Annotated in this window: 42 protein-coding genes; 18 read left to right on the top strand and 24 right to left on the bottom strand. The window is 72.4% G+C overall.

Annotated features, from left to right (window positions below; all coding sequences use genetic code 11):
* The coding region (locus tag VGE38_RS00370; RefSeq protein ID WP_331140543.1) for a ferrochelatase at nucleotides 1-937 on the bottom strand (937 nt) is incomplete at its 3' end.
* 44 nt (nucleotides 938-981) lie between these two features.
* Here VGE38_RS00370 and VGE38_RS00375 point away from each other — a divergent pair.
* Both VGE38_RS00375 and VGE38_RS00380 read left to right on the top strand, forming a co-directional pair.
* The gene (locus tag VGE38_RS00375; protein ID WP_331140544.1) at nucleotides 982-2,118 is read left to right on the top strand and encodes a hypothetical protein; all 1,137 of its coding nucleotides are present in this window, start codon (nucleotides 982-984) and stop codon (nucleotides 2,116-2,118) included.
* Nucleotides 2,119-2,129: 11 nt separating this feature from the next.
* Complete coding sequence (locus VGE38_RS00380; RefSeq protein WP_331140545.1) at nucleotides 2,130-3,443, top strand: FAD-linked oxidoreductase, L-gulonolactone oxidase family; 1,314 nt, start codon at nucleotides 2,130-2,132, stop codon at nucleotides 3,441-3,443.
* Between the two features lie 18 nt (nucleotides 3,444-3,461).
* On the opposite strand, the gene VGE38_RS00385 is transcribed toward VGE38_RS00380, so the two are convergent.
* Nucleotides 3,462-4,094 (bottom strand): trimeric intracellular cation channel family protein, encoded by a 633-nt coding sequence (locus VGE38_RS00385; protein WP_331140546.1) that lies wholly within the window; start codon nucleotides 4,092-4,094, stop codon nucleotides 3,462-3,464.
* 119 nt (nucleotides 4,095-4,213) lie between these two features.
* Between VGE38_RS00385 and sepH the strand changes: the two genes are divergently transcribed.
* Nucleotides 4,214-5,203: a septation protein SepH gene (sepH, locus tag VGE38_RS00390; RefSeq protein ID WP_331140547.1), complete on the top strand. Its 990-nt coding sequence runs from the start codon at nucleotides 4,214-4,216 to the stop codon at nucleotides 5,201-5,203.
* Nucleotides 5,204-5,275: 72 nt separating this feature from the next.
* Here the strand turns inward: sepH and VGE38_RS00395 are convergent, their stop codons facing one another.
* Genes VGE38_RS00395 through VGE38_RS00410 form a run of 4 tightly spaced genes read right to left on the bottom strand, consistent with a single transcriptional unit; the run spans nucleotide 5,276 to nucleotide 10,424 of the window.
* Nucleotides 5,276-5,941: a thymidine kinase gene (locus VGE38_RS00395; protein ID WP_331140548.1), complete on the bottom strand. Its 666-nt coding sequence runs from the start codon at nucleotides 5,939-5,941 to the stop codon at nucleotides 5,276-5,278.
* Between the two features lie 31 nt (nucleotides 5,942-5,972).
* Nucleotides 5,973-7,121, bottom strand: coding sequence for an alkaline phosphatase family protein (locus tag VGE38_RS00400; RefSeq protein ID WP_331140549.1), 1,149 nt, complete (start codon nucleotides 7,119-7,121; stop codon nucleotides 5,973-5,975).
* The gene (locus VGE38_RS00405) at nucleotides 7,118-7,702 is read right to left on the bottom strand and encodes a DUF5998 family protein (protein ID WP_331140550.1); all 585 of its coding nucleotides are present in this window, start codon (nucleotides 7,700-7,702) and stop codon (nucleotides 7,118-7,120) included. The genes VGE38_RS00400 and VGE38_RS00405 overlap by 4 nt, the downstream gene beginning before the upstream one ends.
* Nucleotides 7,703-7,724: 22 nt before the next feature.
* A complete protein-coding gene (locus VGE38_RS00410) occupies nucleotides 7,725-10,424 on the bottom strand; it encodes a bifunctional acetate--CoA ligase family protein/GNAT family N-acetyltransferase (protein ID WP_331140551.1) in 2,700 nt (899 codons plus the stop codon).
* 78 nt (nucleotides 10,425-10,502) lie between these two features.
* On the opposite strand from VGE38_RS00410, the gene VGE38_RS00415 reads away from it, so the two are divergent.
* The 5 genes from VGE38_RS00415 to VGE38_RS00435 all read left to right on the top strand — a co-directional run bounded on the left by VGE38_RS00415 (nucleotide 10,503) and on the right by VGE38_RS00435 (nucleotide 17,728).
* Complete coding sequence (locus VGE38_RS00415; RefSeq protein WP_331140552.1) at nucleotides 10,503-12,986, top strand: DNA gyrase/topoisomerase IV subunit A; 2,484 nt, start codon at nucleotides 10,503-10,505, stop codon at nucleotides 12,984-12,986.
* A 5-nt stretch (nucleotides 12,987-12,991) separates the two neighbouring features.
* The gene (locus tag VGE38_RS00420) at nucleotides 12,992-13,696 is read left to right on the top strand and encodes an LppX_LprAFG lipoprotein (RefSeq protein ID WP_331140553.1); all 705 of its coding nucleotides are present in this window, start codon (nucleotides 12,992-12,994) and stop codon (nucleotides 13,694-13,696) included.
* Nucleotides 13,693-15,540 carry an MFS transporter gene (locus VGE38_RS00425; protein ID WP_331140554.1) on the top strand — a complete coding sequence of 616 codons (1,848 nt, stop codon included), beginning with the start codon at nucleotides 13,693-13,695 and terminating at the stop codon, nucleotides 15,538-15,540. Before VGE38_RS00420 ends, VGE38_RS00425 begins: the two co-directional genes overlap by 4 nt.
* A gap of 10 nt (nucleotides 15,541-15,550) precedes the next feature.
* Entirely contained in the window at nucleotides 15,551-16,054 is a 504-nt protein-coding gene (locus VGE38_RS00430; protein ID WP_331140555.1) for a beta-class carbonic anhydrase, read from the top strand.
* Nucleotides 16,055-16,402: 348 nt separating this feature from the next.
* Nucleotides 16,403-17,728: an HNH endonuclease signature motif containing protein gene (locus tag VGE38_RS00435; protein ID WP_331140556.1), complete on the top strand. Its 1,326-nt coding sequence runs from the start codon at nucleotides 16,403-16,405 to the stop codon at nucleotides 17,726-17,728.
* Nucleotides 17,729-17,986: 258 nt separating this feature from the next.
* Here VGE38_RS00435 and VGE38_RS00440 read toward each other — a convergent pair whose 3' ends face one another.
* From VGE38_RS00440 to fdhD, 3 genes are read right to left on the bottom strand one after another with little or no spacing between them, the layout of a single operon-like run.
* Nucleotides 17,987-18,679 carry an N-acyl homoserine lactonase family protein gene (locus VGE38_RS00440; RefSeq protein WP_331140557.1) on the bottom strand — a complete coding sequence of 231 codons (693 nt, stop codon included), beginning with the start codon at nucleotides 18,677-18,679 and terminating at the stop codon, nucleotides 17,987-17,989.
* A gap of 40 nt (nucleotides 18,680-18,719) precedes the next feature.
* Entirely contained in the window at nucleotides 18,720-19,172 is a 453-nt protein-coding gene (locus VGE38_RS00445) for a PaaI family thioesterase (protein ID WP_331140558.1), read from the bottom strand.
* Nucleotides 19,169-19,948, bottom strand: coding sequence for a formate dehydrogenase accessory sulfurtransferase FdhD (gene fdhD, locus VGE38_RS00450; RefSeq protein ID WP_331140559.1), 780 nt, complete (start codon nucleotides 19,946-19,948; stop codon nucleotides 19,169-19,171). The genes VGE38_RS00445 and fdhD overlap by 4 nt, the downstream gene beginning before the upstream one ends.
* Before the next feature lie 147 nt (nucleotides 19,949-20,095).
* On the opposite strand from fdhD, the gene VGE38_RS00455 reads away from it, so the two are divergent.
* Complete coding sequence (locus tag VGE38_RS00455) at nucleotides 20,096-20,344, top strand: DUF4242 domain-containing protein (RefSeq protein WP_331140560.1); 249 nt, start codon at nucleotides 20,096-20,098, stop codon at nucleotides 20,342-20,344.
* Nucleotides 20,345-20,355: 11 nt separating this feature from the next.
* Here the strand turns inward: VGE38_RS00455 and VGE38_RS00460 are convergent, their stop codons facing one another.
* Both VGE38_RS00460 and VGE38_RS00465 read right to left on the bottom strand, forming a co-directional pair.
* A complete protein-coding gene (locus VGE38_RS00460) occupies nucleotides 20,356-20,760 on the bottom strand; it encodes a hypothetical protein (RefSeq protein WP_331140561.1) in 405 nt (134 codons plus the stop codon).
* Between the two features lie 8 nt (nucleotides 20,761-20,768).
* Nucleotides 20,769-22,859: a DNA gyrase/topoisomerase IV subunit B gene (locus VGE38_RS00465; protein ID WP_331140562.1), complete on the bottom strand. Its 2,091-nt coding sequence runs from the start codon at nucleotides 22,857-22,859 to the stop codon at nucleotides 20,769-20,771.
* A gap of 235 nt (nucleotides 22,860-23,094) precedes the next feature.
* Between VGE38_RS00465 and VGE38_RS00470 the strand changes: the two genes are divergently transcribed.
* Both VGE38_RS00470 and VGE38_RS00475 read left to right on the top strand, forming a co-directional pair.
* A complete protein-coding gene (locus VGE38_RS00470; protein WP_331140563.1) occupies nucleotides 23,095-23,325 on the top strand; it encodes a DUF7455 domain-containing protein in 231 nt (76 codons plus the stop codon).
* Nucleotides 23,326-23,424: 99 nt separating this feature from the next.
* A complete protein-coding gene (locus VGE38_RS00475) occupies nucleotides 23,425-23,901 on the top strand; it encodes a DUF456 domain-containing protein (protein ID WP_331140564.1) in 477 nt (158 codons plus the stop codon).
* Nucleotides 23,902-23,929: 28 nt separating this feature from the next.
* Here the strand turns inward: VGE38_RS00475 and VGE38_RS00480 are convergent, their stop codons facing one another.
* Complete coding sequence (locus VGE38_RS00480) at nucleotides 23,930-25,420, bottom strand: RNA polymerase sigma factor (protein WP_331140565.1); 1,491 nt, start codon at nucleotides 25,418-25,420, stop codon at nucleotides 23,930-23,932.
* Between the two features lie 123 nt (nucleotides 25,421-25,543).
* A complete protein-coding gene (locus tag VGE38_RS00485) occupies nucleotides 25,544-26,110 on the bottom strand; it encodes an HhH-GPD-type base excision DNA repair protein (RefSeq protein ID WP_331140566.1) in 567 nt (188 codons plus the stop codon).
* A 32-nt stretch (nucleotides 26,111-26,142) separates the two neighbouring features.
* Here VGE38_RS00485 and VGE38_RS00490 point away from each other — a divergent pair, with 32 nt between their 5' ends.
* Complete coding sequence (locus VGE38_RS00490) at nucleotides 26,143-26,559, top strand: YkvA family protein (protein WP_331140567.1); 417 nt, start codon at nucleotides 26,143-26,145, stop codon at nucleotides 26,557-26,559.
* A 9-nt stretch (nucleotides 26,560-26,568) separates the two neighbouring features.
* Here VGE38_RS00490 and VGE38_RS00495 read toward each other — a convergent pair whose 3' ends face one another.
* Nucleotides 26,569-26,973 (bottom strand): universal stress protein, encoded by a 405-nt coding sequence (locus VGE38_RS00495; protein WP_331140568.1) that lies wholly within the window; start codon nucleotides 26,971-26,973, stop codon nucleotides 26,569-26,571.
* A 111-nt stretch (nucleotides 26,974-27,084) separates the two neighbouring features.
* Between VGE38_RS00495 and VGE38_RS00500 the strand changes: the two genes are divergently transcribed.
* The gene (locus VGE38_RS00500) at nucleotides 27,085-27,525 is read left to right on the top strand and encodes a hypothetical protein (RefSeq protein ID WP_331140569.1); all 441 of its coding nucleotides are present in this window, start codon (nucleotides 27,085-27,087) and stop codon (nucleotides 27,523-27,525) included.
* A gap of 21 nt (nucleotides 27,526-27,546) precedes the next feature.
* Here the strand turns inward: VGE38_RS00500 and VGE38_RS00505 are convergent, their stop codons facing one another.
* Genes VGE38_RS00505 through VGE38_RS00515 form a run of 3 tightly spaced genes read right to left on the bottom strand, consistent with a single transcriptional unit; the run spans nucleotide 27,547 to nucleotide 31,151 of the window.
* Nucleotides 27,547-29,022, bottom strand: a complete 1,476-nt coding sequence (locus VGE38_RS00505; RefSeq protein WP_331140570.1) for a glutamate-cysteine ligase family protein — start codon at nucleotides 29,020-29,022, stop codon at nucleotides 27,547-27,549.
* Nucleotides 29,023-29,036: 14 nt separating this feature from the next.
* Complete coding sequence (locus tag VGE38_RS00510) at nucleotides 29,037-30,170, bottom strand: carboxylate-amine ligase (RefSeq protein ID WP_331140571.1); 1,134 nt, start codon at nucleotides 30,168-30,170, stop codon at nucleotides 29,037-29,039.
* A 9-nt stretch (nucleotides 30,171-30,179) separates the two neighbouring features.
* On the bottom strand, nucleotides 30,180-31,151 hold the full coding sequence (locus VGE38_RS00515) for a DUF4192 domain-containing protein (protein WP_331140572.1): 972 nt from the start codon (nucleotides 31,149-31,151) through the stop codon (nucleotides 30,180-30,182).
* A gap of 144 nt (nucleotides 31,152-31,295) precedes the next feature.
* Here VGE38_RS00515 and VGE38_RS00520 point away from each other — a divergent pair, with 144 nt between their 5' ends.
* Nucleotides 31,296-32,630 carry a DNA polymerase IV gene (locus VGE38_RS00520; RefSeq protein ID WP_331140573.1) on the top strand — a complete coding sequence of 445 codons (1,335 nt, stop codon included), beginning with the start codon at nucleotides 31,296-31,298 and terminating at the stop codon, nucleotides 32,628-32,630.
* Here VGE38_RS00520 and VGE38_RS00525 read toward each other — a convergent pair.
* From VGE38_RS00525 to VGE38_RS00535, 3 genes are read right to left on the bottom strand one after another with little or no spacing between them, the layout of a single operon-like run.
* Nucleotides 32,593-33,420 (bottom strand): 5-oxoprolinase subunit C family protein, encoded by an 828-nt coding sequence (locus VGE38_RS00525; protein ID WP_331140574.1) that lies wholly within the window; start codon nucleotides 33,418-33,420, stop codon nucleotides 32,593-32,595. The two genes, VGE38_RS00520 and VGE38_RS00525, sit on opposite strands and share 38 nt — an antisense overlap.
* The gene (locus VGE38_RS00530) at nucleotides 33,413-34,012 is read right to left on the bottom strand and encodes a 5-oxoprolinase subunit B family protein (RefSeq protein ID WP_331140575.1); all 600 of its coding nucleotides are present in this window, start codon (nucleotides 34,010-34,012) and stop codon (nucleotides 33,413-33,415) included. The genes VGE38_RS00525 and VGE38_RS00530 overlap by 8 nt, the downstream gene beginning before the upstream one ends.
* Nucleotides 34,009-34,704: a 5-oxoprolinase subunit PxpA gene (locus tag VGE38_RS00535; protein ID WP_331140576.1), complete on the bottom strand. Its 696-nt coding sequence runs from the start codon at nucleotides 34,702-34,704 to the stop codon at nucleotides 34,009-34,011. The genes VGE38_RS00530 and VGE38_RS00535 overlap by 4 nt, the downstream gene beginning before the upstream one ends.
* A 24-nt stretch (nucleotides 34,705-34,728) precedes the next feature.
* Between VGE38_RS00535 and VGE38_RS00540 the strand changes: the two genes are divergently transcribed.
* Both VGE38_RS00540 and VGE38_RS00545 read left to right on the top strand, forming a co-directional pair.
* On the top strand, nucleotides 34,729-36,933 hold the full coding sequence (locus tag VGE38_RS00540; protein ID WP_331140577.1) for a S9 family peptidase: 2,205 nt from the start codon (nucleotides 34,729-34,731) through the stop codon (nucleotides 36,931-36,933).
* Nucleotides 36,934-37,092: 159 nt separating this feature from the next.
* Entirely contained in the window at nucleotides 37,093-38,031 is a 939-nt protein-coding gene (locus tag VGE38_RS00545) for a sigma-70 family RNA polymerase sigma factor (protein ID WP_331140578.1), read from the top strand.
* Between the two features lie 7 nt (nucleotides 38,032-38,038).
* On the opposite strand, the gene coaE is transcribed toward VGE38_RS00545, so the two are convergent.
* Complete coding sequence (gene coaE, locus VGE38_RS00550) at nucleotides 38,039-38,635, bottom strand: dephospho-CoA kinase (protein WP_331140579.1); 597 nt, start codon at nucleotides 38,633-38,635, stop codon at nucleotides 38,039-38,041.
* 34 nt (nucleotides 38,636-38,669) lie between these two features.
* Entirely contained in the window at nucleotides 38,670-39,617 is a 948-nt protein-coding gene (locus VGE38_RS00555) for a helix-turn-helix domain-containing protein (protein WP_331140580.1), read from the bottom strand.
* A 93-nt stretch (nucleotides 39,618-39,710) separates the two neighbouring features.
* Here VGE38_RS00555 and VGE38_RS00560 point away from each other — a divergent pair, with 93 nt between their 5' ends.
* Nucleotides 39,711-39,863, top strand: a complete 153-nt coding sequence (locus VGE38_RS00560; protein WP_331140581.1) for a hypothetical protein — start codon at nucleotides 39,711-39,713, stop codon at nucleotides 39,861-39,863.
* A 76-nt stretch (nucleotides 39,864-39,939) separates the two neighbouring features.
* On the opposite strand, the gene rpsA is transcribed toward VGE38_RS00560, so the two are convergent.
* Nucleotides 39,940-41,397, bottom strand: a complete 1,458-nt coding sequence (gene rpsA / locus VGE38_RS00565; protein WP_331140582.1) for a 30S ribosomal protein S1 — start codon at nucleotides 41,395-41,397, stop codon at nucleotides 39,940-39,942.
* A 206-nt stretch (nucleotides 41,398-41,603) separates the two neighbouring features.
* On the opposite strand from rpsA, the gene VGE38_RS00570 reads away from it, so the two are divergent.
* Nucleotides 41,604-42,449: a class I SAM-dependent methyltransferase gene (locus VGE38_RS00570; protein ID WP_331140583.1), complete on the top strand. Its 846-nt coding sequence runs from the start codon at nucleotides 41,604-41,606 to the stop codon at nucleotides 42,447-42,449.
* A gap of 72 nt (nucleotides 42,450-42,521) precedes the next feature.
* On the opposite strand, the gene VGE38_RS00575 is transcribed toward VGE38_RS00570, so the two are convergent.
* Complete coding sequence (locus VGE38_RS00575; protein ID WP_331140584.1) at nucleotides 42,522-44,849, bottom strand: hypothetical protein; 2,328 nt, start codon at nucleotides 44,847-44,849, stop codon at nucleotides 42,522-42,524.
* Nucleotides 44,850-44,896: the final 47 nt, after the last annotated feature.

Raw genomic sequence — 44,896 nt, forward strand, 5'->3', positions numbered from 1 at the left:
CGGCCACGAAGCGACGGTCGACGCCGGGCGTCGGCGCGCGGCGGGCCGCGATGCCGAGCCGCTCGCACGTGGCCAGCGCCTCCGTGTCGAGGTCGTAGACGACCTCCATGTGGTCGGAGACGAAGCCGACCGGCACCAGCACCACCGCGCGGACCCCGTCGGCGGCGAGCTCCTCGAGCCGGTCGTTGACGTCGGGCTCGAGCCACGGCACGTGCGGGGCACCGGACCGGCTGCAGAAGACCAGCTCATGGGCGCGGTCGAGACCGGTCGCGGCGGCGACCTGCGCGGCCACCTCCCCGGCGACGTCCAGGTGCTGGGCGAGGTAGGCGCCGCCTCCCTGCTCGGGCGGTCCGCTGCCGTCGTTCATCGCTGTCGGGATGGAGTGCGTGACGAAGACGATCCGCGCCTCCGGGCGCAGCTCCTCGGGCAGGTCGTGGAGGGCGGCCAGCACGCCGTCGACCACCGGCGCGACGAATCCGGGGTGGTTGAAGTAGTTGCGCAGCTTGTCGATCACCGGCGCGTCCGGGAGGTCGACCACCGCGTCCCAGAGGTTCTCGCGGTACTGCCGGCACGAGGAGTAGGACGCGTAGGCGCTCGTCGTGAAGGCGGCCACCCGGGTCACGCCGTCGGCGGCCATCTGGCGCACCGTGTCGCCGAGGTACGGCTCCCAGTTGCGGTTGCCCCAGTAGACGGGCAGGTCGAGGCCGTGCTCGGCCAGCTCGGCGCGCAGCGCCGCGAGGAACGCCCGGTTCTGGTCGTTGATGGGCGAGCGGCCGCCGAATCCGAAGTAGTGCTGGCCGACCTCCTCCAGCCGCTCGCGCGGGATCCCCCGTCCGCGGGTGACGTTCTCGAGGAACGGCACGACGTCCTCAGGGCCCTCCGGACCGCCGAAGGAGAGCAGCAGGACGGCGTCGTACGGGCTCACGTCGGGGGCCATACCCCCAGCCTATTTGGACCGGAACGCTCCGCTAGGGTCGGGGTGTGGCCGACCGCATCGTCCTTCACATCGGGACCATGAAGACCGGCACGAGCTTCGTGCAGAACGTGATGGTGCGCAACGCGGACGCCTACGAGCGGGCCGGCTACCTCTACGTCGCCAAGGACTTCTCCGCGCAGGCCCGTGCCACGCGCAAGGTGCTCGCCGCCCCGAACCACCCCGAGCGGCACGGCGAGTGGCAGGCCCTCGCGCAGGAGGCGCGCGCCTTCCAGGGCGAGACCGCGATCATCTCGATGGAGTTCCTCAGCTTCGCCCGCCCGCACCAGATCGCCGCCTACCTCGCGCCGTTCGAGGGCATGGAGGTCCGCGTCATCGTGAGCCTGCGCGACCAGGCCCGCGTGATCCCGGCGCAGTGGCAGTCCTACGCCCGGCTGCTGGGGACCGACGCCTGGCCGACGTACCTGCGCCGCATCGACCCGCAGCGCCAGCGCGGCGACGACGCCCAGAGCCACGCGGCGCGCACGTTCTGGCGCGCCCAGTCCGTCGTGCCGATGATCGAGCGGTGGGGGGACCACCCGGGCGTGAGCCGGCTCGACGTGGTCACCGTCCCAGCGCCGCCTGCTCCCGACCACGTGCTGTGGGAGCGGTTCTGCGCCGCGGTCGGGATGCCGGCCGACCTGGCGGACCTGAGCGCCTACCACGGCAACACCTCGCTGGGCTACGCCTCGTGTGAGGTCGTCCGGCGGCTCAACCCCCTGCTCGCGGGCGTCCCGGGGCACATCTACCGCCCCGGACTGCGCCCGATCGTGCGGGACTCGCTCAAGCCCCGCAAGGGGATCGACGGCAAGCCGGTCCTCGACGCGGGCGCCGCCGACTTCGCGCTGCGCTCCAACGCGGCGATCCGCGAGGCGGTCGCCGGCCTGCCGCTGTACGGCGACCTGGCGGACCTGCCGGTGGCCGGCAACCTCGCCGACGCCCCCCGCCGGGCGCCGGGGCCGGACCGTGGCCTCGTGCACGACGCCGCCGTCGCGATGTGGGAGCGGTGCGCCGCCGAGCCGGGGGTCGGCGCCGGCCGCCGGCCCCGCCGGCTGTCCCGGATCCTCGCCGACATCGCCCGGATGCTGCCCGAGAGCGAGGGCTGGCAGGAGGCGGTCCGCACGCGGGGCTGGACGCGCAGCTAGCCTCTCGCCCCATGAGCAACGGCTGGCGCAACTGGTCCGGTCTCGAGACCGCCACCCCGACCGAGGTCAGGACCCCGCAGGACGCCGACGACGTCGTCACCGCGGTGGGCGACGCCGCCGCGGCCGGCACCACGGTCAAGATGGTCGGCACCGGCCACAGCTTCACGGGGATCGCCGCGCCGACCGGGGTGATGCTCTCCCCCGCCGGGCTCACCGGCATCCTCGCCGTCGACCGCGACCCGGACGGCGGGGCGACCGTCACGGCGTACGCCGGCACGCAGCTCAAGCACCTCAACACCGCCCTGGAGCGGCTCGGCCTCTCGCTGCACAACATGGGCGACATCGCCGAGCAGACCCTGGCCGGCGCCATCTCGACCGGCACCCACGGCACCGGTGGCGCGGTGGCCGGCCTGGCTGCGCAGGTCGTCGGCCTGACGCTGGTGACCGGCACCGGCGAGCTGCTGAGTGCCACGGCGACCGAGAACGCCGACGTGCTCGACCTGGCACGCGTCGGACTGGGCGCCCTGGGCGTGATCGTGACCGTGACGTTCCGCGTCGAGCCGCTCTTCGCGCTGGAGGCCGTCGAGCAGCCGATGAGCTGGTCGGAGTTCCACGGCGGGTTCGACGACCTGACCGAGGCTGCCCACCACGTCGACGCGTACTGGTTCCCGCACACGGACCGGATGCTCACCAAGCGCAACACCCGGCTCGCGGGCCTCGACGAGGTCGAGCCGCTGCCCCGCTGGCGCGCCTGGCTCGACGACGACTTCCTGCAGAACACCGCCTTCGGCGCGCTGTGCGCGGCCGCCAACCGCGCCCCCGGCGTGATCCCTCGCATGAACCGGATGAACGCCCGGCTGCTGTCGGCACGCACCTACTCCGACATCGCTCACCGGGTCTTCACCACCGAGCGGCGCGTGGTCTTCCGTGAGATGGAGTACGCCGTGCCACGCGCCGACGGGCTCGCGGTGCTCGAGGAGTGCCGCCGGGTGCTGGAGCGCTCCGCGGAGCGGATCTCGTTCCCGGTCGAGATCCGGGTGGCTGCCTCCGACGACGTGCCGCTCTCGACCGCCTACGGCCGCGACTCGTTCTACCTCGCGTTCCACACCCACCGCGACGCGGACCACCGGGGCTACTTCGCGCTCATGGAGCCGGTGCTGCGCGCCGCCGGCGGACGCCCGCACTGGGGCAAGCTGCACACCGGCACGGCGGACGACCTCGGCCCGGCCTACCCGCGGTTCGGCGACTTCCTCGCCCTGCGGGACCGGCTCGACCCGCACCGGGTGTTCGCCAATCCGTATCTCGAGCGCGTCCTCGGCGACTGAGCCCCTGAGGTCCGCCGGTCAGGCCGGCCCCAGCCCGTGCGGCATCGGCGCCTGCCAGTTGCGCCACAGCGCCAGCAGCCGCCACACCCCGCAGACCAGGCCGCCCACGGTCGCCGCGACGACCGTGCTCACGCCGAGCTCGTGCCCGAAGGCCGTGACGGCCGCGCCGGCGGCCGCCGGTGTCGCGTAGAGACCGCCGCGCAGGACCACCGGCACCAGCCCGGCGAGCAGGTCACGGACGATCCCGCCGCCGACGCCGGTGACGAGTCCCATCAGCGTCGCCGGCAGCGGCCCCAGCCCGTGCTCGGTCGCCTTGAGCGCCCCGGCCACGACGAAAAGCGAGAGGCCCGCCGCGTCGACGATGTTGATCATGCGCTCGGCGCGCACCATCGCCGGGTGGTAGACCGAGACCAGCAGACCTGCGGCGACCGGGACGAGCAGGTAGCGCCAGTCCTGCAGCGCGGCGGGCGGCGCCGCCCCGATGAGGACGTCGCGGATGAACCCCCCGCCCAGGCCGGTCGTGACCGCGAGCACCTGGACCCCGAACACGTCGAGGGACTTGCGGACCGCGACCAGCGCGCCCGAGACGGCGAAGACGAAGATGCCGAGCAGGTCGGTGACGACGAGCGCGGTGGACGGGTCGGAGGCCACCCGGCGAGGTTAGCGACGGACGGGTTCGAGCACTTCGGCGGCACACCGCGTGTACGGTCCGGTTCGGGCGTCACCCTGGCGTAGGGTGGGGCGCACCGGACGAGCAAGAGACGAAGAGGATGTCGGCCGAAGAACTGCCCCAGCTGCCCGACGTCGCAGCCCGCGCCACGGGCGCCGACGAGGCGGGTCACCATGAGGACACCCGTCCTCAGCAGCTGACCGTCGCGTCGGTCAGCCGCGACGGCCGGCGCGTGCTCCTCATCGACGCGTCCGGCAACGAGTTCAGCGTGGCCGTCGACGACAGCCTCCGCGCGGCACTGCCGGCCGCCCCGTCTCGGCGAACGGAGAAGCCCATGACCGAGAACTCCCGAGAGATCGCCCTGCGCCCGCGCGACATCCAGGCCCGGATCCGGGCCGGCGAGAGCGCCGAGTCGGTGGCCGACGCCGCCGGCACCACGGTCGAGAAGATCATGCCGTTCGCCGCCCCCGTGCTCGCCGAGCGCGAGCACGTCGCCCAGCGCGCCCAGCGCTCGTCGGTACGCCGGCGGGCCGGTGAGCCGGGCCAGACGGGCCAGCCGGGCGCGACCGCCCGGACGCTCGGCGAGGCCGTTGCCGCGCAGCTGGACCGGTTCGAGCTCTCCCCCGACGCGGTCGAGTGGGACGCCTGGCGGCGCCACGACGGCCGGTGGTCGCTGGTCGGCCGCTACCGCACGCCGGTCCGCTCCGGGGCCGCCGAGCTGACCTTCGACCCGCCGGGCAACTTCGTCTCCCTCGACAACGACGACGCCCGCTGGCTGGTCGGCGACCTGCCCGACGCGCCGGTGACGGCCGCGGAGCGGCAGCCCGACGAGCTGGCGCAGGTGCGCGAGCGTCGGCTCGCCCCGGTCGAGGAGCCGCTGCCGGTCGAGGAGCCGATCGAGGCGTTCCTCGAGCCGGCCCCGCAGCCGGTCGCCGAGCCGAGCTCCCCGCCGGAGCCCCCGGCGCAGCCGCCGGTGGCCGACAAGCCCGCCGCAGCGCCGGCCAAGAAGCCGGCCGCCAAGAAGCGCGGTCGGGCCTCGGTCCCGAGCTGGGACGAGATCATGTTCGGCGGCGGGTCCGACAAGGACTGACCGCGGGCACCTGACCTCACCCACCGCGACACGCGGGATCGGTGCTGGAAGGGTCAGGTGCCGGAGAGACCGTCAGCCGAACGGCAGCGGTTCGGGAGCCAGCGAGACGGCCTGGGCCCGGGCTGCGGTGAGCGTACGCCGGTGGTGCTGGCGGCAGAGCACCTCGTAGGCCACCTCGGCGGGCTCGCCGACCGGAGCCGGACCGGCGCCCTCGACATCGCCGACCACGATCACCTCACCCTCGGTGACCATGACGCCGTCCTCGGTGCGGGCGTTGTGGGTGGCCCGCTTGCCGCACCAGCACAGCGCCTCGACCTGCAGCACCTCGGTGCGGTCGGCGAGCTCCACCAGCCGCGCCGATCCCGGGAACAGCCGGGTCCGGAAGTCGGTGAGGATGCCGAAGCAGAAGACGTCGAGCTGCAGCTCGTCGACGATCTTGGCCAGCTGCTCGATCTGCTCCGGGGTGTAGAACTGCGCCTCGTCGCAGATGAAGTAGTCGATCCGCGCACCGTGGGTGAGGGCGTCGACGGTATGCCGCCAGAAGTCCAGGTCGGGCGTGACCTCGATGGCCTCGTGGACCAGGCCCAGCCGCGAGGAGAGCACGGCGTCGCCGGCCCGGTCGTGGGAGGTGAAGATCCGGCCGGTGCGGCCACGCGCGGCGTGGTTGTGGTTGGTCTGCAGGGCGAGCGTCGACTTTCCCGCGTCCATCGTCCCGGTGAAGAAGATCAGCTCAGCCACGCCGCGGATTCTCCCACGTCCGGAGCGGCTCTCAGTCCACCAGGATCGGGATCAGCATCTCGTCGGCGGTCAGCGAGCCGTGCAGGCCCACGAGCATCGCCTCATAGGGGAACACACCGCTCGCCATCACCGCGAAGTCGCCGTGCGCGGCCACGATCACGTCGCCCAGCCGCGGCCGGACCGCGGGCGTCACCTCGCCGAACCAGCCGCGGGCGACGGCCTGGTCCCGGGTGAGCACGGTGGCCCGGTCGCCGAGCACCTCCGCCCAGGTGTCCGCGACCGAGGCGACGGCGCCGCGCTGGCAGTACAGGTGGCGGAACCGCGCCTCCCCGCCCAGCAGGGCGAGGCCGTCACGCAGCGAGCTGCTCTCGGCATGGTCGTCCACGTCGATCCGCGACTCCGGCGGGGAGTCGATCATGCCGTGGTCGGCCACGACGACCAGACGCACCGACGGCGGGAGCGCGTCGCGCAGCTGCTCGGCCTCGGCGTCGATCATCGACAGCTGCTGCAGCCACGGGCTGGAGGCGACGCCGTGGCGGTGCCCGGTCCAGTCCAGGTCGCCGTCGTAGAGGTAGGTGATGGAGCCGGGCTCGGCCGAGGCGACCAGCGCCCCGGCGATCCGCTCGCCGACCTTGTCGGCGCCGACGTACTCCGCCCCTCGCTGCGCGGCCTCGGTGAGCCCGGTGCCCTGGAACTCGCGCTTGTTGACGACCGTGACGGTCACGCCGCGCTCGCGGAGCCGCTGGAAGGCGGTCGGGTGCGGCTGCCACTCGTGCGGGTCGACGTCCTTGCTCCACTGCAGCGCGTTGAGCAGCGCGTCGGTGCCCGGGATCCGGCTGGTGTAGCCCACCAGGCCGTGCCCGCCCGGCGTCATGCCGGTGCCGAACGAGGTGAGACTGGTCGCCGTGGTCGACGGCACGCCGGAGGTGCCCGGCTCCTGGCCGGCGAGCAGGGAGGAGAGGTACGGCGCCGCGTGGGCGTAGCGGCGCAGCAGCTGCGCCCCCAGTCCGTCGACGAGGAACACGACGTAGGACGCCGCGTCCGGAAGCACGAGCCCGCTCGGGGTCTGCTCCAGCGGTCGCCCGAGCGCCGCCGCGATCGCGGGGACGACATCGCCGAGCGACCGGCGGGCGTACGCCGGCTCGACGAACCCGGAGGCCGCGACGGCGTCCGTGCTCACGCGACGTGGGTGCGCGCCGACAGCGCCTCGGCGAAGGCCAGCAGGCTGCCGACCGCGTCGGAGCCGTCAGCCGCGGCGGAGACCCGCAGGGAGAAGTCGTCGGAGGAGAGCACGCCGGTGTAGCCGTGGTCGGCCTCGCACTGCGGGTCGGAGCAGCCGGCCGGCTCGAGGTCGACGCGGGACACCCCGCCCCAGCCGATCGTGAGGACGGCCTCGGCGGCGCGGGAGGGCCCCTCGCTCGGGTTGGCGATCATCCGCGTGACGACCACCGACTTGACCGCGTCCAGGCGCACCGCCTCGGTCGAGGTCGAGGTGTAGGGCTCGGGCAGCAGGTCGTCGCCGGGGTGCTCGTCGGTGTGGGCCAGCACCAGCCGGGTCGGGGTCAGCACCAGCACGGAGAGGTGGCGGCGTACCTCGTCGTGTTCGAAGGTCGGCTCGTGGTGCACGAAGAACGACACGACCTGCTCGCCACCCACGGCGGCGGTCACGCCGTCGGCGACCACCTCGGGGTAGTAGCCGGTCAGGTCGATGGCCTGACGCAGCTGCGGGGCGCGGTCGGACTGGGTGCGGGTGGAGCTCATGGGTCCATCCTGTCACGGCCGCTCAGTCGGGGATGGTGTCCCCGGGCAGCGACGGCATCCGGCGGACGTACCAGTCCGAGCGCGCGTCGGCGACCGGCTCCACGCGCCCGGAGGCGGTGAGCACGTTCGCACCCGAGGGGCCGGCCAGCACGAGCGAGAGCTCCAGCGCGCTGACCTGCGGCAGGTCGTTCTGCAGCTGGGCCACGAGCCGGATCAGCCGCTCGATCTCGTCGACCTTGACGACCTCCGCCCCGCGGTAGCCGAACAGCATCGGTGAGGCGCGCACCTCCCGGACCATGGCGGCGGCGTCGCGCTGGCTGATCGGCGGGATCCGGTAGGAGCGGTCGGCCAGCAGCTCGCTCATCGGGCCGCCGAGGCCGAAGGAGACCACCGGGCCGAACAACGGGTCCTCGATGCTGCGGATGAGCACGGGCACCCCGGGCGGGGCCACCTTCTGCACCACGAAGCCCGCACCCTCGACGTCGCCGAGGAAGCCGGCGATCCCGTGCCAGGCCTCCCGCATCTCGTCGGGGTCGGCGATGTTGCGCCAGACGTGGGCGAGGTCCGGGCGCTCGCGGACGTGCTCGGCGGTCGCCTTCAGCACCACGTCCCAGCCGAGCGCCTCCGCGGCCTGCTGCGCCTCGTCGAGGGTCGTGACCGGCAGCGTGCGCCACAGGCTGATGCCGTAGCAGCCGAGCAGCTCGGCCAGCTCCTCGCGCTCCAGCTCGCCGCCCTCGGGACGGCGCGCCAGGGCGCGGTTGACGAGCTTCTTGGCGCGCACGACGTCGACGGCGTCCGGGCCGAACGCCCCGCCGTCGGGGGTGCGCAGCCACACGGCGTACTCGACCACCTTGGCCAGGGCACGCACGGCGCTCTCCACCGAGGAGTACGACGGCACCGAGCCGCGACCCGCGGTGGACCCGGCCACGTCGGGGACCCGCAGCAGCTCCGGGACACCCTCGGCACCGAGGAAGGACGCCAGCAGCGGCTTGTCGGACTGCTCCCCCACCGCGGCGAGCACGTTGGCGATGTCCTCGCCGCTCACCGTCAGCGGCGGGATGTAGACCGCGACCACGGCGTCGACCTCGGGGTCGTCGATCGCGGAGTCCAGGGCGTCCTCGAAGTCCTCCGCGGTGGGCTCGGTCGACAGCGCGATCTGCTTGTTGACGACCAGGCCGACGCTCGCGGCGGCGTCGGCCGCGAGCAGGCCGAGCGCGTCGGAGTTGCCGACGATGGCGACCCGGCGTCCGCGCGGCAGCGGCTGGTGCGCGAGCAGCTGGGCGACGTCGAACATGTCCTCGAGCGTGTCGACCTGGATCACGCCGGCCTGGCGGAACATCGCGTCCACCGCCTGCGGCGGCGCGGCGATCTTGCGGACCGCGTGGCCCATGGGCACGCCCTGGGTCGTGCGCCCGGAGCGGACGGCCACGATCGGCTTGCGGAGGCTGACCCGGCGCGCGATCCGGGAGAACTTGCGCGGGTTGCCGAGCGACTCGAGGTACATCATCACGACCTCGGTGGAGTCGTCCTCCTCCCAGTACTGCAGCAGGTCGTTGCCGGAGACGTCGGCGCGGTTGCCCGCGCTGACGAAGGTCGAGAGGCCGAGTCCCCGCTTCTCGACCTTCTCCAAGATGGCCGAGCCCAGCGCGCCGGACTGGCAGAAGAACCCGGCCCGGCCGCGCGGCGGCATCACGCGCGAGAGCGAGGCGTTGATCCGCACCGACGGCTCGGTGTTGATCACGCCCAGCGCGTTCGGGCCGATCAGGCGCAGGCCGTAGGAGCGGGAGAGCCCGACCAGCCGGCGCTGCCGCTGGCGGCCCTCCTCGCCGGTCTCGGCGAAGCCGCTGGAGATGACCACCAGGCCGTGCACGCCCTTGGCGGCGCAGTCGAGCACGACGTCCTGCACCGCCTCGGCGGGCACGGCGACCACGGCGACGTCGACCTCGTCCGGCACGTCCTGCACCGACCGGTAGGCGGGCATGCCGCTGACGGCGTCGGCGTTCGGGTTGACGACGTACACGCGGCCGGAGAAGTCGGCGTTGACCATGTTGCGCACCAGCACCTGGCCGATGGTCTCCTGGCGCCGGGAGGCACCGATGATCGCGACCGAGCGAGGGTTGAGGAACCGGCTGATGGAGGCAGCCTCGGCCTCGTGCTCGCGGTCGAGCATCACGCCCATCGCGGTCTCGGTCGGCTCGATCGAGAACTCCAGGCTGATGACGCCGTCCTCGTAGCCGCTGGCGACGCGGTAGCCCGCGTCACGGAAGGTGTTGATCATCCGGGCGTTGTCGGGCAGCACCTCGGCGAAGAACTTCTCCACGCCGCGCTCGCGGCCGGCCTGCGCGAGGTGCTCGAGCAGCAGCTGCGCGATGCCGCGGCCCTGCTGGCGGTCCTCGACCAGGAAGGCCACCTCCGCCTCGCCGGGGTGCACGAGGTCGTAGCGGCCGATGGCGATCATCCGGCCCTGCAGGGTGAGCACGAAGGCGACCCGGGTGACGTAGTCCACCTGGGTGAAGCGCTGCACGTCGCGGGCCGACAGGTGCGGCATCGGCGAGAAGAAGCGGTAGTACTTCGACTCGTCGGAGACCCGGTTGTCGTAGAAGTCGACCAGCAGGTCGGCGTCCGCGGGCGTCACCGGCCGGATGTGCGCGGTCCGGCCGTCCCGCAGCAGCACGTCGGCCTCCCAGTGGGAGGGATAGGCGGGAGCGTCGGCCTCGGTCACGGGGGAAATCTATCCGGCGAACCGGCACCGGCGCGCCCTGCACCCGATCCGTCGGTGGCAACGGGGAGAATGCACCCCATGGCACGGCGCAACGCCCCTGAGCTCCCCGCGGACGACTTCGAGGAGCACATCCTCGACACCGACATCACCCAGGAGATGGAGACCTCGTTCCTGGAGTACGCCTACTCGGTGATCTACTCCCGGGCACTCCCGGACGCCCGCGACGGCCTCAAGCCGGTCCAGCGCCGGATCCTGCACACGATGAACGACATGCGGCTCTTCCCCGACCGCGGTCACGTCAAGAGCGCCCGCGTCGTCGGCGAGGTGATGGGTCGCCTCCACCCGCACGGCGACGGCGCGATCTACGACGCCCTGGTGCGGCTGGCGCAGCCGTGGTCGATGCGGCTGCCGATGGTCGACGGGCACGGCAACTTCGGCTCGCCGGACGACGGTCCGGCGGCCATGCGCTACACCGAGGCCCGGATGGCGCCGCCGGCGGTCGCGATGACCGCCACGATCGACGAGGACACCGTCGACTTCAAGCCGTCGTACGACGGCAGCGAGCTCGAGCCGGTCGTGCTGCCCGCCGCGATCCCGAACCTCGTGGTCAACGGCACCACCGGCATCGCGGTCGGCATGGCGACCAACATGGCACCGCACAACCTGGTCGAAGTGGTCGCGGCGCTGCGTGAGCTCATCAAGCGGCCGGGCATGAGCACCGACGACCTGATGAAGTTCGTCCCCGGTCCGGACCTGCCGACCGGCGGCACGATCGTCGGGCTCGACGGCATCAGGGACGCCTACGAGACCGGCCGCGGCTCGTTCAAGATCCGCGCGACCGCGCGCATCGAGCCGGTGGGCCGCCGCAAGGGCATCGTGGTGACCGAGCTGCCCTACGGCGTCGGCATCGAAAAGGTCGTCGAGCGGATCAAGACGCTGGTGCAGACCAAGAAGCTGCAGGGCATCAGCGACCTCAAGGACCTCACCGACATGGCCAACGGCACCCGCCTGGTCATCGAGCTCAAGAACGGCTTCGTGCCGGAGGTGCTGCTCGAGCAGCTCTACAAACTGACCCCGATGGAGGACTCCTTCGGCATCAACAACGTCTGCCTCGTCGACGGCCAGCCGCGCACGCTGGGTCTCAAGCAGCTGCTCGAGGTCTTCCTCGGACACCGCTACGACGTGGTGCGCCGGCGCAGCCAGTTCCGCCGCGACCGGGCCGCCGCCCGGCTGCACTTGGTCGAGGGCCTGCTCGTGGCGATCCTCGACATCGACGAGGTCATCCAGCTCATCCGCTCCTCCGAGAACGGCGCCGAGGCCAAGGAGCGGCTGATGACGGTCTTCGACCTGTCGGACCTGCAGGCCGACTACATCCTCGACATGGCGCTGCGCCGGCTCACGAAGTTCTCCCGCATCGAGCTGGAGAAGGAGCAGTCCGAGCTGCAGCGCACCATCGAGGAGCTCGACGCGATCCTGGCCGACGACGGGTTGCTCCGCAAGGTCGTCTCCGACGAGCTGGCCGAGGTCGCCAAGACCTACGGCACGCCGCGCCGCACCGTGCTGCTGGCCAGCGCCGGCACCGCGGCCATCGAGGCGCTGAAGATGTCGGCCGAGGTGCCCGACGAGCCCTGCTTCGCGCTGCTCTCCTCCACCGGGCTGCTGGCGCGCACCAACGACGACGACCCGCTGGCCACCGGTGGCGGGCGGGCCAACCACGACGTCGTCACCTCCGTGGTCCGCGCCACGACCCGCGGCGAGATCGGCGTGGTGACCTCCCGCGGGCGGCTGCTGCGGCTCAGCATGCTCGACCTGCCGGCGATCCCGCCGACCGCCGGCGACCCGAACCTGCAGGGCGGCGTACCCCTCTCCGCGCTGCTCTCCCTCGACGGCGGCGAGCGAGCGCTGACGCTCTGCACGCTGGCCACCGAGGGGCCGGGGCTCGCGCTCGGCACGAAGCTCGGCGTCGTCAAGCGGGTCAACCCCGAGGTCCTGAACAAGGACGAGTGGGATGTCATCAACCTCGCGCCCGGCGACGAGGTGGTCGGAGCCGTCGAGCTCACCACGGGCGCCGAGGAGCTCTGCTTCGTCACCTCCGACGCCCAGCTGCTGCACTTCGCCGCCGACGCGGTGCGGCCGCAGGGCCGCAACGCCGGCGGCATGGCCGGCGTGCGGGTGGCGCAGGGCGCCCGGGTGGTGTTCTTCGGCGCCTTCGACCCGACCGTGGGTGAGGGCGCCGTGCTGGTGACCTCCTCCGGTGCCTCCACCGCGCTGCCCGGCACCGAGCCGGGGTCGGTGAAGGTCGCGCCCTTCAGCGAGTACCCCGGCAAGGGCCGTGCCACCGGCGGCGTCCGCTGCCACCGCTTCCTCAAGGGCGAGGACACCCTGGTGTTCGCGTGGGCCGGCCCCGCGCCCGCCCGGGCCGCCGCCAACAGCGGTGCCCCGATCGAGCTTCCGGAGCCCTCCGGCAGGCGCGACGGCTCCGGCGTCCCGGGCAGCCAGCCCATCGACGCGTGCGCGGGTCCGGTCGCCGTCCTGGCCGGCGGCGCCGCTGTGGAAGGCTGACGCCCATGCGCTCGCTGCCTCTCGCCCTGGCCTCCGGCCTGCTGCTCACCGGACTGCTCGCCGGCTGCACCGACGACGGCGACGGTGCTGACGGGCAGGCCGACCCCACCCCCGCTGAGGTGCTGGCCCAGGCCAAGCAGAAGCTCGACGAGACCAGCGGCGTGCGGCTCGAGGTCACCTCCGAGGAACTGCCCGAGGACGTCACCGGACTGGTCTCGGCCACCGGCGTGCTGACCAGCGCGCCGGGGTTCGACGGCTCGATCGTGGTGCAGTACGCCGGGTTCACCCCCGAGGTGCCCGTTGTCGCCGTCGACGGCAAGGTCTACGCCCAGCTGCCCCTGACGACGGGGTGGCAGGAGATCGACCCGGCCGAGTACGGCGCCCCCGACCCGGCCGCGCTGATGGACCCGGCCACCGGACTGTCGTCCTTCCTCACCGCCACGACCGGCGTCACCGAGGGTGACTCGGTGCGCGGCGGCGCCAACAACAGCGAGGTCCTGACCTCCTACTCCGGCACGCTGCCCGCCGCGACGGCCGCGGTGATCGTGCCCAGCGTCGCCGGCAACGTCGCCGCGACCTACGCCGTCAACGACGGGGGCGAGCTCCGGTCCGCCCAGCTGGTCGGCGACTTCTACGGCACGGGTGCGGCGTCGACGTACGTGCTCACGGTCGACGACTACGGCACCGAGCAGGACATCACCGCTCCGTGACGCCGACGCGCCGTCCCGCCGGCTCCGCGCTGCTGGCGCTGGCCGCGACCGCGGTCTGCTTCGCCGCCGCCGACACCTACGTCGTCGTGCTCGCGCTGCCCGACATCATGCGCGGCGTCGGACTCTCGGTCGAGGAGCTGCAGCGGGCGGCGCCGATCATCTCCGCGTTCCTGCTGGGCTACGTCGCGATGCTGCCGCTGATCGGCCGGATCGCCGATGTGCGGGGCCGACCGCCGGTGCTCGTCGCCGGGCTGGTCGTCTTCGCGTTCGGCTCGCTGGTCACGGCGCTCGCCGTCGACCTCCCCATGATGGTCACCGGCCGGTTCCTGCAGGGCCTGGGCGGCGGCGCGCTCGTGCCGGCGACGCTCGCCCTGGTAGCCGACCTCTACCCCGTGGAGCGCCGCGGCGTACCGCTAGGCGTCGTCTCGGCCGTCCAGGAGCTCGGCTCCGTCCTCGGCCCGCTGCTCGGCGCCGCTGTCCTCGCCGTCGCCGACTGGCGGGTGATCTTCCTGCTCAACCTGGTGGTCGGCGCCGTCCTCGCGGTGCTGGTCCATCGCGCCGCCGCGTCGGACGCCATTCGCTGGTCGAGCAGCGAGCGCCAGCCGTCCCCCCGCTGGTCGAGCAGCGACCACCAGCCGTCCCCCCGCTGGTCGAGCAGCGAGCGCCAGCGAGCGTCGTCGAGACCCCCCGACCTCGTCGGCATCCTGCTTCTCGCGGTCACCCTCGCGGCCGGGACGCTGATGTCGGCCCGCCCCACCGCGATCGTCACCGACGTGGAGTGGGGCCGGCTCTACGTCCCCGCCGCCGGCAGCAGCCTGTGGACCACGCCGCTCGGCCTCCTCACGGCACTCGCCGGCGTGCTGTTCCTGGCCTGGTGCTGGCTGGCGCGCCGCCCGCTCGTCGATCTGCGCGGCTGGGCGGCCAGCGCCCGGCAGGCCGACCTGACCGGCGCCACCTACCTCGCCGTCGCGTTGGGGGGTGTCGTGCTCGCCTTCGCGACGGCCGACCCGAAGGTCCAGGTCATCTCGGCCCAGGGCGGCTGGTACCTCCTCGCCGCCGCCGTGGCCGCCCTGGCCTTCGCCGTCCACCTGCGCCGCGCCGAGCACCCGCTCGTGCCGGTCGGGGCGCTGCGGCGTACGCCGGCCTGGGGCTCGGTCGTCGTCAGCTTCCTCGTCGGCGCCGCCCTGGTCGCCGCGCTCATCGACATCCCGCTGTTCGCGCGCACGACGGTGCACTCCGAGAGCCAGCTGCAGGCGGCGCTGGTGCTGGTGCGCTTCCTGGTCGCGCTGCCGGTCGGCGCGGTCCTGGGCGGCGTCCTCATCCGCCGGCTGCCCGCGGGCCCGGTGGCGGCCGTCGGCATGGCGTGCGCCGCTGTCGCCTTCTGGCAGATGAGCGGCTGGGACCTCACGACCCTGGAGCACTGGAGCGCCAACGGTCCCCTGCTGCTCGGCGGGCTCGGCTTCGGACTCGCGCTCGCGCCGGTCAACGCCGCCGTCCTGGCCACCACCGACGCCGCGGTGCACGGGCTGGCCGGTGCGATGGTCGTCGTCGCCCGCATGGTGGGGATGCTCGTGGGGATCGCCGCGCTCACGACGATCGGCCTGCGGCGCTACTACGCCGAGCAGGCCGACCTCCCGCCCGCCCGCGAAGTCTGCGACGGCCTGACCCGGTGCGACGCCTTCACCGAGCTGATCCGGACCGCGGGCATCGCCCAGGAGCAGGCTGTGTTCTCCGGTGCGGCCGTCGTCGCGCTGCTGGCCGCCGTACTCGCCGTGATGCTGCTGCGCGGCGCTCCCACCCGCGACGTGGACACCCGCGAGGCCCTGGGTGCGCTGGGGGGCTAGATTGCTGGGCATGTCTGATGCTTCCGGATTCACCGACCTTCTGGCCGCGAACGACAACTACGCGGCCCGCTTCGAGTACGCCGGCTTCGACGGCGTCGCACGCGCCGGCGTCGCCATCGTCACCTGCATGGACAGTCGACTCGACCCGCTCGGGATGGTCGGCCTCAAGCCGGGTGACGCGAAGATCTTCCGCAACCCGGGCGGCAGGATCACGCCTGAGGCGCTCGAGGCGCTCGTGCTCGGCGTGCACCTGCTCAACGTGAACCGCGTCCTGATCGTCCCTCACACCCGCTGCGCCGTGGCCAGCAACAGCGAGACCGAGCTGCGTGCCCGCGTCGCCGAGTCGGCCGGCGTCGACGCCTCATGGCAGCCGTTCCACGTCATCGACGACCAGGTGCGCGCGCTCGCCGAGGACGTCGCCAAGGTGCGTTCGCACCCGCTCGTGCCCGACACCGTCGAGGTCGGCGGCTTCATCTACGACGTCGACACCGGCCGGCTGACCCAGAAGGTCTGACGCTCCCGTTCCCTTGCCTGGGTTGGCCGACGCCTCGTTGGTCGAGCCGGCGAGCCGCTAGGCGAGCCGTGTCGAGACCACCGGTGGTGCCGCTGCCAGCCTCGCTGCGGGGGTCTGGACACGTTCGGCCGCGGGCGGCCTCCCTGCTCGACCAACGGGACTGGCTTCTCGTTGGTCGAGCCGCGAGCCGCCGCCTCTCGTTGGTCGAGCCGGCGAGCCGCTAGGCGAGCCGTGTCGAGACCACCGGTGATGCCGCTGGAAGGCGGGTGTCGGACCCGTGATCGGGCCGTCCACAGGCGCGGCGGCGGGTTCGCGGGGACTGTCGGTGGCGGGTGCTTGAGTGGGCTCATGACCAGCTCGCGGATCGATCTCGACACCACGCCGGACTCCCCGGCCGGGGTGTTGGCCGACCTGCGCAGCCACCGGGAGGCCGCCCGGGCCGCGGAGGTGGCGGTGATGGTGGACGCGATCGGGTGGGCGGCGATGCACTCGGTCGACTCCCTGGACCGGGCCGCGACGCTGCCGGGCACCGAAGGCGCTGTGGCGATCGCGGGTGAGGGGGCGCCGTTGGTGGCGGAGTTCGCCATCGCCGAGCTGGCCGCGGTGCTGGGGCGCTCCACCGACTCCGGCCGGATCTGGCTGGGGCAGGTCATGGAGTGCCGCTACCGGCTCCCGAAGACCTGGGCCGGGTTGACCGGTGGTCGGGTGCAGCCCTGGCAGGTCCGCCGTATCGCCGAGGCCACCCTCGGCCTGTCGTTCGAGGCCGCGGGCTGGGTGGACCGACAGCTGGCGCCGGTGGCGCACAAGATCGGGCCCGCCCAACTGGACCGCACCATCACCGAGGCCCTCACCCGCTTCGACCCCGACCGGGCTGAAGCCGAGGCCCGGGCCGCGCGGGAGTCGCGGTACGTGACCGTGGAGACCCGGCACGTCACCACCGATGGTTGTGTCCAGCTCCACGGCACCCTGGACCTGGCCGACGCCCTCGACCTCGACGACGCCCTCCACGCGGTCGCCACCACCCTGGCGCAACTGGGTTCGGCCGACTCCCTCGACGTGCGCCGCGCCAAAGCACTCGGTGAGATCGCCCGCAACGACCACACCCTCGACCTGCCCGTCGGCGACGAGGTTGGCGCCGAACCCATGGCCTCGGCTGAGAAGGTGCCGGTGCCGCGGCGCCAGGTGATGCTCTACGCCCACCTGACGGTCAACAGCCACGGGCTGGATCCGTTCGTGCGGGTGGAGAACACCCGCAGCCTGATCACCCTGGACCAACTGCGGGAGTGGCTCACCATCCAGGACACGACCGTGACGGTGCGGCCGGTGCTCGACCTCGACGAGCACCTCGAGACCACCGGCTACCAGCCCACCCACCGACTCCGGGAGCAGGTGGCGTTGGTCAACCGGAGGTGCGTGTTCCCGCACTGCACCCGCCCCGCCCGCGGCTGCGACACCGACCACATCACCGCCCACACCAGTGGTGGGCCGACCTGCTCCTGCAACCTCGCACCCCTGTGCCGACGCCACCACCGCATCAAGACCCACACCGCCTGGACCTACGACCTCCTCGACCCCGGCGTCTATGTCTGGCGCAGCCCCCACGGCCTGATGTTCCACGTCGACCCCGACGGCACCACCAGCATCGACACCACTCGACATCCGTCCCGCTCCTGACCCCGCCACCCCCACGGGTAGCGGGGCCACCGGCACGCCCCGGGTGGTCTCGACACGGCTCGCTGGCGCTCGCCGGCTCGACCAACGAGGTGGTGCGGTGGTCTCGACACGGCTCGCCTAGCGGCTCGCCGGCTCGACCAACGAGAAACGCCGGCTCGACCAACGAGGAACGCCGGCTCGGACAACGAGGAACGCCGGCTCGACCAACGAGATAGCGGCTCCTCGACCGACGAAGAACGCCGGCGGGGTCGCGGGTCCTTACGGGATCCAGACGGCGGCATCGTGGGCGAACACAACCCGCTTCGGGTCGAGGGCGAGCAGCCGCGCCATCCAGGGGCTGCTCAGCGGTAGTGGCGCCTCGTGACCGAGGTCGCCGGCCTGCGCGGCGAGAGCGTCGGCGGACCACTGGGACGCGTTGTCGTGGGACTGTCCCGCCAGGATGACCGTCCCGTCGTCGCAGCGGAGCACTACCGACTGGTGGCCGTCCACGTGCCCCGGCGTCGGAACGACGTGGACGCCGGGGGCCAGCTCGGCCTCGCCGTCGAGCAGGTCGTACCTGGCGCGCGGGAAGTCCACGAGCTCCGGCACGGTGTACTCCGTCGTCCGCGCGATCTCCAGCTCCCGGCGCTGGCAGTAGATGGGCGTGCGGGGGAAGGACGGGTTGCCACCGATGTGGTCGAAGTGGAGGTGGCAGTTGACCACCATGTCGATGTCGCCGGTGCTCAGCCCCACCGTGGCGAGCGCCTCCTCGATCGGGACCCGCCGCGGCCGGTACCACGCCTCGGTCTCCGGACCCGCGTCGCCGAGGCCGGTGTCGAGGAGCAGCACGCCCGCCGACGTACGCACCACGTAGCCGAGCACCGGTTCGACCCGCGGGCTCCCGGTCCCGGTCTCCTCGGGCGGCCGCACGAAGCTGCCGAACCGGATCCGTGCGACGTCGTCCATCCGCATGCGGGCAGCCTAGGAGGTCGTACGACGACCGGCCGGCGCCTCAGCGCGGGCGCCACCGTTTCCACACGGCGTCGGCCTCGGCCCGCACCTTGCCGTCCCACTCCAGGGCGACGTGGCAGGTGATCTCGGGCTCGGTGGCCGAGACGACGCTGGCGATCAGCGAGACCGGCTGGTCCAGCGGCGCCGGGCGCCGATAGCCCACGGCGAGCCCGGCGGTGACGTAGGGCAGGGGGACGCCGGGCAGCGCCGGCCAACCATGCTCGTAGGCCGCGTGCGTGACCGTGATGCCGCTGTGGCAGTCCAGCAGCGTGGCGATGATGCCGCCGTTGAGGTAGCCGAGTCCGTTGTCGTGCTGCGGCCAGGGGACGAAGGTGGCCACGACCGTCCCGTCGGGCGCGAGGTGCGACTTCAGCTGCAGCCCGTCGGGGTTCGCCGGGCCGCACCCGAAGCAGGTCATGCCCGCGAAGTAGCGGTCCTGCAGCGCGTCGCTCACGACACCAGCTCCTCTCCGGCGTACAGGTTGAAGGAGCCGTTGCGCACCATCCCGGCCAGCAGCAGACCGTGCTCGCGGGCGAGGTCGACCGCGAGCGAGGACGGCGCGGAGACCGCCACGATGCCGGCCACGGAGGCTGCGACGGCCTTCTGGACGATCTCGAACGACACCCGGCCGCTGACGACCAGCAGCCTCCCGGACGCAGGGATCCCACCGTGGAGCAGGGCGTGCCCGACGACCTTGTCGACGGCGTTGTGCCGGCCGACGTCCTCGCGGACGACGGCGAGCGAGCCGTCGGTGCCGGCAAGGGCGGCCGCGTGCACTCCCCCCGTCTTGTCGAAGGCCCGCTGCTCGGCGCGCAGTGCGGTCGGCAGCCCGGCGAGGACGTCGCTGGTGACGGACCAGCCGTCGGGTTGCGGGTCGGCGCGGCGCAGCGGCGCCAGGTCGAGCACGTCCGCGGAGCAGACACCGCACGCCGCGCTCGTCACGAACGCGCGGGGACGCGGCGGCGTGACGCCGGGCGCGAGGCTGATGTGGACCCGGTCGGTGTCGTCCTCGCGGCAGAAGCGCAGCTGTGCGATGTCGGCCTGCTGCGCGACCCCCGACTCGACGCACAGCCAGCCCGCGGCCAGCTCCAGGTCGTGGCCGGGCGTTCGCATGAGGGTAGCGACGACGGCTCCGTCCACGGCGAGCACCAGCGGCGCCTCGACCGCGAGGTCGTCGGGCCCGCTCACCCCGCGGCGCCGGATCGCCCGGCGCGTGGTCATGACCGCCATGTCTCGCACTCTAACCGCGGCGCCGAAGGACGCGGCGCGGCCCTCACCACGACGACCGGCGGGCAGGGCGTAGACAGCGATCCCCTGATCCGGGTAATTCCTGCGGGCGCAGGGTCCGGCAGCGCGTCTGCGGCCTACCGTTCCCCCATGCCTCTCTACATGGACGTCCACCACGTCGACGGGGTAGCCGCCGCCGATGTCGCGAAGGCGCACGATGCCGACCTGGCCATCCAGGACGAGCACGGCGTCAACTACCTGAACTACTGGGTCGACGAGGACAAGGGCACGATCTTCTGCCTCGTTGACGCACCCAACGCCGAGGCGGCCAACGAGGTGCATCGCAAGGCCCACGGCCTGGTCGCCGACGAGATCCACGAGGTCAAGGCCGGCCACTGACCCTGCGGCGCTCAGAGGCCCAGGTGCTCCCGCAGGACCCGGTCCACGTGGGCACCGGGGAAGGCGTCCGAGCGCACGGCGTCGGCCAGCGCGGCCGGATCGGAGATCGCCTGCAGCCGGTCGACGACCGCGTCGACCCGCGCGGCCACGTCGCCCGGGCTGTCGAGCGAGCCGTCCAGGGGTACGTCGGCCAGCAGCGAGCAGTCGATCGCGCCGCCCTCCGGCTCGGTGGTCAGCGCCGGAAGCCAGGCCCCGACCTCGAAGCGCAGCGCCGCGTCGCGACCGGGACCGTCCGAGCGCAGGTCGACGAACCAGGTGAGCTCGTTGTGGGCCAGCCGCCAGTGTCCCTTGCGCAGCGGTACGCCCCGCGCCTTGAATGCCTTGGCGGCCGCCGTCCGCGCGGCCTTGGGGTCCATCAGGCTCCTCAGGCGTCGATCGCGTCGGCGTCGACCTCATAGGCCCCGGCCACGATGAACTCCTTGCGTGGCGCCACCTCCGAGCCCATCAGCAGCTCGAAGACCCGGGAGGCGGCGTCGGCGTCGTCGACGGTGAGGCGGCGCAGGGTGCGGCGGCGCGGGTCCATCGTCGTCTCGGCCAGCTGGTCGGCGTCCATCTCACCGAGGCCCTTGTAGCGCTGCGGGGTGCCCTTGACCGCGATGTTCCGCTTCTTCAGCTCGGCCAGCTTCCGCTGCAGCTCGGCGTCGGAGTAGGTGTAGAGGTACTTGTCCATCCCCTTCTTCGGGTTGGACAGCTCGATGCGGTGCAACGGCGGCACGGCGGAGTAGACGCGGCCGGCCTTGACCAGGTCGGGCATGTACTTGAAGAACAGCGTGGCCAGCAGCGTGCGGATGTGGGCGCCGTCGGAGTCAGCGTCGGCCATGAAGATGATCTTCCCGTAGCGCGCCGCCTCGATGTCGAAGGTGCGCCCCGAGCCCGCGCCGACCACCTGGATGATCGAGGCGCACTCGGCGTTCTTGAGCATGTCGCCGACCGACGCCTTCTGGACGTTGAGGATCTTGCCGCGGATCGGCAGCAGCGCCTGGAACTCGCTGTTGCGCGCGAGCTTGGCGGTGCCCAGCGCGGAGTCGCCCTCGACGATGAACAGCTCGGTGCGCTCGTTGTCCGCGGCCCGGCAGTCGGCGAGCTTGGCGGGCAGCGCCGAGGACTCCAGCGCGTTCTTCCGGCGCTGGGTCTCCTTGTGCTGCCGGGCGGCGATCCGGGTCTTGGCGGCCCCGAGCACCTTCTCCATGACGAGCTTGGCCTGAGCCTTGTCCTTGGCCTTGGTCGAGGTCAGGAACGACCTCAGCTCGCCCGCGACGACCTTCGCGACGACGGTGCGGGCAGCGGACGTGCCGAGGATCTCCTTGGTCTGTCCCTCGAACTGCGGCTCGGCCAGTCGCACCGTGACGACGGCGGTCAGGCCCTCGAGCACGTCGTCCTTGGTCACCGGGGCGTCGTTGACCTTGAGGACCTTGGCGGTCTTCATGACGTCGTTGAAGGTCTTGGTCAGGGCACTCTCGAACCCGGTGACGTGCGTGCCGCCCTTGGGGGTGGCGATGACGTTGACGAAGGAGCGCAGCTCGGTGTCGTAGCCGTTGACCCAGCGCACCGCGACGTCGACGCTCAGCTCCCGCTCGACGTCCTGGGGCGTCATGTGACCCTTGTCGTCGAGCATCGGCACGGTCTCGGTGAAGACGTCCGAGCCCTGCAGCCGCAGCACGTCGGTGACCGGCTCGCCGTGGGAGAGGAAGTCGACGAACTCCGCGATGCCGCCGTCGTGGCGGAACTTCTCCTCCACCGGGACCTCGCCCCGCAGGTCCCGGATGACCAGCTCGAGCCCCGGCACGATGAAGGACGTCTGCCGCGCGCGCCCGACCAGCTCGTCCCACAGGTAGGTCGCGTCCTTGGTGAAGATCTGCCGGTCCGGCCAGAACCGGATCAGGGTCCCCGAGCGCCCCTTGGCGACCTTCGCTCCCTTGCGGGACAGCCCGCTGCCCGGCGTGAACGACGCCGTCGGACCCTCGCCGGCGAAGACGCCGGGCACGCCGCGCTGGAAGCTGATGCCCTGGCGCGCCGGCGCGCGGTCGACGTCGATGTCCATGCGCGAGGACAGCGCGTTGACGACCGAGAGGCCGACGCCGTGCAGACCGCCGGTGGCGGCGTACGACGACCCGCCGAACTTCCCGCCCGCGTGGAGCTTGGTCGCGACGACCTCGACTCCGGGCAGCCCCGTCTTGGGCTCCTTGTCGGTGGGGATGCCGCGGCCGTCGTCGTAGACCTCGACCGAGCCGTCGTCGTGCAGCGTCACCTCGACGCGGCCGGCGTGCCCGGCCAGCGCCTCGTCGACGCCGTTGTCGATGATCTCCCACACGCAGTGCATGAGGCCGCGGGTGTCGGTCGAGCCGATGTACATGCCGGGACGCTTGCGGACCGCCTCGAGGCCTTCGAGGACCAGGAGGTGGGCGGCGTTGTAGGTGTTGTCGATCGGGGTGCTCCTAGCGGGCGGTGCGGACACCCGAAATCTACCCGCGACACGCCGCACGGCCCTGCAGGCTCGCGTGGGAGCGCCGGGACTACCGTGAGCCAACCGGGGGCTCACCGGAGGGCGGGAGTTCACGGCGATGGAAAACCGGGAACAGGACGTGCGTGTCCGTGATTGGATTGAGGTGACCGACGCCGCAGTCGATGGGGAACATTGACCCCCTCGGCTACGTTGCAACAGTCACCAACGATCGAGAAATGAGGCCGATGTGACCACTGCCGTTGCCCCCAGCGCTCCGCTGACCGCTGCGGACCGCTGTGACCGTTGCGGAGCCCAGGCCTACCTTCGCGTCGAGCTCCAGTCCGGAGGCGAGCTTCTCTTCTGCGCCCACCACGCTCGCGAGCACGGTGACAAGCTCAAGGAGATCGCGGTCAACGTCGTCGACGAGACCCACAAGCTCACCCAGACCCCTGCCGTCGCGCCGGACGGCGAGCGCTGACCCGAACCCAGCTTCAAACCAGCTAGACCCGAGCTGAACGAAGGCCCCGGAGGTGTGTCCGGGGCCTTCGTCATTTCCCGCTATGGGAGGGTGAGGACCGTGTCACCGACCGAGATCCTCGTCGCCCTCGCCATCGCCGTCGGCCTCGTCGGCGTGCTCGTCCCGGTGCTTCCGGGCACGCTGCTGATCGGCGCGGCCGTGCTGGTCTGGGCCGCCGCGACCGGCGGTACGACGGCCTGGCTGGTCTTCTCGGTCGCCGCCGTCCTGCTGGCCGCCGGGGCGGTGGTGAAGCTGCTCGTCCCGGGGCGGCGGCTCAAGGGTGCCGGCGTGCCCACGAGCACGCTGCTGGCCGGCGCCGCGCTGGGCGTGCTGGGGTTCTTCGTGGTGCCGGTGGTCGGACTGCTGCTCGGCTTCGTGCTGGGTGTCTTCCTCGCCGAGTGGCACCGCGTCGGCCGCTCGTCGGCCTGGCCCTCGACCGTGCACGCCCTCAAGGCCGTCGGGCTCTCCATCGTGATCGAGCTGGCGGCCGGTGTGCTGGCCGCCGCCACCTGGGTGGCCGGCGTCGTGCTGACCTGACGCCGGCCGGCCGGGCTCAGGCCAGCTCTCAGTCCAGGTAGTCGCGCAGGACCTGCGAGCGCGACGGGTGCCGCAGCTTCGACATGGTCTTGGACTCGATTTGGCGGATCCGCTCGCGGGTGACGCCGTAGACCTTGCCGATCTCGTCCAGCGTCTTGGGCTGGCCGTCGGTGAGGCCGAAGCGCATGCTGACGACGCCCGCCTCGCGCTCGGAGAGCGTGTCGAGCACGGCGTGCAGCTGCTCCTGCAGCAGCGTGAAGCTGACGGCGTCGGCGGGGACGATCGCCTCGGAGTCCTCGATCAGGTCGCCGAACTCGGAGTCGCCGTCCTCCCCCAGCGGGGTGTGGAGCGAGATCGGCTCGCGGCCGTACTTCTGGACCTCGATGACCTTCTCGGGGGTCATGTCGAGCTCCTTGGCGAGCTCCTCCGGGGTGGGCTCGCGGCCCAGGTCCTGCAGCATCTGCCGCTGCACCCGGGCGAGCTTGTTGATGACCTCGACCATGTGGACCGGGATGCGGATGGTGCGGGCCTGGTCGGCCATCGCACGGGTGATCGCCTGCCGGATCCACCAGGTGGCGTAGGTCGAGAACTTGTAGCCCTTGGTGTAGTCGAACTTCTCCACCGCGCGGATCAGACCCAGGTTGCCCTCCTGGATCAGGTCCAGGAAGAGCATGCCGCGGCCGGTGTAGCGCTTGGCCAGCGAGACCACGAGACGCAGGTTGGCCTCGAGCAGGTGGTTCTTGGCGCGACGGCCGTCCTCGGCGATCCACTCCAGCTCCTCGCGCACCTTCTCGGTGAGCTTCCCGCCCTTGCCGAGCTTCTCCTCGGCGAAGAGGCCGGCCTCGATCCGCTTGGCGAGCTCGACCTCCATCTCGGCGTTGAGGAGCGGGACCTTGCCGATCTGCTTGAGGTAGTCCTTGACCGGGTCGGCGGTCGCGCCGGCGACCATGACCTGCTGCTCGGGCTCGTCAGTGTCGTCGGCGGCCGAGACGACGAAGGAGGCCTCCTTCTCGTCCTCCTTGATGGAGGGGTCGGACGCGACGTCCTTCTCGAACTGCTCGTCGGAGAGGTCGGGCAGGACCTTCTTGCCGTCGGGACCGATCTTGGGCTCGGCCACCTCGCTGACGTCGTCGTCGATGGCGAGGTCCTCGAGGTCGACCTCCTCCAGCTCCTCCTCGTCAGCACCCGTCGGCTCGGCCGCCTTCGCCGCCGGCTCGGCGGCCTTCTTCGCGGCCGCCTTCTTGGCCGGCGCCTTGGCGGTGGTGGTCTTCTTCCCCGGCGATGCGGCCGCGGCCGCCTTGCCCGAGGAGACGCCGATGTCCACGGAGATGCCCAGCGAGCTCAGGTGTGCGAGCAGCGCCTTGAGGTGCCGCGGCTCGACCGAGGCCTCCTCGCTGGCGCGGCGCACCTCCTCCGGCGAGACGCTTCCGGCGGGCTTCCCGGCGGCGATGAGCGACACGACGGCGGGGTGAGCGAGCACCTCAGCGGGGATCTTGCGTGCGTTCGAGGACACGAACACCTCTCGTGTGACTGGCTTATGGGCGCGGCCGGGCCCGGTGACGTCAAGAGCCGCTCGGCCATTCTGCCACGAGTCCCCAGATCGTCCGACACCGGCTCAGCGCGACGCCTTGGCCTCCGCCTTCTAAGCCTGCTTCTTCTGGGCCTGCTTCTGGGCCTTCTTGTAGTCGCGCACCTTCTGCAGCGAGATGGCGTCCACCACGTCGGCGACGGAGCGGTAGCCCTCCTCGGCGTACGTCCCCGCGGCCTTCTCCCAGCCGTCGGGACGAACACCGAGCTGCTTGGCCAGCAGAGCCACGAAGATCTGCGCCTTCTGCTTGCCGAAGCCGGGCAGTGCCATCACCCGCTTGAGCAGGTCGGCACCGCTGGCCGCCTCGGTCCACAGCCGGGTCACGTCGCCGCCGTAGGTCTCGGTGACGACACCGGCCAGCTCCTGCAGTCGGGTCGCCATGGCGCCGCCGTAGCGATGGATGGCGGGCGGCTGCCGGCACAGCTCCGAGAACGCCTCCGGGTCCGCGGCGGCGATGGCCCCCGGCTCGAGCGTCCCGAACCGCTCCAGCACCTTGGCCGGCCCCGCGAAGGCCCGCTCCATCGGGAACTGCTGGTCGAGCATCATGCCGACGAGCAGCGCGAAGGGGTCCTCGGTGAGGACCTTGTCGGCGGCGGGGTCCTGGGCGATCTGGATGGGCATGGGGCCATCGTGCCGCAACTACGCTGGCGCCCGTGAGCCAACCGTGGTCGACAGCGCTCGTGGTCCTCGGCGGCCTCCTCCTGGTGTGGCTGCTGCTGGTCGCGGCGCTGGTCGTCGCGGGCCGACGCGACGAGCGCAGCGGGCGGCTCGCGGAGGCGCTGCGACTGCTGCCCGACGTGGTGCGGCTGCTGCGCCGGCTGGCCGGCGACCGCGATCTTCCCCGGGGCGTGCGGGTGCGGCTGTGGCTGCTGCTGGCCTACCTCGCGATGCCGCTCGACCTGGTGCCGGACGTCATACCGGTCGCGGGCTACGCCGACGACGCGATCGTGGTGGCGCTCACCCTGCGCTCCGTGGTGCGTCACGCGGGTCCGCAGGCACTGGAGCGACACTGGCCGGGCACGCCGGACGGACTGGCCGCCGTACGCCGGCTCGCCGGGCTGCGCGAGTGACCGGTCGGCTCAGTCGCCGGCCTTGACCGCCAGCACCGGGCAGTGGGCGTCGAGCAGGATCCGCTGGGCGTTGCTGCCCAGGATCAGCTTGCCCACGGGCGAGCGCCGGCGCAGGCCGATCACGATCAGCTCGGCGGCGTTGGCCTCGGCGATGCTGATGAGGTCGTCGGCCGGGTCGAAGCCGCGGACCAGCTGGCGCACGACGTACGGCACGCCGCTGTCGTCGAGCCGCTTGCCGACGTCCTCCAGGGTCCGCTCGTAGTCGGCGGCCGTGTCCGCGTCGAAGTCCGGCCCACCCCGGTGGGAGCTGACCACGACGAGCTTGAGCCCTCGCAGCCGCGCCTCCTCCACGGCCTTGTCCAGCGCCGCTTCCCCCTCCGGCTTGGGCACGTAGCCCACGACCACCGATGCCATGGCGACCCCTCTCTGCTGAGCGTGTGATCCACGTTACTCGATCCTGAGCGCGCCGACCCGCCCTGTGGAGGAGAGTCTGCGCACCGGCGCCCGGCACGGCAGGGTGGCGCCATGGCCGCCACGCCCCGACCCGGACCGGGCCTCCACGAGCCGGTGCCGCCGCCGCTCCTGCGGCTGCTGCGCCGGGCCGTGCTCGACCACGCATTGTCCGAGCACCGGCGGCGCCACGTCGCCATCGTCCACGTCGGGACGCCCGGCGGTCCGACCGCCGTGCTGCCGGTACGGCCCGAGGAGCCCACCGACCACGCCTTGCGCGCGGACCTGATCGCGGCCCTGGTCCGGCGCGCGGGTACGACGGCGCCGCTGGTGTGGCTGACCCGTCCCGGCGAGCTCGTGGAGCAGGACGCCGACGTCGCCTGGGCGGCCGCTGCGGGACAGGCGTTCGCGGAGGCCGGCCGCCGTCTGGTGTTCGTCGCGGTCACCCGCCACGGCTGGCTGGACCCGCTCACCGGCCTGAGCCGGCGCTGGGTCCGGATCCGGGCGCGCCAGTAGCGGCCCGTCACGGCCCCGGACTCAGTCCCAGGTGTGCACGGGCTCGTTGGTGGCCATCCGCTCGCGGTACTCCTGCAGCGTCGCCCGCAGCGCCGTCATCCGGTCCTCACCCGACCGGGCCCGCATCCGGCCCACCAGCCACTCGGCGCCGTTGGTGCGCAGCACGCACCGCTGCTCGATGATGCCGAGCAGCCGGTCGCTCTCGGACGGGTCCGCGCCCCACGCCGCCAGGCCCTCCCGGGCGAGGGGGAGCAGCCGCCGCAGCACCAGCTCGGTGACGCTCACCGCGCCCACCCCGGGCCAGTAGATCTCGGCACCGATCCCGTCGCGGGCGGCGGTGTGGAAGTTGTCGTCGGCAGCGCTGAACGACATCTGCGACCACAGCGGCCGGGCGCTCTCGGCCAGGCTCCGCACCAGCCCGAAGTAGAACGCGGCGTTGGCGACCACGTCGGTGACGGTCGGGCCGGCCGCCAGCACGCGGTTCTCCACCCGCAGGTGCGGGACGCCGTCGTCGGCGGTCCCGACCACGTCGTACACCGGCCGGTTCCAGCGGTAGATGGTGCCGTTGTGCAGCTTGAGCTCGGCGAGCGAGGGCGTGCCGCCGGCGTCGAGCACGGCGAGCGGGTCCTCGTCGTCGAGCACCGGCAGCAGCGGGGGAAAGTAGCGGGCGTTCTCCTCGAACAGGTCGAACACCGAGGTGATCCACCGCTCACCGAACCACACCCGCGGCCGCACGCCCTGCGCCTTCAGCTCTTCGCTGCGGGTGTCGGTGGACTGCTCGAAGAGCGGGATCCGGGTCTCACGCCACAGCTCGCGCCCGAGCAGATAGGGCGAGTTGGCCCCGACGGCGACCTGCACCGCCGAGATCGCCTGGGAGGCGTTCCAGTACGCGGCGAACTCCTCAGGCCGGACCTGCACGTGGAACTGGGTGCTCGTGCAGGCCGCCTCGGGCATCACCGAGTCGGCGGCGGTACGCAGGCGCTCGCGTCGACCGATGGCGATCGAGATGTCCTCGCCGCGCTCGGCGAGGACCTGCTCGTTGAGCACGGAGTAGCGCGGGTTGGCGCTGATGCTGTCGATCCCGAGGTGGCGCTCGGTGACCGTCGGCAGGATCCCGATCAGCACGAGGTGCGCGCCCACCTCGGCGGCCCGCTCCTCGGCCGCGGAGATCGCGCCGCCGAGGTGCTCCTCGAAGGCCGTCAGCCCGCCGTCGTGCAGCGGTCGCGGCGGCACGTTGAGCTCGATGTTGAACTGCGCCAGCTCGGTCTGGAAGTCGGGGTCGCCGATCGCGGCGAGCACCTCGTCGTTCTTCAGCGCCGGCTCACCCTGGTCGTCGACCAGGTTCAGCTCCACCTCCAGCCCGGTCATCGGGTCGTCGGCCTCGAACCGGTGCTCGCGCAGCAGCCGCGCGAGCGCCTCGAGGCAGCGGCGCAGCTTGACCCGGTGCCGGGTGCGGTCGCTGCCGCCGAACTCCTGCTGGTCGATCTCCTCGCCCATGTCCTGATCCTCGCTCAGGCGGCCCAGCTCGCGCGCGTCCGCTCGAGCAGGTCGTCGACGACCCCCTCGACCGACCCCGTCCGCTCGTACGCCGCACGCTGCCGGGTCGCGCCGCCGGCCTGCAGCACCCGCTTGACGCCGTCGCGCACGAGGTCGAGGTCGCCGGCGGCCTCCAGCCGGTCGCGGACATGGTCGACGAGGGCCTCGAGCACCTCCCGGGCCGGCCGCAGCTCACGCTCACGCGGGTGCACGAGGGTGGAGGACAGACCCATCCGCGCCGCGCGCCAGTGCGCGGCGCGCAGCACCTCGGCGCGCCAGCGGGCCAACGGCTCCTCGCGCGCCCACTCCTCGGCGGCGGTCTCGACCAGGCCTCGGACCAGTGCGGTCGCGAGCACCACGTCGTCGGGATCGGTGCAGGCGTCGAGCACGCGCACCTCGACCGTCGGCTGGCCGGCTGAGAGCCGGGCGTCGTAGTAGAGCATCCCCTCGTCGCGGGCCGCGCCCGTCATCAGCAGCTGCCGGGACGCCTCCCGGTAGCCCTCGAGCGACTCGAACGCCTCCGTCGAGCCGGCGCTCGGCCAGCGCGACCACGCCTGGGAGCGCCACGAGGCGTAGCGGGTGTCACGGCCTTCGGCGAACGGCGAGTTGGCGCCGATCGCCACGAGGACGGGCAGCCACGGGACGATCCGGTCGATGATGCCTACCCCTTCCTCGGGTGACGCGACCGCGACGTGGACGTGGGTCCCGCAGGTGCTGCCGGTGCGCGCGGTCTCGCCGAAGATCTCGACCATCGCGCGGTAGCGGTCGTTGGCCGAGACCTGAGGCCCCTCGCCCTCGAGCGGCACGATGCCGCAGGCCACCACGGCCAGGCCGGCCGCCTCCGCGGCCTCGCCTGCGGTACGCCGGGCGGCGACCAGCTGAGAGCGGATGTCGGCGAGCTCGGTGCTCGGGTCGGTGCGGGTCTCGATCTGGTGGAGGAACAGCTCCTGGTCGAGCTCGTCGCTGGCGGCCATGGGATCACGGCCGCCACCGTGCTCGCGGTGCTGCTTGAGGACCTCGGCGGAGCGGGCGCTCACAGCACGGGTCGTGGGGTCGACCAGGAGGAGCTCCTCCTCCACGCCGACGGTGCGGGTCGCTGATGCGGACATGGGCACCAGTTACCCAGCGGCGTCCTCCGGCATGGCTCCCAGCCCGCCACGCCATGCCTCCGGCGGCACCGCCTCCTCCAACAGACCGGCGACCAGATCGGCGAGCGGGTGGCTGTCGCACTCGCGGGACCGGTCGACCGCGCACCACGCGAGCGCACCGTCACCGGCCAGCCAGGCGACGAAGGCCAGCACGGCCGCGGGCTCGGCGACCAGCCAGCGGGGCGCGCGCCGGACGACGGCACGCCAGAAGTCCACGCGGGCCCGCGCGGCGTCGGCCTCGGCGTCGGACTCGGCCACGTGAACGGCCCCCATCCGGCCGCAGGCGGCCAGCATCACCTGGTCGTCGGTGAGACCGAGCAGCAGCGCGGCCACCTCGCGGTCGTCGGGCGTCGACCGGCGCTCCAGCCAGCCCGACACCAGTCGCTCGACCGCCCCGGCGTCGAGCGGCTCGACCTCGGCGGTGGCCGCCGCGACGCGAGCGCCGCCCGCGACGTCGGGGGCGAGACTGGCGACCAGCTCCTCGCGGGACCCCAACGTCACCTTCCCCAGCAGCACCGCTCTCGCCCGGAACGGGTGCGCGCTGACGTCGTAGGGGACGCCCTGATCGACGCCCCCTCCTCGCAACGGGGTGAACCAGCAACCGGCGTCGACACGGAGCACGTCGATCAGCGTGATCCGCGCCGTCTGGAACGCCTGCCGGGCCGCGCGCCCCACCCGCCGGGCCCGGCGGTGGTCGTCGGTGTAGATCAGCAGGGCGGCGCGGGCGACCCGGTGCCGGCGGGCCGGTCGCAGCAGCTGTGCGACGCACCGGTCCACCCCGTTGGGCGGCGGCAGGTCGAGGCGGGCGTGGAAGGGCCGTCCGCCACCGAAGGTGAGCAGGACGACGGAGTCCCGGGGCTCGAAGCCGAGGGCGACCGGCACGAAGGCGATGAGGTCCTCGGGACACTTGACGACGAAGGGTGGCTCGGTGGCGGTGGTCATGGCGCCGACGCTGCTCCTCGGTGGGGACACCGGCCGCCGGCCGGCGTACGGCCTGTGGAGAGCCGCTGCGGCCGCGGCCGCTGTGGACAGGAACCGGCCCGCCCGGTGCCTCGGGCAGGGGTGGCGCGGGATAGGTTTCGGGCCGTGCGCCCGCACGCCAGCGTCCTCCACCTCGACCTCGACGCGTTCTACGCGTCGGTCGAGCAGCGCGACAAGCCCTCCCTGCGCGGCAAGCCGGTGGTCGTCGGCGGCGTCGGTGGCCGCGGCGTCGTGGCGACGGCGTCCTACGAGGCCCGGCGGTACGGCGTCCGCTCGGCGATGTCGACCCGGGAGGCCCGCTCCCGGTGTCCCCACGCCGCCTTCCTCAACCCGCGCTTCCCCGCCTACCGGGCGGTCAGCGACGTGGTCATGGGGCTGCTGCGTGAGGTCTCCCCGCTCGTCGAGCCGCTGTCGCTCGACGAGGCCTTCGTCGACCTGGCCGCCGCGGACGGCCTGGCCGACCTGGACGTGGCGACCGTGAGCGTTCTGGCCGAGAAGCTCCGGGAGCGGGTCCGGGAGCTGACCGGCGGTCTGACCGCCAGCGTGGGCGTGGGCAGCAGCAAGTTCGTGGCCAAGGTGGCCAGCGACCTGGAGAAGCCCGACGGGCTGGTCGTGGTGGCGCCGGGCACCGAGCTGGACCTGCTGCGGCCGATGCACGTGCAGGTCATCCCCGGCGTCGGACCAGCCACCGCCGAGCGGCTCCGACGGGCCGGCATCCACACGGTGGCGGAGCTCGAGACCGTCAGCCTCGACGAGCTGGTCCGGCTGGTCGGCAAGGCGCACGGCACCGGCCTGTTCCAGCTCGCGCGGGCCCAGGACGACCGGCCGGTGGTGGCCGAGCAGGAGGCCAAGTCGGTCAGCGTCGAGAGCACGTACGCCACCGACCTCACCGACCGCGTGCTGATGGCACAGCTGGTGGGCCGGCAGGCGCGCGAGGTCGCCGGCCGGTTGCGCAAGCATGGCCTGTCGGGTCGCACGGTGACCATCAAGGTCCGGCTGCACGACTTCACCACCCTCAACCGCTCCACCACGCTGCCCTCGCCGACCGACAGCGTCGCGACCGTCGCTCGCCTGGCGCAGGCGCTGCTCGCGGAGCTGGTCGAGAGCGGCGCGACCAGCGGCGGCGTCCGACTCCTGGGCGTCGGCGTCTCCGGCCTCGCCGACTGGATCCAGGAGGACCTGTTCGGGGAGAGCGAGGAGGAGCCGGAGGACGACGCGCCACAGGCTCCGGTGCCCGGGCTGCGGGACCAGCCGGGCTGGACACCGGGCATGGACGTCGTCCACGCCGACATGGGTCGCGGCTGGGTGTGGGGCGCGGGGCGCGGCGTGGTGACGGTGCGCTTCGAGACCGCCGACACGCCGCCCGGACCGGTGCGGTCCTATCCCGCCGACGACCCCGACCTCAGCCCCTGGGCGCCACCGGAGCCCGCCGGAGCCTGACCGCGTCCCCCGGTCGCCGCTGCGCACACCACCACAGGTCCGCGGGATGCACGACGCCGAGCACCGGGTAGCCGCCGGTTGGCGGGTGGTCGGCCAGGAACACCACCGGCTGCCCGTCGGGCGGGACCTGGACCGCGCCCAGCACCATGCCCTCGCTGGGCAGCTCGCCCGAGCGGGCGCGCTCCAGGGGCGGGCCCGCCAGCCGCAGTCCGACGCGGTCGGAGTCGGCCTGCACGGTCCACGTCGTCGCACACAGCCGGTCGAGCGCGTCGGGCGCGAACCAGTCGGCCCGTGGCCCGGCCACGATCCGCAGTGCTTCGAGCCGGGGGGTCCGCGGCACGTCCAGCGGCGACGGCTCCCCCACCGGGGCCCCTAGCGGCAGCAGTGCGCCGTCGACCACCCGGGACGGACCCACCCACGCGAGCGTGTCGGTCGAGCGGGATCCGAGCACCGGCTCGACCGCGACGCCGCCCGCGACGGCGAGATAGGTCCGGACACCGGTGGCCGGCGCCGCCACCCTCAGCTCCCCGCCGCTCGGCCACCACCGCACCTCCGGGCCGCTCGCCCCGGTCAGCGCCGCCCAGCGGCCCGGGCCCCTGTTGCGCAGGACCAGCCCGCCCAGCACGGTCTCCAGCACGGCCGCTCCCGGCGGGTTCCCCACCAGCCGGTTGGCCAGGTCCGCGGCCGGCCGGTCGAGCGCGCCGGCCCGGGGCACCCCCAGATGCGCCCAGCCGACCCGACCGTGGTCCTGGACGGTCGTGAGGACGCCCGCCGTGAGCACCTCAAGCACGGCGGAACCTGACCCTGGTGCCGGGCGCCAGCAGCGCCGGCGGGTCCGCGAGCGGATCCCACAGCGCCGCGTCGGTGGTCCCGAGCAGCAGCCAGCCGCCGGGCGACGCGGTCGGGTAGACGCCGCACCACTCCCCGGCGATCGCCACCGATCCCGCCGGCACGCGGGTCCGCGGCGTGGCCAGCCGTGGCACCTGCAGCTCGCGCGGCAGACCCGCGAGGTAGGCGAACCCCGGCGCGAAGCCGCAGAAGGCCGACGTCAGCTCGAGCGCCGTATGACGCGCGATCACACCCTCGGCGTCGGTGCCCCACCGCTCGGCCACCTGGCCCAGGTCGGCACCGTCGTAGCGGACCGGGAGCTCGACGACCCGTCCCGGAGGCGGTACGTCGCCCGGCGACCACTCGCGCAGCGCGGCCGCCACGCCGGCGGGATCGGTCACGCCGTCGAACAGCACCGTGCAGGCACCCGGCACGATCTCGGTGGCCGGCACTCCCCTGGCCCGGGCCCACTCCGCGAGGCCCGTGGCCGCGACCGCGTCGGCCACCTCGGCCAGCAGCGCGGCCGTCCCGACGGGGACCACCCGGACGCTCACAGCCCCACCAGCCGCCAGCCGCCCGACTCCAGGGCCGCACGCACGGCCCGGGCGTGCGCCACGGCACCGGGAGTGTCGCCGTGCAGGCACAGCGAGCGGACCGCGGGCGCGAGCCGGAGGGCGTTGCGCGTGATCAGACCGGTGTCGGTCAGCACCGCGTCGGGCTCGTCCCGCGGCCGCAGCCGGTCGCCGTCGTACGTGCGGTCCGGGAAGCCCTCCAACAGGGTCGCGCGGCCGACGGCGGCCGCCTGCCGCAGCAGCTCCCCCGGCATGCCGAGCACCGGCAGGTCGCCCGAGCCGGCGAGCACGGCGGCCGCCTGCTCCGCGTCGTCCCTGGTGCGGTGGTAGAGCGCGCCGTGCGGCTTGAGGTAGCGCACTGTGAGGCCCTGACGGGCCGCGATCTCCGACAGCGTGCCGACCTGGTCGCGGACCTGCTCGCGCAGCACCTCGGGGTCGACGTCGAGCGGGACCCGGCCGAAGCCCGGCCGGTCGTCGTACGAGACCTGCGCGCCCACCGAGACGCCGAGCCGCGCGGCCTCCGCGCACACCGCCCTCATGATCGCGGGCGAGCCGGCGTGGTAGCCGCAGGCGACGTTCGCCGAGGTGACGACAGCGAGCAGCGCCGCGTCGTCGGTGACCTCCTCGCCCAGATCGGCGTTGAGGTCCACCGTCAGGTCGGCACGGGCGCTCACAGGCCCGAGGATAGGGTCACCGGCATGCCGCAGCCCGCCCTCCCGCCCGTCCCACCTGTTGCCCCACCTGTGGCCCAGAAGCGCCCACTCACCCGCGAGCACCACGGCCGGGTCCGCGTCGACGACTACGAGTGGCTGCGCGCCAAGGAGGACCCGGCGGTCATCGCCCACCTCGAGGCGGAGAACGCCTACACCGAGGCGCGCACCGCACACCTGGCCGACCTGCGCCAGACGCTCTTCGACGAGATCAAGGAGCGCACGCTGGAGACCGACCTCTCGGTCCCGACCCGCAACCGCGGCTTCTGGTACTACGGGCGTTCCTTCGAGGGCAAGGAGTACGGCGCGAGCTGTCGCGTCCCCGTCGCCGACCCCGACGACTGGACGCCGCCGGCGCCCGCCGACGTCTCCCCCGACCAGCCGGCCCTCCCGGGCGAGCAGGTGCTGCTCGACCTCAACGAGCTGGCCGAGGGCCACGACTTCTTCTCCCTCGGCGGCTCGGCGGTCTCCCCCGACACGACGCTGCTGGCCTACGCCACCGACGTCGTGGGCGACGAGCGCTACACGGTCAGGGTCAAGGACCTGACCACCGGCGAGCTGTTATCGGACGTCATCGAGGGCGTCATGGGCGGCGTCACCTGGGACCGCGACGGCACGTCGTTCTACTACTCCACCGTCGACGAGTCGTGGCGTCCCGACAAGGTCTGGCGCCACGCCCTCGGCACCGCGCAGTCCGACGACGAGCTCGTGCACCACGAGACCGACGAGCGGTTCTGGACCGGGGTGGGTCGCAGTCGCAGCGACCGGTTCCTCGTCATCGAGTCCGGCGCCAAGACGACCACCGAGTACCGCTTCCTCGACCTCGACGCTCCTGAGCAGGGCTGGCGGGTGTTCGCGGAGCGCGAGGAGGGCGTCGAGTACAGCCTCGAGCACGCCGTGATCGCGGGACGCGACGTCTTCCTGGTGCTGCACAACGGCAACGGCCCCGACTTCGAGATCGCCACGGCGCCCATCGCGCCGACCCCGCGCAGCGAGTGGGTGGCGCTGATCGCCCACGACCCCGCCGTACGGCTGGAGTCGGTGGACGCGTTCGCCGGTCACCTCGTCGTCCACCAGCGCAGCGGGGGCCTGACCCAGCTGCGCATCCTCGAGCTCGGCGACGACGGCGTCGGCGACGACTACCTCGTGAGGTTCGACGACGAGCTCTACACGATCGGCTCCGGCGGGAACCCTGCCTTCGACCAGCCCGTCGTGCGGCTGGGCTACACGACGATGCGGGTGCCGGGATCGGTCTACGACTACGACGTCCGCACCCGCGAGCTCAGCCTGCGCAAGCAGAGCCCCGTGCTGCCGCTCGACGGCCGTGCCTACGACCCCGACGACTACGAGGAGCACCGCCTGTGGGCGCCCAGTGACGCGGGCGAGGAGGCAGTCCTGATCCCGATCTCGATCGTCGTGCGCAAGGACGCCCGCGCGGCGGGCCCGGTGCCCGTGCACCTCTACGGCTACGGCTCCTACGAGCACTCGCTGGACCCGTGGTTCTCCGTCGCCCGGCTCTCCGTCCTCGACCGAGGCGCGGCCTTCGCCGTCGCCCACGTGCGCGGCGGGGGCGAGATGGGCCGACGGTGGTACGACGACGGCAAGGTCTTGAACAAGAAGAACACCTTCACCGACTTCGTCGCCTGTGCCCGCCATCTCGTCGACTCCGGCTGGGCGCAGCCGGGACGGATCGTCGCCGAGGGCGGCAGCGCCGGAGGCCTGCTCATGGGCGCGGTCGCCAACCTGGCGCCGGACCTGTTCGCCGGCATCGTGGCGTCGGTGCCGTTCGTCGACAACCTGACCACGATGCTCGACGCGAGCCTGCCGCTGACGGTCGTGGAGTACGACGAGTGGGGCAACCCGGAGGGCGATCCGGAGGTGTTCGACTACATCGCGTCCTACGCCCCCTACGACAACCTCCGGCCGGTCCGCTACCCGCCGATCCTGGCCGAGACCAGCCTCAACGACACCCGGGTGCTCTATGTCGAGCCGGCCAAGTGGGTGGCGCGGCTGCGGGAGGTCGCCGAGAACGGTGAGGACGTGCTGCTGAAGACCGAGATGTCGGCCGGGCACGGCGGGGTGTCGGGCCGCTACCAGGCCTGGCACGACCGCGCCTTCAGCCTCGCGTGGCTGCTCGACCGGCTCGGGCTCGCGTCGGGGCCTGCGTCAGGGCTGGCGTCAGGTCCGGCCTGAGGATTCCCTGAGAACTGCCGGACCACGCAACTTCCGAGCGTGCTCGCGCGTCGAAACCTGATGAGAGCGCATGCATGGCCCGGGAATCCAGGGGTCACCTGATGCGTTGAAACCCTGCAGGGACTCCCCACACCCTGCTCGCGTTAGGAGGGTCCACCCATGGCGACTGTGACCAAGACTCGTGAGATCGAGGGCCGCGACAGTGTCGGCCTCTACCTCGACGAGATCGCCCGCAACGAACTGCTCGACGCCGCCAAGGAGGTCGAGCTCTCCAAGGCGATCGAGGCCGGCCTCATGGCCGAGCACCTCCTGGCGAAGGGGTTGGTCGGCCGCAAGGCACCCGGCAACGCCACCCGCGCGGAGCTGGAGTGGCTGGCCGAGCAGGGTCGCCAGGCGGTGGACACCTTCATCACCGCCAACCTGCGGCTCGTGGTCTCGATCGCGCGCAAGTACGGCCGCGCTCAGATGCCGATGCTCGACCTGATCCAGGAGGGCAACACCGGCCTGATCCGGGCGGTCGAGAAGTTCGACTACACCAAGGGCTACAAGTTCTCGACCTACGCGACCTGGTGGGTGCGGCAGGCCATCACGCGCGGCATCGCCCAGCAGGCCCGCGTGGTCCGGCTGCCGGTGCACGTCGTCGAGGAGCTGAACCAGGTCGGCGGCGCCCGGCGTACGCTCGAGCGGCAGCTGGGGCGGGACCCGGAGCCGGCCGAGATCGCCGCCGAGCTCGGCATGGAGCTGGAGCGCGTGCTTGACCTGATGGCGTGGGGCCGGGAGCACGTCTCGCTGGACACCCCCGTCGACGAGGACGGCGACACCTCGCTGGGTGACCTGATGGCCCAGGAGACCTCCCCCGGTCCGGACCTCACGGTGCTCGACACCGAGTCCCGCGACCGGCTCAACGCGCTGGTCAGCCAGCTCGACGACCGCGCCGCCGACATCATCCGCTCCCGCTACGGCCTGCTCGACGGCCGGCAGCACAAGCTCGCCGACATCGGGCAGAAGCACGGCATCTCGGCCGAGCGGGTCCGCCAGCTCGAGCGGGAGGCGCTCCAGAAGCTCCGTCGCCTCGGCGACCCCGATCTCGCAGCCTGACGACGCGTCAGCTGCGCGATCGCTCAGCCAGCCGGTCGAAGACCTCCGCCACCCTCCGGCGGAGGTCTTCGCGCGTCCCGGTGTTCTCGATGACGTAGGTCGCGGCGGCGAGCCGCTGCTCGCGAGTGGCCTGGGCGGCGATGCGGGCCCGCGCCTCGGCCTCGGTCCAGCCCCGGTCGCGGACCATCCGCTCGACCTGGACCTCGACGGGTACGTCGACCACGACGACCGCGTCGAACGAGGACTGCTGGCCGGTCTCGACCAGCAGCGGGATGTCGTGTACGACGACGTCGCCGGGTCCGGCGGCCGCCGCGAGCGCCTGGCCGGCCTCGTGCACGAGGGGCCAGATCACCGCCTCCAGCCGCTGCCGCTGCTCGGGGTCGGCGAACACGATCGCACCGACCTTCGCCCGATCCATCTCACCGTCGGCGGTGAGGATCTCGGGACCGAAGGCCGCAACCACCTGTGCCAGGCCGGGCGTCCCGGGACGGACGACCTCCCTCGCCAGCAGGTCGGCGTCGACGACGATGGCGCCCAGCTCGCGCAGCATGGCGGACACGGTGCTCTTGCCCGACGCGATGCCGCCGGTCAGCCCAACTCTCACGCCCGCACCCTAGCGAGGCACCGCGCGCTCGGACTCAGCAGGCGAAGCGCCGGCGATACGCCTGCGGGCTCAGCCCGCGCACCCGGGTGAAGTGGTGCCGCAGCGTGGCGGCGTTGCCGAAGCCGACCTCGGTGGCGATCCACTCGACCGGACGGTCGGTCTGCTCGAGCAGCTGCTCGGCCCGCAGCACCCGCTGGCTGGTGACCCAGGCGTGCGGCGTCGTCCCTGTCTCGGCCCGGAAACGCCGCGCGAAGGTGCGCGGCGACATCAGGGAGCGGCGCGCCAGCGAGTCGACGTCGAGTTCCTCGTGGAGGTTCTCGGCGATCCATGCCAAAAGCGGGGCGAGCGTGTCGGCGTCGCACTCCGGCACGGCACGGGCGATGAACTGCGCCTGCCCGCCGTCGCGCTGGGGCGGCACCACCATCCGGCGGGCGACCATGCTGGCGACCGCGGCGCCGTACTCCTGGCGCCAGATGTGGAGGCACGCGTCGAGACCAGCGGCGGTTCCCGCGCTTGTCACGATCTGGCCGGCGTCGACGTAGAGCACCTCGGGGACCACCTTGGCCTCCGGGTAGCGGGCGGCGAGCTCGTCGGTGTACTTCCAGTGCGTGGTGCACTCGCGTCCGTCGAGCAGGCCGACCTCGCCCAGGGCGAAGGCGCCCGAGCAGACCGTGAGGATGCGAGCGCCGCGCTCGAAGGCGCGCAGCAACGCCGCCTCCACGCCGGCCGGGAGTCCGTCGCTGCGGCGCATCGCGGGGATGCCGATCAGGTCGGCCTCCTCGAGGCGCTCCAGCCCGTGCTCCACGTTGAGGCTGAAGCCGAGCGAGAACTCCACCGGCCCCGGCCGGGGCGCACAGACGGCGAACTCCAGCAGCGGGACGCCGTCGTCGCGCCGGTCCAGCCCGAAAGCCTCGCACAGCACACCGAACTCGAAGGGGGCGACACCGTCCCACACCAGGGCGGCCACGTTCGTCAGCGTCACGGACCCAGCCTGACACACTTCTGGCAGCATTTCGACGTACGTCGGCACAACTGCCACTCGTGACCGGATCACATCGGGCGCATGATTACTGCCATGACCCTCGTACTGACCCTCCTGGCGCTGGCAGCGACCTTCGTCGCGCTGGCCGCCTACGCCCGTCACGACCGGTTCGCCGGCCCCGGCAACGTCACGCAGGTGCTCGACGACCTCGGCGCCGTCGGCGACCCCCACCTGGTCCGGCTCTGACCCCACCGAAGCAAGCCGAGATACGCCGAAGGGCGCCCACCGCGAACGGTGGGCGCCCTTCAGTTGTGTTGCAGCGTCAGTTGCCGCCGGTGAGCTTCTCGCGCAGCGCCTGCAGCGCCTCGTCGGAAGCCAGCGAGCCGCCGGTCTCCTCCTGCGCCGGAGCCGACGAGTAGGAGTTGGCCTCGCCGGCCTCGGCCGCAGCGACCTTGGCCTCCTGCTGCTGCTTGACGTGGGCCTCCCAGCGGGCGTGCGCCTTGGCGTACTGCTCCTCCCAGGCGGCGCGCTGCTCGTCGAAGCCCTCGAGCCACTCGCCGGTCTCGGAGTCGAAGCCCTCGGGGTAGAGGTAGTTGCCCTGCTCGTCGTAGCTGGCCGGCATGCCGTACAGCGTCGGGTCGAACTCCTCGACGTCCGCGGCGGCAGAGGTCTCGTTGGCCTGCTTGAGGGACAGCGAGATCCGGCGACGCTCGAGGTCGATGTCGATGATCTTGACCATGACGTCGTCGTTGACCTGAACGACCTGCTCCGGGATCTCGACGTGGCGCTCGGCCAGCTCGGAGATGTGGACCAGGCCCTCGATGCCCTCCTCGACGCGGACGAACGAGCCGAACGGCACCAGCTTGGTGACCTTGCCCGGGACGATCTGACCGATCTGGTGGGTGCGGGCGAAGTGCTGCCACGGGTCCTCCTGCGTCGCCTTCAGCGACAGGGAGACACGCTCGCGGTCCATGTCGACGTCGAGCACCTCGACGGTGACCTCGTCACCGACGGCGACGACCTCGGACGGGTGGTCGATGTGCTTCCAGGACAGCTCCGAGACGTGGACGAGACCGTCGACGCCGCCGAGGTCCACGAACGCACCGAAGTTGACGATCGACGAGACGACACCCTTGCGGATCTGACCCTTCTGGAGCTGGGTCAGGAAGCCGTGGCGAACCTCGGACTGGGTCTGCTCGAGCCAGGCACGGCGGGAGAGGACCACGTTGTTGCGGTTCTTGTCGAGCTCGATGATCTTCGCCTCGAGCGTCTGGCCGACGTACGGCTGCAGGTCGCGGACGCGACGCATCTCCACCAGCGAGGCGGGGAGGAAGCCGCGCAGGCCGATGTCGAGGATGAGGCCGCCCTTGACGACCTCGATGACGGTGCCCTCGACGACGCCGTCCTCCTCCTTGACCTGCTCGATCGTGCCCCAGGCGCGCTCGTACTGGGCGCGCTTCTTGGACAGGATCAGGCGGCCTTCCTTGTCCTCCTTCTGGAGCACCAGGGCCTCGACCTTGTCGCCGACGGCGACGACCTCGGAGGGGTCGACGTCGTGCTTGATCGACAGCTCGCGCGAGGGGATGACGCCCTCGGTCTTGTAGCCGATGTCCAGCAGGACCTCGTCGCGGTCCACCTTGACGATGGTGCCGTCGACGATGTCACCGTCGTTGAAGTACTTGATGGTCGCGTCGATCGCGGCGAGGAAGTCGGCCTCGGACCCGATGTCGTTGACCGCAACCTGCGGCGCGTCGTAGTCCGGGAGAATGGTGCTCGTCATAAGAAGGGGTATGTCCTTGGTGGGCAGAAATCGTGCGGGCACGCCTGAAGCCGGGTTTCACCACGACGGAGATCGACAGTGAGCCAGCGTCCGCTCGGTCTGGGACGCCGACGGACTCCACACGTCCTCCCAGGGTACGCCGCCTCGCGCGGCGGCGTCCAACCGGCGGATGGGGCCGAGCCGCGCAGCGAGTAGGGTTGCGCGCCGTGGAGGCTGTCGATCCGACCGGCGCACCGTCCCCGGTCCCGCCGCACCGCCCGGTCCAGGTCGAGCGGCGGCCGGTCAGCGAGGAGGAGTCGCGCCGCGCCAACGGACCGGACTGGGACCGCTACGCCGACGAGTACCAGGCCACGCACGGCAGCTTCCTCGGCGACATCGGCTTCGTGTGGGGGCCGGAGGGCCATACCGAGGCCGAGCTCCGGGTGCTGCGCGAGGTCTCCGGCCGGGACGTGCTCGAGCTCGGCTCGGGCGCGGGCCAGTGCTCGCGGTGGGTGCGCTCCCGCGGCGGACGGGTCATCGGGCTCGACCTGTCGCACCGGCAGCTGCAGCACTCCCGTCGCATCGACGAGGCCACGGGCGTCGCGGTGCCGTCGGTGCAGGCCACCGCGACGGCGCTCCCGTTCCGTGCCGCCTCCTTCGACGTGGTGTTCTGCTCGTTCGGCGCGCTGCAGTTCGTCAGCGACATCGAGGTCACGGTCGCGGAGGTGGCCCGAGTGCTGCGCCCGGGCGGCCGGTTCGCGTTCTCGATCACCCACCCCACCCGCTGGATGTTCCCCGACGACCCCGGGCGCGAAGGACTGGTCGCGAGCCAGTCCTACTGGGACCGTACGCCGTACGTCGAGGTCGACGACGCGACCGGCGAGGTGTCGTACGTCGAGCACCACCGCACCCTGGGCGACTGGGTCGCCCTGCTGGCCGGTGCCGGCTTCCGGATCACCGACCTGGTCGAGCCCGAGTGGCCGGCCGACAACGACCGGGTGTGGGGCGGCTGGTCACGGACCCGCGGCGTCGTGACCCCCGGCACCGCCATCTTCGCGGCCGACCTGGCCTGACCAGGCTGACTCAGGAACGACGACGGGGCGACCGGTCCTCTCGGACCGGCCGCCCCGTCGTGCGGTCGAGCGTCAGATGAACCGGCGCCGCAGGAACACCGCACCGCTGCCGAGAGCCAGCAGGCCACCGGCCAGCAGGCCACGGGTCAGGTTCCGGGCGCCGGCGCCGTCCTCACCCTGGAGGACGAAGCTGTACGCCGTCAGGCCCATGGCTCCCTCGGGAGCGCCGTAGATCATGCGCTCCTCGTCGGCACGGGTCGCACCGGCCTGGATGACGGCCGCCATCTGGCCGTAGCTCTGCGCGGTGTCCACACCGGCCGCCGCGAGCTTCTGGGTGCCCTCGGCCGAGAGCCGCTCGGCGCCGTCGACCAGCTGCGGAGCGCCGGCCGAGGCCTCGCCCAGGCCGTCCTCGAGCCGCCCGATGCCGTCGGCCGCGTCCCCCAGACCACCGGCGAGCTCGCGCGCACCGTCGTCGAGCTGGCCGAGGCCGTCGTTGAGGTCGCCCGCGCCGGCACTCAGGGCCCTGCCGCCGTCACGCAGCTTCTTGGTTCCGCCGACCAGTTGGTCGGTACCGTCCACGATCTGGCCGGTACCAGCGAGGAGCGCGTTGGCACCGCACTGAAGCGATGCCTTGGCGTCGCAGCCAGCAGCACCCGAGCCGATGCCGGCACGCGCCTTCTCTGCACCGCCCTTGGCCACCATCAGGCCCTCGAGAAGGCCACACGCACCACCTGCAGCACACGCGGCGACGTTGCCCGTCGAGATCTTGCTCCGCAGCAAGGTGAAGCCGTCAGTAAGCTTGCCCGGAGCAGTTGCACCGCTCTTGATCCTCTGCAACCCGGCGACGATGCTGTCGCGGTTAGCGGTCAGGATCCCTGTCAGCTGGGCACCGAGACCGGTGGTGCCGTTGAATGCGTCGACACATGCCACCGGAGCAGTACTTGCCGCACAAACAGTGCCGGCGGTCGTAGCGAGAGCGGTGCCGACTGCGGTCGCAGTGGCTGTGCTCGACTGGATCGTCTGAATCGTCGCGTCGATGCCGTCAAGAACACCGCAGCGACCAGCGTCTGCACCGGCGGACGAGCAGTCCGCCGTGCCGGCGGGCATCTGAACGCCATAGCTCAACATCTTGATGGCGCCAAGAAGATTGGTCGTGCTCGGCGCGCTATCCAGGGTCCCGACCTTGTCGATCATCGTCTGGAGTCCGGCCGGCAGCGCCGCGAGCCCGTCGTTGAGCTGCTTCAGTCCACCGGCGAGCGACCTCTGGCCCGCGTTCAACTCCGAGGCTCCCGACTGCAGCTTCTTCGCACCGCTGTCGGCGTCACCGAGGCCCGCCGCGAGCTTGCCGGCGCCGTCGGCCAGCTTCTTGCCGCCGTCCCGGGCCTTGCCGAGGCCGTCGGAGAGCTTCTGGGCACCGGGAGCGGCCTTGCTCAGGCCCTCGTTGAGCTGACCGGCGCCGTCGTGGAGCTGGATCAGCCCGGCGAGCAGGTCGGCCGCGCCGTCGCGCAGCTTGAGCAGGTTGGCGTCGATCTCGGTCGCACCGGCGGCGAGCTGGGCGCCGGTGTCGGCACCGCCCTGGTAGCTGGAGGCCGCGGTCTTGAAGGTCGGGCTGTCCAGCGGGTTGACCGGCAGCGCGGAGATGTCCGCGCGCGGCACGACGCCGTCGGTGATGTCGGCGGTGTAGCCGAACTCGGCGGTGGTCGAGCCGATCGGCGGGAAGAGCGTCATCGTGAACGAGAGCTTGGTGCCGCCCTTGCCGTCACCCGCGAGGTTGGCCTCGCCCGAGGAGACGTTGCGGTAGTTCGGCGGCGTGTTGACGGTGAGGCTGCCCACCATCGGCACGGGGACGTCGACGGTCTCGGTGACCGTGCCGCCCTGGCCGTCGGGGTAGCTGACCTCGGTCGGCTTCGCGCTGACGTTCTCGACCCGGTAGCGGACCTCGAGCCGGCCCGACTCGCCGACGACGTCGGCAGCGGAGACCTTCTTGCCGTCGAGCAGGTAGGTCACGCCGACCTTCAGGGGCAGCGCGCCGCTGTAGCTGCTGACCGCACGCATCGCCTTCTCGCCGTCGACCGTGGTCTCGACGTGCTGCAGCCCGCTGCGGACGTCGAAGCCACCGAAGCCGTCCAGGTTGCGCAGGCCGCCCTTGTCGACCGGGTTGGTGAGCCGGACCTCGCCGTCGCCGGACAGGACCAGCTGCTCGTAGAGGCGCTTGCTCTTCACCTTGCCGTCGGCGTCGGTGTAGATCTGGACGGTCTCGGTGTTGACGATGTCCACACCGGAGCTCTCGTCGGCTCCCCAGGCGGGGAGCACGCTGGCGCTGACGGCGAGCGCCGTCACGGCCATCACGCCGGCCAGCCGCAGCGGGCGGCCGGAGGCCGGCGGCCGGAGGTGGGTCATGAGCTTCACTGGGCGATCTCCTCGAGCGTGCGGTTCGCGGTCGGCGT

This window comes from Nocardioides sp., from assembly GCF_036405735.1.
Lineage (GTDB): Bacteria > Actinomycetota > Actinomycetes > Propionibacteriales > Nocardioidaceae > Nocardioides.

Bases quoted from the DNA above. Each gene is read 5' to 3' on its own strand.
- VGE38_RS00380 (WP_331140545.1), top strand. From the start codon at position 2,130: ATGAGCAACGGCTGGCGCAACTGGTCCGGTCTCGAGACCGCCACCCCG.
- sepH (WP_331140547.1), top strand. From the start codon at position 4,214: ATGTCGGCCGAAGAACTGCCCCAGCTGCCCGACGTCGCAGCCCGCGCC.
- VGE38_RS00405 (WP_331140550.1), bottom strand. From the start codon at position 7,702: ATGAGCTCCACCCGCACCCAGTCCGACCGCGCCCCGCAGCTGCGTCAG.
- VGE38_RS00415 (WP_331140552.1), top strand. From the start codon at position 10,503: ATGGCACGGCGCAACGCCCCTGAGCTCCCCGCGGACGACTTCGAGGAG.
- VGE38_RS00420 (WP_331140553.1), top strand. From the start codon at position 12,992: ATGCGCTCGCTGCCTCTCGCCCTGGCCTCCGGCCTGCTGCTCACCGGA.
- VGE38_RS00430 (WP_331140555.1), top strand. From the start codon at position 15,551: ATGTCTGATGCTTCCGGATTCACCGACCTTCTGGCCGCGAACGACAAC.
- VGE38_RS00435 (WP_331140556.1), top strand. From the start codon at position 16,403: ATGACCAGCTCGCGGATCGATCTCGACACCACGCCGGACTCCCCGGCC.
- VGE38_RS00440 (WP_331140557.1), bottom strand. From the start codon at position 18,679: ATGCGGATGGACGACGTCGCACGGATCCGGTTCGGCAGCTTCGTGCGG.
- fdhD (WP_331140559.1), bottom strand. From the start codon at position 19,948: ATGGCGGTCATGACCACGCGCCGGGCGATCCGGCGCCGCGGGGTGAGC.
- VGE38_RS00455 (WP_331140560.1), top strand. From the start codon at position 20,096: ATGCCTCTCTACATGGACGTCCACCACGTCGACGGGGTAGCCGCCGCC.
- VGE38_RS00460 (WP_331140561.1), bottom strand. From the start codon at position 20,760: ATGGACCCCAAGGCCGCGCGGACGGCGGCCGCCAAGGCATTCAAGGCG.
- VGE38_RS00485 (WP_331140566.1), bottom strand. From the start codon at position 26,110: ATGCCCATCCAGATCGCCCAGGACCCCGCCGCCGACAAGGTCCTCACC.
- VGE38_RS00495 (WP_331140568.1), bottom strand. From the start codon at position 26,973: ATGGCATCGGTGGTCGTGGGCTACGTGCCCAAGCCGGAGGGGGAAGCG.
- VGE38_RS00500 (WP_331140569.1), top strand. From the start codon at position 27,085: ATGGCCGCCACGCCCCGACCCGGACCGGGCCTCCACGAGCCGGTGCCG.
- VGE38_RS00505 (WP_331140570.1), bottom strand. From the start codon at position 29,022: ATGGGCGAGGAGATCGACCAGCAGGAGTTCGGCGGCAGCGACCGCACC.
- VGE38_RS00510 (WP_331140571.1), bottom strand. From the start codon at position 30,170: ATGTCCGCATCAGCGACCCGCACCGTCGGCGTGGAGGAGGAGCTCCTC.
- VGE38_RS00515 (WP_331140572.1), bottom strand. From the start codon at position 31,151: ATGACCACCGCCACCGAGCCACCCTTCGTCGTCAAGTGTCCCGAGGAC.
- VGE38_RS00540 (WP_331140577.1), top strand. From the start codon at position 34,729: ATGCCGCAGCCCGCCCTCCCGCCCGTCCCACCTGTTGCCCCACCTGTG.
- VGE38_RS00545 (WP_331140578.1), top strand. From the start codon at position 37,093: ATGGCGACTGTGACCAAGACTCGTGAGATCGAGGGCCGCGACAGTGTC.
- VGE38_RS00560 (WP_331140581.1), top strand. From the start codon at position 39,711: ATGACCCTCGTACTGACCCTCCTGGCGCTGGCAGCGACCTTCGTCGCG.
- rpsA (WP_331140582.1), bottom strand. From the start codon at position 41,397: ATGACGAGCACCATTCTCCCGGACTACGACGCGCCGCAGGTTGCGGTC.
- VGE38_RS00575 (WP_331140584.1), bottom strand. From the start codon at position 44,849: ATGACCCACCTCCGGCCGCCGGCCTCCGGCCGCCCGCTGCGGCTGGCC.